The following is a 56,678-nucleotide window of genomic DNA, read 5'->3' as shown; positions in this document are numbered from 1 at the left end:
GGGGGTTCGCCGTGGAATATCAGGTCCATACCATTAGTACGCGCGCTGAATTGTCCGCTTGCCCTGTCTTTCTGATCGACCATTTCCAGTGGACCTGCCAGCGGCGGCCGGCGGCCTGGGGGCGCATGGGCTATCTGCGGGGTACGGGGCTTTGCGTGGAGCTTGTCTGCGAGGAGCGCGATCCGTTGCGCGTTTATCACAACCCGCAGGACCCCGTTTGCCGCGACAGCGCGCTTGAAGCGTTTTTCGCATTTGGGGATCTGCCGGGAGAACCTGTGCGAAACGACGGCTTTTACTGCAATTTTGAACTCAACGCCAACGGCGCGATGTATGCAAAGCTTGGGCGCGGGCGTAAAAACCGCCGCCCGCTTACGCCAAAGGAATACGCGCTCTGCGCGCCGCGCGCGCAGCTTGGCGCGCAAAACTGGTCCGTGGAGCTGACCGTGCCAAAGGCGCTGCTCGCGTCCCAATTGGGACGCGCTCCATTTTCGCCCGGCGGGCAGTTCTTCTGCAATTTTTACAAAATTTCCGAGTCGCCCGAAATCGAGCACTATGCGAGCTTTTCGCCAATCAACAGCGAAACGCCAAACTTTCATCTGCCAGAATGTTTTGCGCGCGCCGTGCTTGTCTGAGGGGCTTTTATTTTGCCGCACGCACTGCTATAATGAAATCAAACCGGTTCTGCTGACAAGACCGCCTTAAAAGGAGGCAGCGTTATATTTGTCAACAGCCCTGAATCCGCGAGAGGTGATCGATATGAGAATTTACCGGGCAAAGGATTATCAAGACATGAGCCGCAAGGCGGCAAATATTATTTCGGCGCAGGTTATCATGAAGCCGAATTGTGTGCTTGGACTGGCTACAGGGTCAAGCCCGATCGGCGCGTATAAGCAGTTGATCGAGTGGTACCATAAAGGGGACATCGATTTTTCTGAGGTGCGCACCGTCAACCTTGACGAATATAAAGGGCTTGACCGTGATAACGATCAAAGCTACTATTATTTCATGCACAAAAATTTCTTTGACGCCGTCAATATCCCGCCGGAAAGCATCAACATCCCCAATGGCATGGAGCCTGACGCCGCTAAGGAATGCGCCCGGTACGACGAGGTGATCCGTTCGCTCGGCGGCATCGATCTCCAGCTGCTTGGCCTGGGCCATAACGGCCACATCGGCTTTAACGAGCCTGGGGAAGCGTTTGAAAAGGAGACGCACTGTGTCGCGCTTACTGAAAGCACCATCGAAGCAAACAAACGCTTTTTTGAGCGCGAGGAGGACGTGCCCCGTTTTGCCTATACCATGGGGATTCGTTCGATCATGCAGGCACACAGCATTCTGCTGGTTGTCAGCGGGCAGGACAAGGCGGAGATCGTCAAAAGGGCCTTTTTCGGGCCGGTCACGCCGCAGGTGCCCGCGTCTGTGCTCCAGCTTCACAATCATGTCACTTTGGTCGGCGACGAGGCGGCCCTCTCGCTGATCTGATTAGGCGCGCGCTTTGCAGCTTTTCCGCCGCACAGGCGAACGCTTTTTGGGAGGTACCGCTATGATTATCAAAAACGCGCGGGTCTTTACTGAGGACGCCGTATTCGTCCAAAAGGACATCCTGATTGAGGATGGCGTCTTTACGGAGCAGGCCGGCGGCCAAACAATCGACGCGGCCGGCTGCTACGCCATCCCCGGCCTGGTCGACGTCCATTTTCATGGATGTGTGGGCCATGATTTCTGCGACGGCACGCATGAAGCCATCACCGCCATCGCACAGTATCAGGCAAAAAACGGCGTCACAGCCATCTGTCCGGCAACCATGACGCTGCCTGAATCCATGCTCGAAACCGTCTGCCGCGCCGCCGCGTCCTGGAAGCCCGGGCCGGACTGCGCAGCGCTCGTCGGCATCAATATGGAAGGTCCGTTCGTCTCGCTTGAAAAGTGCGGCGCACAGAATCCCGCCTATATCCATGCGCCCGACGCGGCCATGTTCCGCCGCCTGCAGCAGGCGTCCGGCGGACTGATCCGCCTGCTGGCCGTCGCGCCCGAAACACAGGGCGCGCTCGATATGATCCGTGCGCTTGACGGCGAGGTGCTCTGCTCCATTGCGCATACCACGGCTGGCTATGACCTGGCCGCCGAGGCTATCGCCGCGGGCGCGCGCCATATCACGCACCTTTATAACGCCATGCCGCCGCTTTCGCACCGCGCGCCCGGCGTCATCGGCGCGGCGTCCGACGCCCAGGACTGCGAGGCCGAGCTGATTGCCGACGGCGTGCATATCCATCCGTCGGCTGTCCGCGCTGCGTTTCGCCTGTTTGGAAACGGCGACCGGATCATCCTGATCAGCGACAGTATGATGGCCACAGGCCTTTCCGACGGTGATTATTCGCTTGGCGGACAGGCTGTCAAGGTCGTCGGTAATCTCGCCACGCTTGAGAGCGGCACGATCGCCGGCTCGGCCACAAACCTCATGGACTGTATGCGCACCGCCGTGCGCGCCATGGGCATCCCGCTGGAGACGGCTGTAAAATGCGCGGCCGTCAATCCGGCGCGCTCAATCGGCGTCTATGACCGTCATGGCAGCATCACGCCAGGTAAGGCCGCGAACGTTGTCCTGCTCGATGAAAAGCTCGAGATCCAATCAGTCATCTTAAACGGCACGGTGCTCTGACCGTCCATAAAACAGCCGCCCCGTTCCGCGTTTTTCACGGAACGGGGCGGCTGTTATTTCCAAACGATTTAGCGGGCGCCGCCCGATTTTGCCATCCGCGCGGCGGCTTGTCCGGCCGCTATGCCCGTATTCCAGGCCCAGTGCAGATTATATCCGCCGCAGTCGCCCGCCGCGTCGAGCAGCTCGCCTGTTAAAAACAAGCCCCTGCGGCGGCGCGACATACAGGTTTCAGGGTCAATTTCCGAAAGCGGCACGCCGCCGCCAGTCGTCTGCGCCTGCTCCCAGGAGAGCGGGCCTGTCACCTCGAACGTCCAGCCCTTGAGCGCGCGGACGAGCGCGGCGATCTGCTCGGCGTCCACTCCGGCAACCGGACGCGACAGCGGCGCAAGGCCAACCGATTTCATAACGGCATAGCCAACCCGCTTCGGGACAGTCCCGAGCAGCCATTCCTCCAGTGTTTCACATGTGCTGCGGCGCGCATCGAGAAACGCCGCCAAACGCTGTGTCTCCCAATCTGGGAAAAGGTCGATTTCAAGCCTATACGGCGCGGCCGGTTTCCACAGCAGGCAGGAGAGCTGCAATGCCGGGATGCCTGAAAGGCCGTAATCTGTGAATAGCCATTCGCCTGTCTGCTCCCCAAGCCGGCGCCCCGCACAAGTCAATATGCCACGCGCACGGACACGGATTCCCTTCAGGCCGCCGGCAAAGGCATTTTTACATTTGAGCGGGACAAGGCATGGATACAGCTGCGTGACCGTATGCCCCAAATCACGGGCGGCCTGATACAGTCCGCCTGTACCGCCCAGCTTCGGCGCGGCCAGACCGCCGCCTGCCAGAATGGCGCATCGCGCGGTCACGCAGCGGCCGTCCGCGGCTGTCACCGCAAAGCCCTGGCCGCGCGGCTCAACGGCCGCGACATCAAATTTCAGCGCGGTGCGGACGCACCGCCGCCGTATGGCGGCAAGCAGGCAATCGAGCGCCATCGACGCCTGAAAGCAATACGGATATATTTTCCCATCCTCCGGTGCGCTGCACAACAGCCCAAGCTCCTCAAAAAACGAGATCGTTTTCTGTGCCGGCATCTGTGCAAGCATCTCTGTCAGCGCAGCCCGATCGCTGGTATGATAATGCCGCGCGCTGATTTCAAGATTCGTCAGATTGCAGCGTCCGTTTCCTGTCGCAAGTATCTTTTTGCCGACGCGATCCATCCGCTCCAGCAAGAGCACGCGCGCGCCCGCAGCGGCGGCTGTGACCGCCGCCGCAAGCCCCGACGCTCCGCCTCCGGCGATCGCCACGTCAAAGCCGGTCGTCTGTTCCTTCAATCAATCCACCGCCTGTCCTAAGACCAGTATACCGCCTTTGAAGCGGCAGCGCAAGTTTTTCCGATTTTCAAACGCCTGAAAATTAGGCCCTAACGCATGGGCTCCTTTATGAAGCGCCGCCGGCAAAAGGCGGGGGCCCCAAAAATAGGCTCCGGCCTTTTGCCGTATCCGCCGCCTTACGGCAAGGCGTACACATATGATTCGGTTGCAATGCGTCCCGCTAACCGCGGCGGCGCAGATGGATCGCAAAGCCGCCGACCTCCTCCTGCAAATAGGCTGCCACGACGCCCGCGCCGTCCACGGCAAGCCCTTCCTCCCGGAATGCGACGCCATGCGCCTGATACCAGGCCATCGCGCGTTCAATATGGTTGACCGCAATCGCCAGATGTCCGTGTGCGCCCAGAAACGGCTTTTTTACCAGCTCGGCGGCCGATCCGGCGAACCAGGCCCCCGGCAGCTCCCTGGGCGCGAAGCCGAACAGGCGGTCCAGCGCCTTTGCGCGCTGTTCAGCTTCCTGCGCGTCGGCACAGTTCATACCCACATGGCATAGCTGAGGGTCGAACATTGTCTGCACCGCCGCGCGGCAAAGCGTTTCAATTTCATCGAAGCGCCCGGCGTCCACCAGATTGGACGGCGCCATAAAGCTTCCGCCGCAGCAGAGTACATTCGGCAAACTGAGGTATGCATTCAGGTTATGCAGGCCGACGCCTCCAGTCGGTATAAACCGGACCTGTTGATACGGACCTCCCAAAGCGCGAAGCGCCTCAACGCCGCCGCTTTGCTCCGCCGGAAAGAACTTCAGATCCGTAAAACCCATTGACAACGCCTGTTCCACCTCGGTCGCCGTGGAAACGCCGGGATAAAGCGGGATTTCATGGTCTTTACACCAGGCGGCAACCGCAGGTGAAAACCCTGGCGTTACAAGAAACCGTGCACCGGCTTTAACCGCCGCCTCGGCCTGATCCACATTCAGGATTGTCCCTGCGCCGAGCAGCATTCCGGGCCGTTCGGATGCGATGTCTGCGACAGCCTGCGCCGCCGCCTCTGTGCGGAAGGTCACTTCAATCACATCAATTCCGGCGGCCAGAAGCGCGTCGCACAGCGGCACGGCATGGCGCGCGTCCCCAATGACGGCAACCGGCAGCATCCCGGCGGCATAGAGCCGTTTTGCGCATTCATGCATTGGCCGGTTCCCCCTTCTCCATAAAGGCGGCAAGCTGCGCGCGCACCGGCAAGCCGTCGTTGTCTCCCACACTCATGACCTGAATTGCTCCAATCGCATTGCCCCGGCGAACGGCTTCGCACAGGGGCAGCCCTTCCAAAAGCCCGCTGAGGACGCCCACCGCAAAGCCGTCGCCGGCGCCGACTGTATCGACCACCTGCCTGACAGGGAACCCTTTCGCCCAAAAAGACTTTTCCGATGTGCAGGCGTAAGCGCCCGCGCTCCCGTTCTTGACTACAACGGTTTTCGTGCCGAGGCCGAGATAAAAGGCGGCGATTTCCTCACAGGTGCGCGCCCCTGTCAGCGTTTGGCCCTCAGCGATCCCAGGCAGGAACAGATCTGCCCGCGCCGCCAGGTCGTTGACAAAGCGCGTCATTGTCTCCCTGTCGGGCCAGAGCTGCGGGCGCAGATTGGGATCAAAGGAGAAAAACATCCCTTCGGCCCGCGCGCGGTCCGCCAGCGCGAGCGTCGCCGCGCGGCAGCCGTCCGACAGGGCGGGCAGTATCCCCGTCATATGCAAAACGCCGTAACAGGAAATATCCAGTTTTTCCACATCAGCCGCGCAGAGCGTCGATGCGGCCGAACCCTTGCGGAAATAAAAGATTTCCGGATCGCCTGCGCGCACCTTCGATTTGAGCATAAATCCCGTGGGACGGCCAGCGCAGAAGCCCGTAAGCTCCGTGCCGATGCCGTTTTCCTGCATACCGCGGACGATACGTCTGCCAAATGGATCGTCCCCCAGCTTCGTCAGATATCCAACCGTATGTTCCAACCGGCGCAGGCCGACCGCCACATTGTATTCAGCGCCGGCAATGGCCGCCGTATAGCCGTCCACACATTCCAAAGGCCCTTCGCTCTGTGCGATGAACAAGGCCATCGGTTCGCCGGCCAGCAAAACGCCTTGCTTCATAATCATTCCCCCATCCGCCGCATTGCGCGGCACAGTCCCAGTACGCGCGATGATTCACATGCAGTCCTCTTTTTATCACGCTTTCCAGGGGATTTTGACGCCCATGTCTTCCGAAAGCGCCTCAATCGAACCCACCACATCGTCCGGCAGTTTCATCCCCTCGCTTACGGCGCGCGCGTAACGCTCCCATTCGATTTCGCCAGGGGTATAGATGCGCGTGGAGCCTTGGGCCTTGGGCGCCTTGCGCAGCGCCGTGGCCATCTGCTCATTCTGCTGCACATACGCCTGCGCGCCGCCGAACATCTCGGGATTGACAACTAAAAACGCGTGGCTCACATTGTTTGGCTTGTCAAGCTCAAAGCACCAGGAGACGATTTTGCCGCTCATACTGGTGGCGGCGTTGGCAAGCGCACCGGTCAAAAGGTCCACCAGAATCGACAGCCCATACCCCTTGTGGGCAGCCATGGGCTGCATAGCGCCCTCCTCCGGATAATGGCTCGGATCGGTGGTGGGCAGGCCGTCTTTGTCGACGATCCAGCCATCCGGAATCTGACGGCCGTCCTTGCGCGCCTGCACCACCTTGAGCGACGCCACATTGCTCATGGCGATATCCAGAAAAATGGAGGGGGTACTCTTTGCCGGAGCGGCATAGGCCAGCGGATTGTTGCCAAGCAGCATCCCTTTTGCGCCGGGCGCGGTCATATTGGGATCCACATTGCTGAAACACAGGCCCAGCATCCCGGCCTTCGCGGCCATGTTGGCGTAAAATCCGGCCGCGCCGAAATGGCTGCTGCGGCAAACAGCCACAAGCGCCACGCCCGATTTGCGCGCCTTTTCAATAGCAAGCTCCATAGCCCTGTAGGAGGCGCATTCACCCATGCCGTTTTGAGCGTCCAAAAGCGCGTAGGCCGGGCCGTCGGTCAGGACCTTGAGGGTCGCGTGGATATCCATCCCGCCCGCGCGGAATTTTTTAATATAGTTATGCAGGTTTTTCGTCCCGTGGGAGTGCGTCCCATACGCGTCCGTCTCGGCGAGCGCCTCGGCGCAGCGGCGCGCGTCGCCGCTTTCCATGCCCTCATGCTCCAGCGCTGCCGTGCAGAACGCCTTTAAGTCCTCCAGCGCGATGATATGTTCCATCGAATCAACCTTTCAAATGCTTATTTTATCGTGAGCATCTCAATATTTTTGTTGGGGCAGCGGTTATAGCACATCCCGCAGGCGACGCACTGTGTCCGGTCGATCGCCAGCTTATCCGGTCCGATCACCAGCGGCGCAAAATCCGTACAGATGGTTTTGCAGAGCCGGCACCCTTCGCCGCAACCACAGTTTAAGCAGCGTCCTGCCTCGGCAGCCGCCTGCTCTTTTGATGCGATCATCGGCTCGTCCGGGCTTTCCCCGATATAACCGGCGCGCTTGAGGACCTGTTCGGCCGCAACAGGCACGGGGCGGGGCGACGGCTTCAGCACAGCCTTTTCCCCCATAACCCATTGATCCAGCTTGACCGCGGCGTTGTATCCGGACGCGGCGGCGGCGATGATGTTCGCGCCGCCGGCCGCGAACACGCCGTCGCCCGCGGCGGGCTGGACCGCCTCGCTTTGCGCCGACCATACGCTGCCGCATGGCAGGCTGACGCGGCTGCCGGCCGGGCCGGACAGAATCAGCGCCCCGTCCTCCAACGCGGCGGGCGCGTATCCGTTCAGGACGGTAATCCCTTCGCCGCGCAGCAGGGCGGCTTTCTTTTCAGGCATCGTCCCGGTTGGTATGACAACAGCGGCCGCCGCTCCCATATGCAGCGCGCAGCGCGCGCCGTCAGCGGCCGCCTGGGGCGGCCCGATCACGGCGGCCGTGCCGCAAAGGCTCTGCTCCCGCGCCATATCAAGAACAGAGCGGACGCCCTCCCCGCCGGGTAGCGCCGCCCAGGGGTTGACGCCGGTGCGGCCCACGGCTGCGCACACGCCCGCAAATCCATCCTTCAGCAGGCGCTGCGGGTCGGCCTGCACGCCGCAGCACAGCTCGATGCCGCTGCCGGCAACCGTTTCAAGGAGCGCCTTCAGGTTCTCCTCTGGGAGCTGTCCCGCCGCGACGGCGTCGTTGAGGCCGCCGCCCAAAGCGGCCGCCTGTTCAAAAATTGTGACAGCATAGCCCGCTTTTCTCAGCTCGTCGGCGCAGGCAAGCCCCGCGGGGCCGGACCCGATGACAGCGGCTCGCCGTCCGTTCTGCACAGCCTGCGCGGCCGCCGGCCGCCACCCCTCGGCCTTGCCCAGCTCCAGCACGAACCGTTTGAGCGCCTTGATGGCGACAGGCCGCCCGGTCCGTCCGCGTACGCAGGCGTCCTCGCACGGATGCGGGCAGATATAGGCGCAGGCGCCCTGTAGGACACCCTTGCCTGTAATCAGCTCGTAAGCGTGGTGAAAGTCGCCGCACGCAATCGACCGGACGTATGCCTGGACGGGAACATGGTGCGGACAGGCCGCCTTGCACGGCCCGGCAAGGTTCGGCTCCCGGATATGGGCATAACCGTCATGGAGCGTCAGCTCCGGCGCCGTCCTGACGGCGGACACCACCTTACCGCAGAAGTCGTCGACGGAGCCGTAGCCGTGCGTATCCATATAGTCCTTGAGCCCGCGGATCATGGGCCGGACAATATCATAGCCGCTGACGAGCGTTTCCGCGCAGACGCCGAGCAGGTTGCCGCCGCACAGGACCATCTCGACGGCGGAGCGCCAATCCGTGATGCCGCCCGCCGCCATCATCTTCGGCTCCATCCCGCAGACCTTGCGGATTTCATAGGCGTCGCGCTGCGCCAGCGGTTTCAGCCATGAGCCGCAGTAACAGCTCATACTGATCTCGTCCTGCAAATGATAAACTGCCCGGCCGGGATCGTCCAGATCGATGGGCGGCAGGCCGAGGCGGTTGCCCGTCGAACCGACCGCGTCGGCTCCCGCCGCATAGAGCGCGGCGGCGACCTGCGCAACCTCGCCACCCTCCGGTGTAAGTTTGATAAACAGCGGGATATGTATCTCCTTCTTGATCGCGCGGACGATCTCAGCCACCACACCAGCCTGGCGGCCGAGGCTGGCCCCCGTCTGCTGGCTGGTGCTGTCCGCGCCGCCCGAGGAGAGCGAAACATTGTACGACATATTCGGACAGCACATATTCAGTTCAATAATATCCGCGCCCACGGCCTCAAATTGTTTGGCCATATTGACCCACCCGGCGGCGCCGCGGTCGCCGGCGTAGGTGATATTGGCCATGAGGATCAAATCGTTTAACACCTTTTTGGCGTCCTCAATCAGTGTTAAGCCCTCCTGAAAGGTCAGGCGCTTTTCAGCGGTAAAGGCCAGGGCGTTTATCTCTTCAAAAAGCCCGTAGCGCGGCTTGCGGTTGATGTAGGGCGCGGGGTCGATAGACAGCTTGATGCTGGCGGCCGCCCATCCCGTTTCCTCGATACGCTGAAGCTGGCGGACGTTCTTTGTGGTCGGTCCGGAGGCCACATAAAAGGGGTTTTTAAATGTGACGCCGCCGACTTCGACAGGGATTCTGATATCCTCCACCATTTACGCCTCCCTTGGATTTTTGATATGCCTCCCCTCGCGGGCCGACTGGTAGATCAGGCTGACAAGCTCCATGGCGGCCAGCCCGTCCTCTCCGCGCAGGCCCGCGCGCGCCGGTTTTCCGGCGGCGATGCAGTCTATGAAATGTTCAATCTCGCTGACATATCCAAGATCGTATTTTTCATCCACAGCGGGGCGGGACCATCCTGTTGTAAGCTCCGCCTTTTCCACGGTGTAATCAAATCCGGGGATGGAAAAGCCGCGGATGGCGCTGGAGAACGTCAGATCCAGGTGCAGACATCCTTTTGTCCCATAAAAGTCGATGTTGTCCTCCATGCCGCCGGTGGTCACATAATTGGCTTCAAGCTCGGCCGTCGTCCCGTCGGCAAAGCGCACGAGCGCGCCGGCCCAGTCCTCGCCCTCCATGGATTTGTGCACAAGGTTTTGCTCCAGTCCGCCGGAGGTCAGGGCGGTCAGCTCGGTCCAGCGCCCTTCCTTCAGGGCCAGAAGCAGGCCCACGGGGTGGATGCCCAGATGAATCATTGCGCCGCCGCCGCAAAACCGCAGGGATTGGGCGAACGGGCTGTGCGACCCGCAGTGGCATTCGCGCGCGCGAATAAATTTCACATCTCCGATCGCGCCGCTTTTGACCAGCTCCAGCGCCTTGACAACAGTGGGGCAGCCGAGCCAGTCCTCGGCGTAATAAATGTTGCGGCCCGCGTCGCTTGCCGCCTTCACCATCTCGCGCGCCTCCTGCGGGGTGACGGCCAGGGGCTTTTCGCTGATAACATGGCGGCCGTGCCGCAGCGCGCACAGCGCGGCGTCCTTATGAAGGAAATTGGGCAGGCAGACGTCGACAACGTCGCAGTCCACGGTTTCGACGGCCGTCTCATAGTCTTCAAAAAATGCGCAGTCCGTAAAGCCATAGCGGGCGGCGAGGTCTTTTGCGCGGGCAATATCCTTATCCACGATCGCGGCGATCTGCGCCTTTTGCCGGACGCGCGCATAGCCGTCGGCGTGCAGATCGGCGGAAAAGGCCGCGCCGATCAGGATCACTCTTACTTTTTGCATCTGTAATCTCCTTAAAAGCTGCTGTATCCAAATGGTTTTTTGACCTGCATATAATCAAACGCCTGGTCCATCTCCCGTACCGCCAGCGCGGTGAACCGCTCAAGGATGCGCTTGCCCTTGTCTGCGGACGCTTTGCTCGGCTCGCCCCACACGCCGCTGGGGGATGCTCGAAAAATGCTGCCGTAGCCGAGATATGGCCGCTGGACGGCGGGTACAAAGTCGACCGCCCGTTCCATGTGGACCAGATTGGGGGCGATGTGCAGCATCAGGGATGTTTCCACTTCTCCCGCGTGCAGCTCCGTATTCGTCTCGGTGATTCCCTCGGCGGCGGCAACGCCGAACAGGCTGCAAATATCGATATTGACCGCCATGAAATCCGGGTTGTTCGTCGCGTTCACCTGGCGGATCACAGCAGGCAATACGAAAATGCCGCCGTGGCATTGAAGCGTGACCACGCGCCGGAAGCCCTGTTCCTTCAGGCTCATCAGCACGCTGTACAGCATGTGGTAAAAAACATCCGGGTCCATCCAGACGGCGCCTTTTTTGCCCATATGCTCCCGGCATGTGCTGACCGGCAGCGGCGGAATGGAAAACCCGCCCGCGGCCGCCGCGACCGCTTCGCCGAAGGCCGCCGCGATGCGGTAATCAGTCGACAGCGGCAGATGGGGCCCGTGCTGCTCAATGGAGCCGATGGGAATGATGGCCAGATCTGTATCCTGCGCGGTAAGCTCGTCGGCGGTCCTGTCAAAAAGCTGCATAGCTCCCCTCCTTACAGCAGGGATGCGCTGTCCGCATCGAGATAAAGCCGCGCGTTCCTATGCCTGCGCAGGGCGCTGGCGGGGCATCGCTCGCAGACAGGCCCGCGCAGCGCGTCCGCGATGGCCCGTGCCTTGCGCGCGGTCGGCACAACGGCGATCGCGTGCGGGATGTCCAGAATCTGGCTCATGGTGAGCGTAAGGGCCTGGCGGGGCACCTCGTCAATCGCGGCGAAGCAGCCGTCGTTCACCTGCTGCATCCGGCACACGTCGTCGAGGGAAACCACCTTGACACGCTTGGGGTCGTTAAAATCTGCCACGGCCGGGTCATTGAAGGCCAGGTGGCCGTTTTCACCCACGCCCAAAAGGATGAGATCGGGGGGATACTGCTCCAGCAGGGCGGCGTATTTTTGGCACATGGCTTCGGCTCCATCCGGCGGGCACGCCATATAAAACAGCTCCCCAAAGGGGACGCGGTCAAAAATCGCTCGGCGCAGGAAATTGCCGAAACCGGCGCTGTGCGCGGGATCCAGCCCGATATACTCGTCCTGGTGGAATCCCCGGACCCGCCGCCAGTCGATATCCTGCCCAAGCAGCGAAGCGATCAGGTCGTCCTGTGAAGGAGCCGCCGCGAACACGACGTTCGCTCCGCCTTTTCTGTCAATCGCTTCGCGGATGAGCCGGGCGGCCTCCCGGGCTGCGGCCGCGCCCATTTCGGCGCGTGTATCAAACACATAGACGGGCAGGCCGTCGATCATTTGCTGTTGCCTTTCCATCGTGAAAAGTCTCCTTTATCGTTGTTATTCTTCGCGCACGCCCAAATAGGCGGCTGCAATATCGGGATCGTCCAACATCTGGCTGCCCGGACCGGATTTGACCATACGGCCGTTTTCCAACACATAGGCATAGTCGCAGATGGACAGCGATTTTTTTGCGTTCTGCTCCACCAGGATGACGGTGATCCCCTCGTCCCGGATACGCCGGATGGTGTCGAACACCTCGCCGACAATGATCGGGGCAAGGCCCAGGGACGGTTCGTCGAGCAAAAGCAGCCGCGGCCTGCCCATCAGCCCCCGGCCAATCGCAAGCATCTGCTGCTCGCCGCCGGAGAGCGTCCCCGCGTCCTGTCCACGCCGCTCCCTCAGGCGCGGGAACAGCTCATACTGGCGCTCGATCAGCTCCCGCACCTGCCGCGCACTTGAATTTAAGTATGCGCCCAGCCGCAGGTTCTCCTCCACAGTCAGGCCCGCGAAGAGGCTGCGCCCCTCGGGCACCTGGATGACGCCCGCTGAAACGACGCGGTGGGAGGCGCCGGGCAGGCTTTTCCCATCGAAACGGATTGCGCCCGTGCGCTTGACCATCCCGGAAATGGCGCCCAGGGTTGTGCTTTTGCCCGCCCCGTTCGAACCAATGATGACAGTGATCTTTCCCTCCTCGGCGTCCATGTCCACACCGTGGATGGCTTCAATCTGTCCGTAGCTGACATGCAGGTCGCGGATTTCCAGCAGCGCCATCAGACTTCCTCCTCCCCCAGATATGCCGCCAAAACGGCGGGATCCTTCTGGATTTTGGCAGGCGGGCCTACAGCGATGGTCCTGCCGAAATCCTGCACATAGATCGTGTCACAAAGCGTCATAATCAGGTCCATACGGTGTTCAATAACCAGGATGGAGAGCCGAAACCGCTCCTTGATCAGACGGATGAAATCGATCAAAGCCAAAACCTCCTCCGGGTTCAGCCCCGCGGCCGGCTCGTCGAGCAGAAGAACGCGGGGGCGGCTGGCGATGGCGCGCGCGATTTCCACGCGCCTCTGGATGCCGTAGGGGAGGTTGGCGGGCCGCGCGCCGCTGTACTGCGAGAGGTTTAAAACCTCCAGACAGCGGGACGCCTCCCCAGCGATGCGCTGTTCCTCGCGCCGGCGGCGCGGCAGAAGGAGCATTGCCTCAAAGATGTTATACCGGCCCGCCTGGTCAAGCCCCACCTTGACGTTGTCGAGCACCGAAAGTCCGGCAAACAGGCGTGTATTCTGGAAGGTGCGCGAAAGCCCCATGCGGGCCACCTGCACCTGATCGCTCTCTGTGATATCGCGCCCCAGAAAGGTGACACGGCCCTCGCTGTAATCGTAGATATGGGAAAGCAGGTTGAAAATCGTGGTCTTTCCGGCGCCGTTGGGCCCGATGATGCCGCCCACTTCCCCCTCGCGCAGCTCCATGTTGAAGTCCTGCACGGCCTTGACGCCCCCAAAGCTTTTGGAAAGATGCTCTGTCTTTAAAAGGATGTCAGCCATCCGAACCGCCCTCCTTTTTGCGCCGCCCGGACAGACGCTCCCTGAGCCGGCTAAAGCTGATTTCGTGTTCGCCCATCAGGCCGGACGGACGGAAATTGATGATTAAAAGGATCAGGATACAGTAAAGAATGGTGCGGTATTCCTGTAAGCTCTGGCCGAACAGCGTGACATTTCGGAAAAACTCAGGCAGGCATTTGAGCAGCGCCGCGGAGATGACCGCACCGGTCAGGCTGTTGGTTCCGCCGAAAAACAAAAATATTTCCTGTTCCGAAGAAGCGGTCCAGCCGAACGATTCCGGCAGGAGCACGCGGTTTTGCAGCCCGTACAGAATCCCCGCAAGCCCCGCGATCACAGAGCCTAAGATATAAACCTTGATTTTCAGCTTGTACACGTCGATACCAAAGCTTTTGGCCGCGAGCTCGTCGTTTTTCAGCGCGATGCTCATGCGCCCATAGCGGGAATATTTCAGGTTGCGCACACAAAAAATGGAGAGCGCCGTCACAAGCAGCGCGAGCGGCAGCAGATGTTTCACCTTTGGGATTTTGGAAAAGCCCTGCGAACCGTTTGTGATATCGGAAAAGGTGATGAGCAGGGCGGTGATCGTCTGCCCCAGCCCCACTGAAATCAGCGAGAAATAATCCTTGCGCAGGCGGACAGTTGGCATGGCGGCCAGCCAGGCCACCAGCATGCAGGCGCCGATACCGCCCAGGCTCGTGATCCAAAAGGAAAGCCCTGTTTTTGCCGCCAGAATAAAGGTGATGTATGCGCCGATCGCCATATAGGCCGCCTGGCCCAGGCTGAACATGCCAGCAAGCCCGGTGAGCGCAAAAATGCCGGTGATGGCGATGATGGAGATGGACGCCTGAATCAGCAGGCCGACATAGTAGGAATTCATAGCATCGCCCCCTATACCTTATCCTGGGCAAATTTGCCCGAAATGCCCTGCGGACGCAGGAACAAAAATACCAGCATGATGCCGAACAGAATGGCCGGGGTCACGCTGGAACCCAGGAAATAGACCGAAACCATTTCGATCACGCCGAGCAGAATCGCCGCGATGATCGCGCCCGAAAGGCTGCCCAGGCCGCCGATGACCGAAGCGATAAAGCCCTTGACCATCATCGAGGATCCGAGAGCGGGGTAGACCGAATACTTGATGCCGAGCAGCGTACCCGACACACCGGCCAAAAAGCCGGCCAGCGCGAATGTAAAAAGCACAATAAAGCCGGAATTAATCCCCATCAGGCGCGAGGCCCTTGGGTTGATCGCGACGGCGCGGATCGCCAGACCAATCCTTGTCCGGTTGATTAACAGCATGAGCACGGCCAGCATGGCGATTGAAACCGCCAGTACGACCAAATCCATCATGGCAAACGACGCGCCCAGCAGGCGCACCGAGGCGACCTCGAACATACCCGGGAAGCCATAGGAGGTCTTGCCGAAAAAGACAGTGAGGATTTGTTCGATCAGAATAGCAAAGGTGATCGAGCCCACAAAGTAGTAGATGTTGGGGCTGTTGTTTTTGCGGATACGGCGGTAACACAGCGTATCGAGCAAAAGCGCCACGCCCAAGCTTACAGCCGCCGTGAAAAGGAGCGTAACCCACAGGGACGGCGGCGTTTCAAAGGATGCGTAAAAGAAATAAGCGATGTATGCAGCAGCGGAGATCATGCCGCCGTGGGCAAAATTTGAAAATTTGAGGATGCTGAACACCAGGGCGAAGCCCACGGCGATCAGCGCGTAAACCGCGCCGAGGGAAATGCCGTTGACAATCAATTGCAGGCTCAAGCAAACACCTCCTGACAGATTCGGGCTTGTTTGAAAACAGCCCCTGAGGGCGCCGGCATAAAGCGGCGGGACAAAACCGCCCGCCGCTTTACGGCCGTTTTTATTTTACTGATCCCACTCCTCGCTCAGGGTATAGGCGTCGATTATTTTCACCGAAAAGTTCTCGTCATACTCAGCGATCAGCATGGGCATACCGAGCGTGCGGTGGGTTTTAGGATTGATGGTGATGGGCCCGGCCGCGCCTGGGGCGTCCTTCACCTCGACAAGCGCGGCGGCGACCGCCGGCCCGTCATACGGATCGTCAACAGCCTTCAGCGCCTCGGCCAGAACCATGGTGGCGTCATAGCCGAAGCAGGCGTTGGCAATTGGGTACTTGACTCCCGTTTCCTCCATGTATTTCTGCACAATGGCATAGGAGGGATCGTCCGGATTCTCCATATCCACATTTTGCAGGAAATAAGTATCGTACACCTTTGTTTTCACCAGTGTGTTAAAAGGCGCCTGAAACGTGTTGTTTCCAAGTACAATCCCCTGGTAGCCCGCCTCGCGCAGATAATCGTAGCACAGGGCGTTGTCGGCCGCATAATTGCAGATGAACACAGCGTCCGGATTGGCCTGCGCCAGCTTGACGGCCTGCGCGCGGTAATCCACATCGCCGGTCTGGAAGGATTCCTCGGCCAAAACCTGACCGCCGTTTTTTGTGATATAGTCGGCAAACGGCTCGGCATGCATCACCGCATAGGAAAGCCCGGCGTTATAAAAGGTGCCGACGGTTTTAATACCCAGCTTTTCCAGGGCGTATGCCGCGATGGAGTACGATTGCTGCGCGCAGCCCGGCTCCGCCAGGAACATGTATGGGTACGGCTCGCCGGTATTTTCATTCGTGGTGCAGCGTTCATCCATAAAGTGCCCTACAATTGGCATTTCGTCCTCTGTGGACAGATCCACCCACGCCAGGGCCGGGTTGGAAAGCGGGGGGCCGACGATTGCAGCGACGTTCTTTTCATCCACCAGCAGGCGGTAGCAGTTGACGCCCTCCTGCACATCGTTTTTGCAGTCCATCGCGATCACCTCGAGCGGACGTCCGTTGACGCCGCCCTGTTCGTTGATGACGCGCACCGCGTATTCAACACCCCAGGCGTTGGCGGTACCGGCCTCGGAAGCGCCGCCGGACAAATCCTGAATCGTACCGATAAGGATTGCGTCTTCATTTCCGGCGGCGGGTTCGCCCCCATTGGATCCGGCTGCGCCGGCGGTTTGCGAGGGGGCGTCGCTCTGGCTGCCGTTACCGGCGGCGGAACATCCGGCCAGCGCGCCAAAGGTGAGGCAGGCCGCCAGGATGCCCGCGAGCGTCTTGTTTTTCATTGCGTGCGTCCTCCTTTAAAAAGTTACTTTTTATTTCTGCATGACCGTCATGCGGAACAAAGCATGCTTGGTAAATGTTTTCTTAATCATCACATTTGCCAAAGCAGCCAAAATCCACCAGTTGAGGTCAATTGCACCAATTTTTTGTTCAATATCCGTGTGTTTCTAGCTTTATTATACGATCATTTTAGAAAATTGCAAGCTAATTTTCAGAAAAAATAAGAAAAATTTTAGAAATCGTTTACTAAAATATTGACTTTTACATACTTTACTCCCTATAATGAAAAGCAGATACACAGAGAATTGATGTGCAACCAGGCTTGTTCGAAAACAGAGAGGTTTCCTGATTTTCACAAGCATCCCCTATCCTTAAATCGTAATTGTCGGGAGGCACGCGCATGGAAATCGGCGTCATCGGCGCGCAGAGCAAGCACACCGAGCTTTTCTGTTCCCTGATCAATACCTCGCCCCTGTTTCCTGGGATGCAGGCCGTTTGCCTCTGGGGCGGCGACTGCCCCGAACGAATCGGCTGGTGTATGTCCCAGGGTGGACTTCAGACGCTCTGCGGCCAGCCCGAGGAGGTCATCGAACGCAGCGACGGCGTGATTATCACGCTGCGCCGTGGCGAAACGCACAAAGCGCTCGCTTTGGCCTGCCTGCGCGCCGGCAAACCGGTTTTCGTTGATAAACCGTTTTGCGACTGTACGCCGGACGCCGCCGAGATGATCAACCTGTCCAAGCAGTGCGGCACGCCGCTGACCGGCGGCTCAACACTCTGCTTTCTTCCGCAGATCGCGGAGCTTCGCGAACGGGCGCGCCACTGCCGCAGCCTGACAATTTCCTACACGGCCGATTGCGATTCACCCTTTGGCGGCTGGAATTTTTACGGCAGCCATCTGGCCGACCTGTGCTCCGCAATCTGTGGCTGCGCAGCCGAAACGGTTTCGGCGCGGCGCGCCGGCAGTCAGATGGACGTGCTCGTACAGTATCCCAACCGGGACGTTCTGCTCCATTCCGATCCCGCGCTCACCGAACCGGCCGTGACCTTCCACAGCTGGGACGAGGAGTACTGCCCGCTGGGCGACTTCGACCGCTGTTATGAATACGGAATGCGCGCATTCCGTGACATGATGGAATCCGGCGTCGGCCAGGGCGCGCAGCGGCTTTTATTTTCCACACGCCTGTTGGAGGCAATCGGCCGCTCCCTGCGGGAGGCGCGGCCTATCCCGCTTATATAAGAACCTGTATTCACAGCCGCAAAACGCCGCCCAGGCGGGCCCTTTGCCCCGCGCCACAGCAAAAAAAAGCAGGGGCGCCGCCCCTGCTTTGTATGTTTCTTATTCTGCCTGCCCACGCAGATCGCGGACACTTTGGCGCTCGATCAGGATCGGTTGCAGGCTCATGTTTAAATTCAAACTCTTGCTGCCGTCGCCCAGCTGATCGATCAGCATCATGGCGGCCAACCGCCCCGTTTCATAGGACGGGCAGCGGATCGTCGTAATTGGAGGCATAAAGCTCTCGGCAAACGGGATATCGTCAAAGCCGACGACCGACAGATCCTCTGGGACGCGCACGCCGCTGCGGCGCAGCTCTGCGATGACGCCAAAGGCCACCATGTCGTTGACACAGAACACTGCGGTCGCATCCGCCTGGCGTTCCAATATCTGCTGTGCAACGCTGCACCCCGCGTCCATCTCATAGCTGCCGCTCTCTACCGCTTCCACCGGCTCGCTGATAAAGACCAGCCCAGCGGCTTCATCCTGAAAACCCTGCTCCGCCATTTCCTCGCGGTAGCCCTTGAGGACCGCCTTACGCGTCCAACGCGTCAACGGCGTAGAGGCGAATGCAATCCGCCTGTGTCCTTTCTCCGCCAGATGCCGCACAGCCATGCGCGCACCCAGCTCGGAATCATAGTTGATGCAGGCGCACTCCTCGCGTTCAAACCGTTGATCCAACTGCACAAACTTCATGCCGCGGGCCAGAAAATCCGCGACAGAGCTGTGCTCCTCGTCCGCCGACGAGAGGATCACGCCCTGCACCTGCCGGGCGTAAAGCTGCTCTAAAAACGCGCGCTCCCGCTCCACGCTGCGGGCGGAGTTGCAGAGGATCATGTGGTAATTGCGATCGTAGCAGACCGCTGAAATCCCCTGGATGGTCTGCATATAAAAAGGGTTTGTAATGTTGGGAACGACCAGGCCAATATCGCGGCTTCCGCCGCCGCGCAGCTTTTGAGCCGCCGCGGAAGGAACATAGGAAAGCGCCTCAGCCGCCGCGAGCACCCGTTTGCGAAGCTGCGCGGTAACGCCATAGCCCGAATCCCCCAGCACACGCGAGACCGTCGCCACACTCGTCTGTGCAAGCTCCGCCACGTCCTTGATGGTTGCCCGGCCCTTCTTCGCGTCCTTCTGCGCCATCCGTCCCACCCCTTGTCCAATGATCCTTTTTATTTTACCCGTTTTTAATCAAACGCGCAATACCAAAGCGTCCAAAAGCGTCATGCGGCGCGCCCGGCGGGCCGCGCCGCAAATCTGAATAAAAGGAGCTTCTCTTATGAATTCTTCACAGGAACTGCTGGAACGCATCACACGCCCTTCGCCCCGCCTGATCGAGGACATCGGCCGGCTGTCAGGCGACATCATGATTGTGGGCGCGGGCGGCAAGGTGGGACCGAGCCTCGCCGTCACAGCCCGGCGCGCCTGCGAGGCCGCGGGGCTTGCCAAGCGCATTCTCGCGGTCTCAAAGCTCGACGATCCCGCTGCCGCGGAAACCATGCGCCAATGGGGCGTGCAGGTCGTGGAAGCCGATCTTTTGGATCCGGCGCAGCTGGACTCCCTGCCGGAAATGGACAACATCCTCTTTCTGGCGGGACGCAAATTCGGCACCTATAAAAACCAGGCGGACACCTGGGCGGCCAACGTGCTGCTTCCCGCCAAAATCTGCGAGCGGTTTCCAAAGGCCGGCATCGTCGCTTTCTCCACCGGCAACGTCTACGGCGACCGCCCCGCCCGCTGCGGCGGCTCCGTGGAAACCGACGCGCCCAATCCGGACGGCGAATACGGCCAGACCTGTCTGGGGCGGGAGCGGGTATTTTCCTATTACGCCAAACGAAACAAAACCCGCAGCCTGATGTTTCGTCTCAATTATGCGGTCGATCTGCGCTATGGTGTTCTGTATGATATCGCCAAAAGCGTCCGGGACGGCGTCCCTATCAAGCTGGGGCGCAGCATCCTCAACTGCATCTGGCAGGGGGATGTCTGCGAATACGCCATCCGCGCGCTGCTCCACGTGGACGTGCCTCCCGCTGTCCTGAACGTGACCGGACCGGAAACATTTTCCACACGCTGGGCGGCCGGACGTTTCGGCGAGCTGTTGGGGCGCGCGCCCCTTTATGAAGGCGAGGAGCAAGACGGCGGTATCTTCAGCAATTCATCGAAGCTGATGGGGCTGATGGGATATCCCTCTGTTTGCCTGGATCAAATGATACGCTGGCAGGCGCAGTGGATTTTGGATGGCGGCGCCTCAATTGCCGCGCCCACACACTTCGATGCGGCCGACGGGATCTATTAGGGCTTGTTTTGATTTTTCAAACAGCCCCTGACCCTTTACGCCGCTTTTCCATTGGTCCGTGACACAGCGGCATTTTCAAGACGCCCCTTGTCAACAAATCTGATATGTATCAAAGAAGGAGGAAGGATTCAAATGGCAGACTTTCACATCAAGGGCAAGACAGCTGTTATCACAGGAGCCAGCGGCGTTTTATGTTCCACACTCGCCCGCGAACTGGCGGCGCATGGAGCCAAAATCGCGCTGCTGGATATTGCGCCCGAGCGCGCCGAACAGCTCGCCGGGCAGATCAATAGCGCCAGCGCAGAGGCGGTCAGCCTTCGCTGCGATGTTTTGAACCGCGAAAGCATTGAGAAAGCAGGACAGGCGGTTATCGACCGCTTTGGCGGCGTTGATATCCTGATCAACGGGGCGGGCGGCAACAAGCCTGCCGCTACGGCAAGCCCTGAACTGAACTTTTTTGATCTTCCGGCCGACGCAATTTCCTGGGTGCTCAACCTGAATCTGATGGGTACAGTTTATCCGACCCAGGTCTTTGGCCAGTTCATGTCCAAGCAGGGCAGCGGTTGTGTCGTCAACATCTCCTCGATGGCGGCGTTCACGCCGCTGACAAACACTGTAGCCTACAGCGCCGCAAAGGCGGCCGTCTCCAATTTTACCCAATGGATGGCCGTCTACTTCAGTCAGAACTGTTCTCCCAAAATCCGTGTGAACGCCATCGCCCCCGGATTTTTGCTCACGCAGCAGAATGATTATCTGTTGAAAAATCCGGACGGAAGTGATACGGAGCGCGGCCGCAAAATCATTGCCGGCACACCTATGGGCCGCTACGGCGCACCTGAAGAACTTGCGGGCGCGGTGATTTTTCTTTGCTCTCCCGCCGCCAGCTTTATCACAGGCGCGGTTTTGCCCATCGACGGCGGATTCAGCGCCTATTGCGGCGTATAAACGATATAGGTACAGCAATAAAGACAGCCCGGCGCCCGGATTGGCAATACAATCCGGGCGCCGGGCTGTTCAATGGGTGCAATGTCTGCTTAATAATTTTCCGCCTTGACCTCAAACCAGCTCTGCGGCTTTTCGCAGACCGGACAGGCCTGGGGCGGCTGCGCGCCTTCATAGACATGGCCGCAGTTGAGGCAGATCCAGGTGACGCTTTCCTGTTTTTTGAAAACAGTCCCATTGTCGACATTGGCTTTCAGCGTTTCATAGCGTTCCATGTGTTCTTTTTCAATCTTGGCGACCAGCTCGAACAGCGCGGCGATCTTTGTAAAGCCCTCCTCGCGCGCCTCTTTGGCGAAAGTCGGATACATTGTCTCGTATTCATACCGTTCGCCGCCGGCGGCCTCCAACAGGTTTTCACCCGTGGCCGGCATCCCATTGTGCAGCAGCTTGAACCAGATTTCAGCATGCTCCTTTTCGTTGTTGGCCGTCTCGAGAAACAGGTTGCCGATCTGTTCAAAACCGTCCGCCTTCGCCTTCGCGCCGTAAAATGTATACTTATTGCGCGCCTGCGATTCGCCCGCGAACGCTGCCATCAGATTTGCTTCCGTCTTTGAACCCTTGAGAATTTTTTGCATGACCATCGTCTCCTTTACAGATTGGATGGCATTATCTTTCCCATTTTCCCCCTTGCTCATTCCCGATTCCCGGCCTTTTTGTAAAAGGGGCTCGACGAAAGACTTCTTACCTTTTTTGAAAAAAAGGTAAGCCAAAAAACTTTAGTCGGCTGTGCCGCAAACAGTGGGGCGGGTTCCAGTATTTTTACAGGCTGTACCGCGAACAGTGGGGCGGGGCCTGCACAAGACAAAACGCATACAAGCGGGCTAAACGAAGAAAAAGGAACGATTGTCCACAGCGCGCATAGTCGCAAGCATCCCATCAAGATGATCGTATTCATGCTGAAGCAGCTCGGCCAAATCGCCTTCAAAATACAGCTTCTGCTCGTTCCATTCGAGATCACGAAAACGGACTGTACAGCGTTTAAACCGCATGACGCGCACCAAAAGCCCCGGAAAGGACATACAATCGTCCAGCACTTCCATCTGTTCGCCGTCAGGAAACGACAGCACCGGATTGATCAGAACAATCGTTCGATCGGTTTGCAGATAAATCATACGTTTCTGCACCCCAATCTGCGGGGCGGCGATTGCGCGGCCCGCCTGATGCCGTTTTCGGTAATCGAGCAGCGTATCGCGAAGGTCAACGGCAACGGCGCGCATCCGTTCCAGCTCATCGTTTGTAACGGGCGCGCTTTTTTCGTAGAGCGCCGGGTTGCCAAGACGCAAAATTTCACGTACCATTCCAAGCTTCTCCTATCCTTGCAAGAATCGTTTTCAGCATATCCTCCTTGGGCGCGCTCGGATCAGCGTCCGAGGGCAGGTTTTGCTTACTCCTTTTCAGCAGCCTTTTTCTGTGCGGCCGCCTCCAAAATATCCTCAAGATTGTCCAAAACAAACTGCTGTGCCGCACGGTTAAAGAGATTCACCAGATAGGTGTCGCCCCGTTCGTTTGTGCGCTCCTCGCGCGAGATACCAAGCTGAACGCCTGCCTGTGTTGGCACACGGGTGCGGCTTGCTTCGGGCTTTTCCAAAAAGCCCATCTCCTCCAGGCCGTCGGCAACCCTGGCGAATGTGAGCTGTGTCTCGCTGGTCAGAACTGTGACATTGTTAATTTGCTTGACAAAGCCAGTCAAGGGAATTGGTTCGTCAAGCACGCGCACGCGCGTTTTTTGCTCGGACGTAATGGTAAACGGCGGCTTTCTTGGCGCTTTGCGCCGGCCGACCGTACCGCCGTTTTCGATGACCTGTTCCAGAACGCCGGATACATAAGCAAAACAGCGCGACAACCGGACATTGCTTAACACGCCGTCAAGCGGAAGCGCCGAACCGCTGATCGGATCGATTCCTCTTGACAGCTTGTCAAGATACATCTTTGCACGTTTCATCGTATCAAGCTCGTTCATACAGCTTCCACCTCTTAAATTCCCCAAAATTGTACTATATTCCTATTTTTGCAGCTTGCTGGAAATCAGTTTCATTATACCATTGCAGCCTGTAAAAGACAATTGCCGCCAATTGCTGCATTGCTCTGATTATTTTTTAACAGCGCCCGAAAAAACAGGCGTGCTATAAAAAAAAAGAACACAGGCAAGCTGTGTTCTTTAGGACAATCTATTGCATCCTGTTTCTCAATACAAAATTAACTGAACTCCACAAAAGAATACTGTACGTAATCAGGCCGGTAATGAGATATCTTATCTTTGCAGGCCTTTTATTCTCACGGTCCCGAAAGAATTCAAAAACTGTGTAGCCAATCATCATCAGCCATCCGCACGTAGTCATAACCAAAGCAGGCGTTCCACAGATCGACGGCCAAAAGTGGGACAGAGCCAACAGCACCGCGGCCGCCTTATAGATATAGGAGAATACTTTTCCTTTCGGCTGCAAGTTCAAAGCTCTATCGATTCACTCCCTTGCAGGCGCATCGGATATGACCCCTCATAATACTCATGGAAGGTGCCTAAATAGGTCGTTTTCCCATTGCTCACGGCATATGCCTTAACCGTATAATGCGATTGGAAATAGGCGAAGGTACCATCTGAATAATGCGCTTCTCTATACTCCTTTTGAACCGTGCCATATGTATAACAGTCCGGCCAGGCAATCGCAATTGCAGATAAAGCGCCGGAAATTTCCCCGCCAATTGATCGCGCGGCACTCGGCGGCAAACAAAAAGATATTGCCCCTGTTATTGTGCTGGTGGCTGAAGCTAGCGATTTTATGTCGGTGCTCCAACTCTCATTCCCATTTCCAAACCAGGGGCCATACGTGATACCGCTTGCCCGTGTATCTGCATCAAATGATTCTGTGGGTTCTCCGGGAGCAGCAGCGAACACACTTCCGGTCATAAAGGTGGTAATCATGACAAGTACAATAAGACTCGAAATAAGCTTTTTCATTTTACCACTCCTTCTTTTCATGTCGGTTGCCTGCTTTGATGTGTCTTTATTATATCCTTTATTTTCCTATTTGTCAATTATTTTGTATAATTTGTTTTAATTGTTAATTACAACAGTTATCTATGCACAAATCAAAATAGAATCATGTGCTGAATTTACTATTCCAAATTCTGGATTGGTATTTTTTGAATCAGCGCGCGCGGGATATTTTTTTCCGGAAAGCGAACACTAACACAGCATATGAATCTTGAAACGAGGGATGAAACCTATGAATATGACACCGGAAGAATACAACGAACTTACAAAACAAAGCTCGCCGCGTTCGCCGTTTATCAAGGATTTTCTTATGGCGTTCGCTATTGGAGGACTGATCTGCGCGCTCGGACAGGCGATTATGATGGCCTACCAGTCGGCCGGTATGACCGAGGAGGTTTCCGGAAGCGTCACCTCTGTAACGCTGGTTTTCCTATCCATTTTATTAACTGGCTTTAATGTATATCCAAAAATCGCCAAATTCGGCGGCGCGGGTACGCTTGTGCCAATCACAGGCTTTGCAAACGCCGTGGCCTCGCCGGCGCTGGAATTCAAAAGCGAGGGCCTGGTGCTCGGCCTGGCGGCAAAAATGTTTGTAATTGCCGGTCCGGTCATCGTCTACGGCACCTGCGCCAGCATTGTTTACGGGCTGATTATTTATCTGTTCGGACTGTATTGAGGAGGGGCATTTATGGCAAAGCGTAAAGGAACCTATACCGTTGTGTTTGATGAACCAATCAGCGTGCGGGCCTCTGCGGCCGTCGGCTCCAAAAAGGAATCGGAGGGACCGATTGGCCACGCATTCGATGTGATCAATGAGGACGACTACTTCGGCGAAAAAACATGGGAAAAAGCCGAAAGCCGTATGCAACAGACTGCGATCCAAACGGCGCTCGACAAAGCAAAGTATCAGCCTTCCGATATCAACTGTGTATTTGCAGGCGATTTGATGAACCAATGCGTCGGCTCAACATATGGCCTGCGCTCCTTCGGCATCCCGTTTGTCGGATTGTTCGGGGCCTGCTCCACTATGGCGGAAAGCCTGATGGCCGCGTCTGTTTTTCTTGACAGCGGCGCAGCGGGCCGGGCGGTCGCATGTACCTCGTCACATTTCTGCACAGCTGAACGGCAGTTCCGCCTACCTCTTGAATATGGCGGCCAACGCACGCCAACCGCGCAGTGGACCGCAACCGCCGCCGGCGCGGCTGTCCTTGAAAAAGGCGATACGCCGCCTTTTATCCACGCGGCGACGATCGGCACCATTGAGGATCTTGGAATCACCGACCCCAACAACATGGGCGCCGCCATGGCGCCGGCTGCAGCCGCAACAATCAAGCGGTTTTTCGATGACACCGGCACAAAACCAAATGATTATGACCTTGTGATCACCGGCGACCTTGGCAAAGTGGGCGGCACCATCCTGCGCGACCTGCTGCGGCGTGACGGCTATGATCTTGAACATTGCCAAACCGACTGCGGGCTGATGCTGTACGACCTTGAAAAACAGGATGTACACGCCGGTGCAAGCGGCTGCGGATGCAGCGCGTCCGTCATGTGCGGGCATATCCTGCCGCTGATGCATGCCGGTCAACTGCATGATATCCTGTTTATCGCAACCGGCGCGCTGATGAATACAACTGTGGTGCAACAGGGCGAGAGCATCGCCTCGATTGCACATCTCGTTTACCTTTCATCCAAAAAGAAAGGAGGGCTTGTTTCATGACGATTTTAATCGCACTGCTCAAAGCGTTTCTTGTCGGCGGGCTGATCTGCGCCATCGGCCAAATCTTCATCGATTATACAAAGCTGACGCCCGCGCGTATCCTGACCGGCTATGTGGTGGCAGGCGTGATTCTCGGCGGCGGCGGCCTTTATCCCAAGATTGTCGAATTTGCGGGCGCGGGCGCGACGGTCCCCCTGCTCGGCTTTGGCAATACGCTCGCCAAAGGCGTGCGCGAGGCCATCCAGGAGGAGGGCCTGCTCGGCGTATTGACCGGAGGGCTTGGCGCGACAGCCGCCGGGATCGCCGCCGCTGTCTTTTTCTCTCTGATCATCGCCCTGATCTTTAAGCCAAAAAGCAAAAGCTGAGGCTAAGGCGCGCGCAATCCGTACACGGATTGCGCGCGCCAGTACGTTTTGGGGTAAACCGTCAAGCCGTGCCCGCCCCAGGATTTGGTTCATAGTGGGGCGGCCCGGCCGCCCCACTCTTTACGGCACAACCGATAGAATTCCGGAAGCCGCCCCACTGTTCGCGGCGCAGCCTATTTCTACGCAGCGCCAAACCCACTATTCGCGGCGCAGCCTGTAAAAATACTGGAACCTGCCCCGCTATTCGCGGCGCAGCCGACTAAAGTTTTTTGCCGAGGCTTTTTTTCAAAAAAGCCGGAAAGTTTTTCGCCGAGGCCTTTTTTCAAAAAGGCCTCAGCTTTTTTCAAAAAAGCGGGAAAGCTGTTCGTAGGCGGGCGCTGGGACGCCAAGATCGCGCGCAATGCGCGCCGGCTCAAAGATGAGGCCGTCAATTTCGCTGTCGCCGCCTTTTTTCAGGTCCTTCTGCATTGACGCGGTCGCGTCAGGGGAAAGCGCGTCAAGACGCCGGAGCGAATTTTCAACCATATCGTCAGGGAAGCTGTATCCGCGCTTATCCGCAATGGCCTGGAGCTCGCGGACAAGTTCAACAAACAGATCCCGTCCTTTTCCCGGCGCGGCCAGCTGGCCGGCCGTCATGTCGTAATAAGCGCCGGCCGCGGCCAGTGGCGATACAAACATAAACTTGCGAAACGCGTCGCGCCGGATATCATCCGATACGACAGCATCGATACTTGCAGCACGCAGCTCGTCGGCGATTTTATCGAGCCGCTCGTCCGGCTCATTTGTGTCGCGCTGTCCATAAATAATACGAAACAGATCGCCGGTCTGTGTGATTTGACCCGGAGCGCTGATGTACGCGCCGATGTAGATACAGCCGTCGAGCACCAGGCGTCCAGGCAGGCGCGGCGCGAGACGCTCGCCCGTGCCGACGATGTTGAGCACCGGTATGACGACGCTGTGTTCGTCCGCAACACGGTTGATCAGCGGCACAACCGCCTCAAGCGAATAGCCCTTCACACAAACAAATACCACGTCCGCGCGGCCGGTAAATTCATCGGCTGTGCACGCCTTGGGATGGACGCACAGCTCGTCGCCGCGGCGCGTTTTATAAAGGCGAAGCCCCCTAAAACGGATTTCTTCCAGATGCTTGCCGCGCGCGATCAGCGTTACGTCAAATCCCGCGTCCGCCAGATAACCGCCGATGCAGCCTCCTACGCCTCCGGCTCCAATCACCAGATATGTCATGCAGATTACCCCTCTCCTGCTTTCAGCGCGCGCAGCCGGCGCATAGCGAGCTGCGCGTCGAGCATACCGGATTTGTACAGGCTTTCAAGACGCCGCAGATCCTTTTCAAACCGGCCGATTTCAACAGGCCGCGAAGGCGCGATGACGAGAGCCGTACCGTCGCGCTCAAGCCTCCGTATAAAATCAAGCGTCTCATTATAAATTTCATGGCGGCGGTCGAGCGCGGCGGCCATCATTGGATGGTCGCGGAACAAACGATGATACAGTGTCCGGAAATGCTCGGGCGCTTTTTGATAGGAACGGTCGCGTGTGAGCACAATGACAAGGCGGCCGCACCCATCGGCAAGCGCGCGGCGAACCGGAATCGGGTCGCTTGTGCCGCCGTCCAGATAGCGTCCGCCGCGAAACGATACAACCGGCGAAAAGCCTGGGATTGACGACGAAGCCCGCCATAGCGTGCTGTCGCCCGGCGAAGCCGCCGATTTGTCAAAGTAAACCGGCATACCTGTTTCAATATCGGTTACACCTGTGACCATTTCAATAGGCGAGGCTAAAAACGCCTCATAGTCGAAGGGGTCAAGGCGGTTTGGTATTTCATCAAAAATAAAATCCATCCCAAACATGGATTTTGTCTTGATAAAGCTGTCCAGCCCAACATACCGTTTGTCGTTTAAATATCCGGTATTGATGCGGTAGCTGCGTCCGCGCTGGCCGGAGATATACGACACAGCGCTGCACGCGCCGGCCGACACACCGATTACATAATCCGGATACCAATCGTTGTCCATCATACAGTCAAGCACACCGTTCGTATACAGGCCGCGCATACCGCCGCCCTCCAGCACCAGACCAATCTTCATACGGGGACCTTCTTTCCTGATTCAAAAACCGTCTGCAAAATCTCAGAGTAAATCAAGCTCCACAGGACAGTGATCGCTGCCCAGCACGTCCGCGCGGATACGGCTGTCATGAACCGCTCCGCGCAGGCGTTCGGAAACGATAAAATAATCGATGCGCCAGCCCGCGTTTGTATCGCGCGCATGGCGCATATAGGACCACCAGGTATATGCGCCTGTCATATCGGGATAAAGCGCCCGGAAGGTATCGACAAAGCCACCCGCAAGCAGCTCTGTCATTTTAGCGCGTTCCTCGTCGGAAAACCCGGCGTTGCGGCGGTTTGTTTTCGGATTTTTCAGGTCGATCTCCTGATGCGCGACATTCAGGTCGCCGCACAGCACAACCGGCTTTTTTGCGTCGAGCGACAAAAGATAAGCATGGAAATCATCCTCCCATTTCATCCGATACTCCAGCCGCGCCAACCCGCGCTGCGCATTGGGCGTATAGCAGTTGACAAGATAAAACGGTTCGAATTCCGCGGTGATCACACGCCCCTCGCGGTCGTGCTCGGCCATACCAATGCCATAAGTTACGTCCAGCGGCGGCACACGCGTAAAAACAGCCGTGCCGGAATACCCCTTTTTTTCTGCGCTGTTCCAGTACTGCTGATAGCCGGGCAGCTCCAGATCGGCCTGTTCCTGCTGCATCTTCGTCTCCTGAAGACAGACGGCATCCGCGTCCGCCGCGCTGAAAAATCCGAGGAATCCCTTCCCCAAACAGGCCCGCAGGCCGTTGACGTTCCATGAAACCAGCTTCATAAGCTCCTCCCGGGACCGGCGTCCCCTATATCTTATTTTGTCCCGCGCCGTTGACGTACAGCCGCATCCGCGCTATGATAAGGCTGCTTACACATAAGCGATCGGGGGATTTTATCATGAAAATCATTGAAGCGCCGGGCGACCGATGGGCATACCGCGACTTACTTCTGCTCGCCGACCCATCCGAAGAAATGATCGGCCGTTATCTGCCGGACGGCTTTCTGTTGGCCGCGTATGAGGGCGGCGCAGCCGTCGGCGTACTGTCCGCCGTGCCCATCGAAAACGGCTGGGAGCTGAAAAACATCGCGGTCGCGCCGGCGTTTCAGCGGCGCGGCGTCGGCCGCGCGCTGATCAACGCGGCGCTCGCGCGCCTGCCCGCCGGCACGCGTGTGCTGGTCGGCACAGGTGAAACGTCCGCATCCTCCGCCTTTTACAGCGCGTGCGGCTTTACGCTATCCCACCGCGTGAAAAACTTCTTTACCGACAACTACCCGCATCCCATCTGGGACGACGGCGTCCTGCTGACCGACATGGTCTATTTTTCCCGGCTTTTTTGAAAAAAAGCCTCGGCAAAAAACTTTCCGGCCTTTTTGAAAAAAGGCCTCAGCGAAAAACTTTCCGGCCTTTTTGAAAAAAGGCCTCGGCGAAAAACTTTCCGGCCTTTTTGAAAAAAGGCCTCGGCGAAAAACTTAGTTCGGCTGCGCCGCGAACAGTGGGGCAGGTTCCAGTATTTTTACAGGCTGCGCCGCGAACAGTGGGGTGGGCGCTGCGCGTATACGGGCTGTGCCTGCCCCGGGGTTGGGTCCATGGGATAGGGGCGGCCCGCCCCTTTCGGACGTACCGGCGTGCGCCCGATACGATCGCGCCAGGCAGAGGTGGGGATAACATAAGGGGAGGGGTCGCTCGACCCTCCCCTTGTGAGGCGCGCTGAGGGGCGCTGCCGCGGCTTGTCCGCGCCCGGCAGGGCGGCAATTGCCGCCCTGCCGGAAAGCCCCGAATAGCCGGCCGGGCAAGCGTAGCGGCCGGCGGTGAGCGACCCGCGCACGGGTCGCGCGCGCCCTCCCGGCGGTGAGCAATCCGCGCACGGATTGCTCACGCCCCAGCGCCTGCTTGATGCCTTTTAAGCGCGTGAGCCTCCTAGAAAAGCCGCAGCAAAAGCATATAAACGGCCGTGGAAACACCGATGGAAAGCAGGTTGCTGCGTTTCCAGACATGGATTGCGACGGTCAGAAGCACGGCGATAATCTCCGGCGCGCCAAAGGGGACGGATGTAAAATCGACGCCGCGCAGGCAGTAGACCATCAGGATTGCGATGATGGCATACGGCAGCACGCGTCCGAGATAAATCACCCCACTGGAAACAGGACGGCCGTCCCTGAACAGCAAAAACGGCAGCGCGCGGCACAGGACGGTAACGCCGGCAACCGTAAAAATCACAGCCAGCGCTTGAAAGGGCGTCAGCGGCATATTGCATCGCCTCCCTCCCGCGAACCATCCAGGCGTTTTTCTAACGGACGGCGGCCGGCCAACAGCACGCCGACGGTCAAAAGCAGCGCCGGTGGCAGAAAACCGTCTGCTCCGAATAAAAGCAGGCAGACCAATGCGCATCCAAGCCCTGTCAGGGCGGGGATGTGCGTTTTTGAGTCAAGCCACTGCTCAACAAAAATGACGATAAACAGAGCGGTCATTGCAAAATCGATGCCTGTGGAATCAAATGGGATCAGCTCGCCGACCGTCGCGCCGATCACGCCTCCGGCGACCCAATAGCACTGGTTGAGCAGGGCGATCATCAGATAAAACCGTCCCCGCGGCGTTGCTTCAGGCGGCTTGATCGAACAAAAAAGGGAATAGGTTTCATCGGTGAGTGCAAAAATCAGATAGAGCTTTCGCACTCCAAGGCCCTTGAACGCTTCGATCAGCGACAGGCCGTAAAAAGCGTGGCGGATTTGAACGGCAATCGTCACGACAATCACATGCAAAAAACCTGGCCAGCCCGCGAGCAGTCCGACCAGGACAAACTGCATCGAACCGGAATAGACAGTCAGGCTTGACAAAAAGGCCCACAACACGCCATAACCTGTCTTTTGCAGCAGCAGGCCGAACGCCATGCCGACAAACACATATCCGAAAAAGATCGGCGCAGTCGCGGCCGCAGCCGCCCGCAGCGCCCTGGTAAAACTATCTGACATCGCCCTGAAAGCGCCCCCCGCCAAGGCCGCGCAGCGGCCCGAAATGATACGCGCACTGTGGAAAACAATGTCATTCTAGCATACGGAGTGAAAAAAAACAACGTATTTCAAAAATTTATTGCTTTAAATCGATTTGCAAAAACGGTTCCGGCATCCTGCAAAACGGCAGGGCCTCATGCGGAGGAAGACGACGCCCCGTCCTCCGCCGCGTCGAGCACCTGTTTGATGATGTTTTCCATCATCTGCTTGGTCATCGCTCCCGGCGCGTAACCAAAGATATTGCCCTGCGCATCGATTAAAAAGGTGGTTGGGAAAGCGCTGATAAAATAATCGGAAAAAACGCTGCCCGTCGTGTCATACGCGCTTGGGAACGTATAGCCGTTATCCGTTAAAAACTGCGCGATCTCCTCGGGCGATCCGTCCTGTCCATATGGATTTTCATCCGTCTTTGGATTTGTCACGCCCAAAAATACAACGTCGCCGGTATTTTGCCCATATTCGTTGTAAAGCTCCTCGATATGCGGCATCTCCTGCCGGCACGGCGGGCACCAGGTCGCCCAGAAGTTGAGGAACACAACCTTGCCCTTGTAATCGGACAGGGTATGCGTGTTTCCATACTGATCGGTCAGCGTAAAATCAAACGCCGGGATGGCAGCGGGCTGTTCCGACGCGGAGGAGGAAGGCGCCTGCGCGCCGGGCTCCTCCGCGGACGGTCCGGACTGCTCCGGCATGGCCTGCGAGGATGCTGCGGAGGCCGCCTCTTCATTTGAAGCAGGCGGCGCGCCGAACGAGCTTAAATAGCCGGTGACGCCGTTCATCCATCCGGTAAACGTCATGACGCCGATTAAAATGAGCAGCACGCCGCCCGCCTTGATGGTATAGCGCATGAGCTTCTTATGGCTGCGCAGGAAATTGAGCGCCTGTGTTGTAAACAGTCCAAGCGCCAGAAACGGCAGGACAAAACCGGCCGCATAGAGCAAAACCAGCAGGTTGCCGGTCGCGGCGCTTTTCGCGCCGGAGGCGAGAATCAGCACAGAGGAAAGCGCCGGGCCGACGCATGGCGTCCAGGCAAAGGAAAATGTAAAGCCCATCACGAACGCCACAGCCGGATTCATCCGCCTACCCGCCATATTCAGATGGAAACGCCGCTCCCGCTGCAAAAACGGCAGCTCGAAAAAGCCGACCTGCACAAGGCCCAGCAAAACGATCACCACGCCGCCGATACGGGCAAACAATGTTTTATGGCCGGAAAAAAATGTCCCGATCGCCGTAAACGAAAGCCCAAGCAAAAAAAACGCGAACGACACGCCGAGGATAAAAAAAACGGTGTGCAGCATCACACGGCCACGGTGATAGACTGGCGCGCCTGTTTCATCGCGATCGGCGCTGCCCGCCAGGTAGCTGACATAAATCGGGATCAGGGGGATGACACACGGCGAGAAAAAGGATAGAAGTCCTTCAATGAATACAAGGGCGAAGCTGATATGCCCGCCTGCCAGTAAGCTCTGCATATGATTCCTCCTGTGGATTGTTAGGGATATTATACAGGAAAGGTGTAGAAAAGGGAAGGGCGATTTTGCATAAATGGAAGATGTATGCTATTATATAAAAAACAGGCGTTGGCTGACGGTGACGCCGGTCACAGAAAGCGGGGAACAGTATGAAAAAGGTTCGCATTACCGTTCTCAGGACAACATTCGACAAGGAGCTCGCGCGCGAATACGGCGCCGAGGGCCTGACCGCCTGTCCAATGCTGCGGGAGGGCCAGATCTTTTTCGCCGACTACGCCAAACCGGACGGCTTCTGTGACGAAGCGTGGAAAGCCATTTATCAGTATGTGTTTGCGCTTGCGCATGGGGCTGGCGACGATGTTTTCTATTACGGCGACTGGATCAGAAAGCCGGGCGTTGCGATCTGTAGCTGCAACGACGGCCTGCGCCCTGTCATTTTTAAGCTGGAATCGACCGGCGAGGTTTCGCAGATCGACTACACGCCGGTGCGGTGAGGAACTGCTGACAAACCAGGCCGCGCCGAAAACGAGAAAAGACAGGATTTTTGATTTCTCAAACAGCCCCAGATATAACAAAAGCAGCGCACACAGACCTGGCGGAAGGAGCGAGGCCGATGGATGACAACGATTTTATGGGCGAGGCGCTCCGGCTTGCCGGGTGCGCGGCCGAGTGCGGCGAGGTGCCGGTCGGGGCGGTCGTCGTGTGCGACGGGCAGATCGTCGGGACAGGCTTTAACCGGCGTGAAACCGGAAAAAACGCGCTCGCGCACGCCGAACTCGAAGCGATCAACGCGGCTTGCCTCCGGCTGGGCGGCTGGCGGCTGCACCGGTGCGATCTCTATGTGACGCTTGAGCCGTGCCCAATGTGCGCCGGCGCGATTATCAACGCGCGTATCCGGCGGCTGGTATTCGGAGCGCGCGACCCCAAAGGCGGCTGCTTCGGCTCAGTGAGCGATTTCAACGCGCTCTCCTTCAACCATAAGCCGGAGGTTGTCTGCGGCGTGCGCGGCGCGGAGTGTGCGCAGATTCTCTCAGCGTTTTTCCAAAGGTTGCGGCGCAGCCGCCAATAGGGCACAAGATGTTGTACCTGTTCACAATTTGTTCACCATTTTCCAATACACATATGGTACAATAAGCGACGGAAACGCAGTGTTTCTAGAGTGAAATCCCCCCTCCTTTATTTTATCTCCGGATCATTTCATTTGCAGCGGGCCGTGTGGCTCGTTTTTTTTTTCGGTTCGCGGTCTGCGCCGCCATTAGGGCTTGTTTGAAAAAAGAGGAATTGCCGGATTGTTCGCAAACAGCCGGAGAATGCAAGGAAAAAACGCAGGAATCCTTTTATTTTACGGTGATAAGGAAGTATTCACAACAACTTATCATTAACGCCGGCAAACAGTGTGCAAAGAATAGACAGGCATTTTCCTTTTTGGAACGTATGTCTGTTTATTTTTTACCTAATTAGTGATAGAATAATAAAAAACAGAAGAAAGGAAATAAGCCCATGAAAAAAATGTCTCTAAAAGACCAACTAATTATTCCTGTATATTTGAATGAAAAAACTGTATTAGATATGTTAGCCATTATTGAGGATGGTTTTTCTATGGTAAGTGAAGTAAGTTCATCTAATCAAAATAGCAGTACAACTGATTTAAAATTAGGTGGTGGGTTATCAACAAAAGCTATTCTTGACAAATTATTAAAAATTCAAATAGATACAAATTTTGAGAAAGAAAAAAGCAATAACACTACCGCTGAGACAAAATCCGAGAAAGTACATACAAATGTTTCTTTACTTTCCAAATTTCGTTCAGAACTTATAAATAACCAATTATTATCTTGCACTGCGGAAAGTGATTTAGATATTTCAAAAATTAAAACCGGTGATTTTATTGAATTAGAGGGAGAACTGCAAAAAAATCCAATGATTGATTTAATGGAAAAATTTATTGATGTATTTCGAATGAGTGATATTTTTGCAGAGAAGCCCACATTAGGCAATAAGAAAGCGACGTCAAATCAGAAGAGTAGTGATAATGCTGTTGTAAAGCAAATGAAATCATTTTTAGATGAATTAACTCATTCGGGGACAGTAGACTTTATTTTAGAAAATCCCAAAGGAACATTGGTTTTATCTACCCAAGAACAATATCTTGCTAATGATAATATTTCTGAAATCATTGGTGGAAGATTTAAAATATTAGGCAAGGTTATAAAAATTTGCAAAACAAGCGAAGAAAGCATAAATTTATTACGAAAGACATCTCTTTATCTATTAGATAAAAAGAGCTTAGATGAGTTCCTACAGTTATTTAATGCAGATGAGTTGAAACAATTTAACTTACCAAATATTAAATTTGAAATTTCGGGTCCCTCCGCTATTGTTATCCCCGTCGCTATTTACGCATAATATAATGACTTTTTGTTACGCAATACAACGCCATTTTTGACAGCAGACATATAAAACCCTTGCTCCGTCATTTCAGCGCCCGCAAAGCCGCATAAATCAAGGACAAAATAACCCCTACTGCGTAACAATCCCCATAATAAATTGAGGGCGAAAGCAGTCTGCTGATTTCGCCCTCTTGACTGCCTAACAGCAAAGACAGGAAAAACTGTCAAGGGCGCGTAGCGCAAAGTTTACCCTTGACAGCTTTTCCTGTCTTTGCTACTTCCTATCGGTCGAAGCGGAATTTCAATATGGCTTCAACCAGTTTTGTTTTTATTCTGTCCTGTGTATCGTCATTGATATACCCCTTATACATAGACAGGTATTTGATGTGTGCGGTGTAGTGCCGCAATACCGCGTCTACCGCTTCCGGTTCTCCGGCTACGGCTCGTTCGATTACCTCAAAAGGTATCAGTTTCTTGTTCCTCATGTTCCAATCTCTCCCATTCTTTCCGTAACTGTTTCAGTGCAACATTTCTCCGACTGTTTATCGTACTTCTGCAACGCCCGTACAATCTGCCGATAGCTTCATCACGATAACCAACAAAGTAATACAATAGCAGGACTTCCTGTCGTAACTGCGGCAATCTCGATAATGCCTTTGCTAACCGTTCATCATCAACGACAACTTCCTTTCCAAACACAAGAAATACAGTCGGCTTATCCTGCTTTTCAAAATAGCTGTCCATAGCAGACGGTTCAAAATATCGTTCTGACATCAGATAGTCAAGGGATATTTCCCGTTCCTCTTTCCGCTTCAAATCCCGCCATGCGTTGATTGCTTCATGGCGCAGGACAATCTTGCAGAACGCATTAAACGCATATTCGATATGTTCCATGAACTGTTCAGAATATCTCATCTTCTCTCACCCCCTTTCTTCCCAGTAGGGGGCTATTACAACAAAAACTCCATGCAGAATATATCCACATTGGTTCTTGGTAATATGAGTTACTAAGACATACTAAATGATATGTGTATTCATATCCATAGACAGAATATCCCTCTTCACAAGACAAGATTTTTTTGATAATTCACCATAACCCAAACTACCCGCGAAATAGAAAACAGACATAGCAGCACCTCCAATACCGCCATATCCATGAAAGCTGTCCTGCTACATAAAAACGGCGGCTTTGATTGTTATTTCAAAACCGCCGTCTGATGTTATTTTCGATAAATGAGCGCAATAAATCTTCTGCCCGAACAGCGGTTTTTTTCTTTTCTGCCGCCGGGCAGATTTTGTTATTTATTCAACAAATGGTGTTATAAGCAATTATTTTTCAAAAAGCATTGCAAGCGTAAATGCCTTATCAGAATACACACTTCCTGCAACATCTGCCCATACTCCACGAAATTTGAATCCAACCTCCTGTGCTTCACTAATCAAAGTTTCTTTTGTAAAGTATGTATTCCAGATATAATACTGGAATACGCCACTGTCTTTAATAATGGAAGCCTGTTCTAAAGTAACATTAGGCGCATACTTATAATTACCATAAAATGCCACATATTTCTCATTGCTCCAAAATCCTCCGTTGTTGCAGACCTCCCATGTCCGCGTTTGTAAAAATGAATTATACTTTTCTGCGGAAAATACATCCAATAAGAATTTTCCGCCGGATTTCAAGTGAGAATAAACATTCTGCATAAGCGTTTTTCGGTCATCTGTTGACAATGCTCCATAATCGCAATATATCATTGTTGCAAAATCAAAAGCCGTATTTAATTCCATGTTCAAATAATTTTGACATAAATATGCAATATCCAATCCCTGTTTTAATGCAGAATTTTTCGCATAGTCTATTGACCTCTTAGAAAAATCAATACCTGTAACATAGTAACCTTGTCTTGCAAATTTCTCTGCATATATTCCCGGACCACATCCAATATCAAAGAGTAACGGATAATCTATTGGTGATACAAGTTCCGTTATCCATGCAACAGATTCTTCAATAAATGTATGTTTCCTGCTTGCTCCGTCAAATTCTGGATTGAGATGAGCCTTTAGCATTTGCATGGAGATATGCTCATCATTCCAAAATTCACCCTCCGTTTTTTTGTAAAGGATTGGTTTTTCTAAAACAGTTTCGATATTCTTTAACATTACTTCTCCTTTCTGTGAGCAAAAGAAAAAGCCGTAGATTTTACTCTACGACTAATCGCTCAAATGACGAAGAATAGTTAAGAGTAAAATAAAATCAAACATTAGGCATAAAAACAAAACTGTAATAACAGTTAGTTTTAAGCTATTGAATTGATTTTATCTACTCTTCTCCAGTCATATCCATGCCACCGATTATGTGACATCTGATACGCCGGACATTCATCACCTTTTCTATTTGTTTTTTATATGTTTATCTTACATGAAAGAGTGCCCTTTGTCAATATTGACAAAGGGCATATTCAAAATAGTTTTTAATGGTTTTTAGTAACAACAGAAGCATTTCTTCTGTATTTCTTTGGCATTTTCTAATTTTCACCGTAGTAGAAAACAAGGAAAACTTTTTGAAGAAATTTTTCAAAACTTCGTCAAAACCGCCTTGTGCGGTGTTGTAGGTAGTGAGAGGACTTTCAAGAGGGTTTGGGATTCTTCCCAACAAGCAAAATCTGTCCGTCAAGCAATAGGCGCGAACGGGCAGATTTACGGAAAAGGGTACCCTTTTCCTATGCTTGCTCCGAAACTTCTCACTTTAACAAATACGGAAAGGAAGGGAAAAAGAATGGATTGGGAACTGGAAATCAAGGACAGCGAATTTGTACCTCAAAAGAGAAAGCCAACAGAAGAAACCGTCTGCCACAAAATCGGCGGCACATACTATGAAGTGTCTACCTCCTGTGGCGGCTCGGAACGGCTCCGAGACAAGATGATACGGCTCATAAAATCGGAAACCGTCAAACCGCCCAATGACAAACAAGGATAAGTGCGCTATAATAGAATTAGCACATACTGTTTGTCGGGCGTTCATTACAGGAGGAATGAACACATGACAGCAAATACATATAAGCCCGGACAGATAACAGCATTATACGCCCGCCTTTCGCAGGAAGATACGTTAGAGGGCGACAGCAACAGCATTGTAAACCAGAAAGTAGTCCTTTCCAAATATGCGGCGGACAACGGCTTTACAAATCCCGTTTTCTTCATTGACGACGGTGTATCGGGTGTGACGTTTGATAGACCAAATTTTAACCGCATGATTGCAGAGATTGAAGCCGGAAACGTGGCGACGGTCATTGTCAAGGATATGTCAAGATTAGGGCGCGATTATCTGAAAGTCGGCTACTATACGGAAATCTTTTTCGTAGAGCGTGATGTGAGATATATCGCAATCAATGACGGAGTAGACAGCGCAAAGGGCGACAACGATTTTACCCCGTTCCGCAATCTGTTTAACGATTTTTATGCCAAAGACACAAGCAAAAAGGTACGGGCAATCAAACGGGCGCAAGGGCAGGCGGGGGAACATCTGACAAAGCCGCCCTACGGCTACATGGTAAGCCCTACCGACAAAAAACAATGGATTGTAGACGATGAAGCCGCCGCTGTGGTGAAACGGATTTTTGATTTATGTATCGGCGGGAAAGGTCCCATGCAGATAGCAAAAATCCTCAAAGAAGATAAGGTGCTGACTGCCAAAGCCCACTACGCAAAGAAAAAGGGGAAACCATTTCCTGAAAATCCCTATGATTGGAGAGATAGTACCATTGTCGGCATTTTAGAGCGTATGGATTACTGCGGACATACGGTGAACTTCAAAAGCTATTCCAAATCCCACAAGCTGAAAAAGCGGATTCCTACCACAAAGGAACAGCAGTCTATCTTCTTCAATACCCATGAAGCGATTGTAGAGGACGCTGTTTTTGAACGGGTGCAGGAACTTAGGGCGAACAAACGCCGCCCCACAAAAGCAGAACGGCAAGCCCTGTTCTCCGGCTTGGTATACTGTGCAGACTGTGGGAGTAAATTACACTTTGTTACCTGTAAGAGTTTTAACGGCTCACAAGACCATTACCGCTGTGCAAAGTACAAGAGCAATATGGGAAGCTGTACGGCTCACTTTATCCGCGAAGAAGTGTTGAAGCAAATCGTATGGAGCAGGATATTTGATGTGACCGCCCTTTTCTTTGATGACATCATGGCTTTCCATGAAATGATGTATCAGCAACGCTCCGCTGAAACGGAAAAGGAAATGAAACGCAGGAAGCGTGAAGTTGAACAGGCGAGGAAGCGGATAGCGGAACTTGACCGTATTTTCAAGCGGATTTATGAGGACGACATAAGCGGCGCAATCAGCCACGACAGATTTTTGAAGCTGTCCGCAGAGTATGAAGCGGAACAGCGGGAACTGGAAGAAAAGGTCAAGGCAGACCAGCAGGAAGTCGATACCTACGAACAGAACAAAAGCGATTTTGACAGCTTCGCCGCGATTATCCGCAAGTATGTGGGGATAAAGGAACTCACCCCTGCAATCGTCAATGAATTTATCAAGAAAATCATAGTCCATGCGCCGGAAAAGGTGAACGGGAAACGGGTACAGAAAGTAGATATTGTTTTCAACTTTGTAGGGGAAATCAATTTCCTTTCTGCTACGCAACCGAAACGGCAAGGCGCATAGACACTCAAAAAGACGGTACAGCCCTTGTAATCGGGGCTATACCGCCTAATCTGAAATTACTTCCCTCTAACCGTAAACATTTCGGATTCCGAGGCTTTTTAACGCAGCATTCGCCGCTGTTTGTAGAAAAAGACGGGAATTTTGCTTTTTCAAACAGCCTCTAGGAGCCGGGGGGTTGCGTCCGCTTACAGCGGGGAGGTCCGCGGATGCGCCGGCCTTTCGCCCTGGCTTCAAAACCGGATGATTTATCATTTCTTTAAAACAAGTCCCTGAACGGCGCCCAAACGATCTATACATCGCCTGTAAAATATGCGATAATAGAAGTTGCAGGCGGCGGAGTCCGCGGCAAAATCACTTGAGCGTTGGCGGAAGCCCCAAAAACGGCGGCTTCGGGAAGGGAACAACATGGACAGCTATTTTGTCGAGATTCAACGGCCGTTTTCGCCGCCCTCGGGCGACGCGCGCCTGGTGCTGATCGCTGATGGCAAGCTGCACCGCGAGCTTGAGGATGTCAAACGGCATCTGTTTTCCTGTGTGAAATACGCCAAAAAGCACGGCGTTTATGTATTGACAGGCTTGTTTGCGCACGAGGGCAATCTCTGCCTGTGCCTGCTCAATCCGGGCGGCGAGGTGGTCTGCCGCCAACCGGCTATCCATCCGGCCATATCGTTTCAGGGGGAGTTCCTGCGCGGCGACCGTATTGAGGTGGCGCACGCGGGCGAGCTTGGAAATGTATGCCTGTGCGTGGACTGCGATATCAACGATCCGCGCGTTTTGCGCGCGGCCGCGCTCAAGGGCGCGGACGTCGCGCTCTCGGTCCAGGCGCTCGACCCGGTGCAGGACGCGGGCGAACGCCTGCTGCGCACGGTATGGAGCGGTGCGCAGGGCAACAACCTGTACGTGGTCAACATCGCGGCGGGCAGCGCCGCGGTTGCATGTCCGGCGGGTGTGACGCGCGCAGGCGACGGGTATCTGATCCGTCAGACATCCTCCTTCCCCGTGCGTTTTGGTCTGAGTATGGCGCGTCTCGATGAGATACGGCGCGATCTGCGTCTTTTGGAGCAGATCAATCCCGCGCTGGTCGCGAACTATGAAGCCGAACTTGGGAGGTAAAAGGCATGTGGGAAGTGCTGCTGCCGCTGATTTCCTTTTGGATGTCGTTTCGGGTGACGCCGAAAAAAATCGACGCGCTGTTTTCAGAAAAAAACGGCGCCGCTCAAAACAACGCGGAATTCGCCGCGCCGGAGGCGGTGCGCGCCGCGTCTGTCCAATTGACGGCGCGCATATATAAGGATCTGCGCGACTATACGGACGAGCTGTATCTGCTCGCCAAAAATGCGGTTGACGCCGGCGCGCAGGTGGTCGTGTATCCGGAATATGCCGGCGTGCTCGCTCTAACCATGCTGCCGTTCAGCAAACAGATTCTCAATTGGGTGCTGCGCGGCAGGCGTTTCACCGGCCTGGACGGCGCAGCGCCTGATCCGGTGCGCATGGAAACCATGTTGGAAACCTTTGGCGGCTTTCTAAACGAGCTGTATCAGACCGTCTTCAGCGGGATCGCCCGCACGCTTCGCGTCTATGTGGTCGCCGGCACGACGCTGGTCCGTGAGGAGGACGGCCGCCTCGTCAACCGGTGCGTCGTGTTTGGTCCGGACGGCAAACAGGCAGGCGTCCAGGATAAGACGAGCGTGCTTAGGTTCGACAGCGACGCCGGCGTTTCGCCCTCCGACATCCTGGAACCGATCGATACGCCGCTCGGTCCGCTCGGCGTTGTCATCGGGTCGGACGCCTATTATTTTGAACGTTTCAAAATCCTTGCGGAGAAGGGCGCGCGCCTGATCGCCGTACCCGACGCGCGCGGCGGAATCATGCCCGATCTGCTGCGCTGCCGCGCGAATGAATCAGGCGTTTATGTGCTGTACGCCTGTTACGCCGCCGGGCCCGACGAGGGCCCGAATGTGCGCGCCGCAATCTATGCGCCGTTCGGCGCGACGCCCACGCTCAACGGCGTCGTCGCCTATGCGTCAAACGCGCACGCCTGCGCTGTAACGGCGCGCACCAATCTGCAAAAGCTGACCGGCGACCTCACCGATCCATCTCTGACAAGCCGAAATGAGGCGTTCATCAAAGGCGATTATCTGCACAGCTACCGCTATTGCGGAAATCTTCCCTACGACCTTGTTTAAACACGCATCCGGGGCGCCGGGTTTGCAGGCCCGACGGGGAATTTTCCATACGTGTCCCACCGGTCCGATGTGCGAAAAATGACATGTTAAATATTCACAAAAAAGCGGCGGCTTTTTCGGCGGAACACACCGCCGAAAGGGCCGTATGTCATTGTATCCGCCTGTTTTTTGTGTTAGAATGAAGCTGTATCGTTCTAGAATCAGGAAAATGCTTGTGGAATTTTCCAATATGCCGCCGCCCTTTTAAAACGCGATCCTTTGGCGGACAAGTCGTTTTCCATTGACAATATCTGATAGAAAGGCGTGATCAATCAGCATGGCAAAACGGGTTTTTTTAATCGTTCTTGACAGCGTGGGCATCGGCGAGGAGCCGGACGCCGCTGATTACGGCGACGTTGGCAGCAATACGCTGCGCACCTGCTGGCGCTCGGGAAAGCTGCATGTCCCCAATCTGCAAAAGCTGGGGCTTTTTAACATTGAAGGCGTCGGCTGCGGCGAGGCGGCCGGCGCGCCCATCGGTTCATTCGCGCGTATGCAGGAATCGTCGGCCGGCAAGGATACGACCATCGGCCACTGGGAGATCGCGGGGCTGATCTCAAAAAAGCCGATGCCCACCTATCCCGACGGTTTCCCGCCGGAGATTATCTCGGAGTTTGAGCGCCGCACGGGACGCCGTGCGCTCTGCAACAAGCCGTACTCCGGCACCGACGTTATCCGCGACTTTGGCCGCGAGCATGTCGAAACAGGCGCTCTGATTGTCTATACAAGCGCCGACAGCGTGTTCCAGGTGGCGGCGCATGAGAGCGTCGTCCCGATCGAGGAGCTTTATAAGGACTGTGAAATCGCCCGTGAAATCCTGCACGGAGAACACGGCGTCGGCCGTGTCATCGCGCGTCCGTTCGAAGGGGAATACCCTTACAAACGCACCTCGAACCGCCATGATTTTTCGCTCCAGCCTCCGCGCGACACGGTTGTCGATAAGCTTTTGCAGGCCGGTCTGGACACCATCGGCGTCGGCAAAATTTATGATATTTTCGCCGGCCGCGGCATCTCTAAAACAAGCCGCACCGTCAACAATGACGACGGGATGGATAGGACAATCGCACATGCGCGTTCCGATTTTCATGGGCTTTGCTTTGTCAACCTCGTCGATTTCGACATGGTATACGGCCATCGCAACGACATCCCGGGCTATACGGCCGCGCTCAACCGCTTTGACGAGCGTCTCGGCGAATTGATGCCTCTGCTCGGTCCGGACGATGTGCTGATGATCACAGCCGACCACGGCTGCGATCCGGGTACGGCGTCGACCGACCATTCGCGCGAATATGTGCCGCTTCTTATTTACGGCGCGTCCATCCGCGCGGGCGTCGACCTGGGCACGCGGCCGACCTTTGCCGATACGGGCGAAACGGCCGCCGCGCTGCTCGGCGTCAAGGCCGGCTGCGACGGTGTGTCGCTTTGCGACCGGATCCTGCGGTAACAACGCTTAAAACTGAGAGGGGTATTCATTATGCGCATGTATGATATCATTATGAACAAACGAAACGGCGGCGTGCTGTCCGATGAGGAGATCGCCTTTTTCATCGACGGTTATACCAACGGCCACATCCCGGATTATCAGGCGTCGGCGCTTTTGATGGCGATTTGGTTCAACGGCATGAACGAGCACGAAACCGCGGTTTTGACAGACTGCATGGCGCGCTCCGGCGACATGGTCGACCTGTCGGCCATCCCCGGAATCAAGGTGGATAAGCACAGCACCGGCGGCGTCGGTGACAAGACGACGCTCGTCATCGCGCCGATTGTCGCGGCGTGCGGCGTGCCGGTCGCAAAGATGAGCGGCCGCGGGCTTGGCCACACGGGCGGCACCATTGATAAGCTTGAGTCGATCCCTGGTTTTCGCGTATCCGTCGAACGCGAACAGTTTTTCCAGATTGTACGTGACGCGGGACTGTCCGTCATCGGGCAGACAGGCAACATCGCCCCCGCCGATAAAAAGCTGTACGCGCTGCGCGATGTGACCGCCACCGTCGACAGCCTGCCGCTGATCGCCTCGTCGATCATGAGCAAAAAGCTTGCTGCCGGCTCGAACGCGATTGTGCTTGATGTCAAGACGGGCAGCGGCGCGTTTATGAAAACGCTCGACGATTCGATTGGGCTGGCGCAGGCGATGGTTTCCATCGGCGAGCGCAACGGCCGGAGAACCATCGCGCTGATCACCGATATGGATCTGCCGCTCGGCCATGCGATCGGCAACTCCCTGGAGGTGGCCGAATCGGTCGCAACGCTGAAGGGGCAGGGTCCAGCCGATCTGACCGAGGTCTGCCTGCAGCTCGCAACGAACATGCTTTATCTTGCGGATAAGGGCACGCTCGACGAATGCCGCAAGCTCGCCGAGGACGCGCTCTCAAGCGGCGCGGCCCTTGAAAAGCTGCGCGCGATGGTCATTGCGCAGGGTGGCGACGTTTCCGTGATCGACGATACCTCCAGGTTCCCGCAGGCCCCGGTCACATATGAGGTCAAGTCGCCCTCCGACGGCTATATCACGCACATGGAGACGGAAAAGTGCGGCATCGCGTCCGTTGCGCTCGGCGCGGGCCGCGAGAGCAAGGAGGACGATATCGATATGAGCGCGGGCGTTGTGCTTGTGAAGAAAACGGGCGACAAGGTGATGCGCGGCGAGACGATCGCGCGCCTTTACACGGCAAAGCAATCCGCAATTCCGGAGGCCGAACGCCTCCTGCTCGACGCGATTACCTTCTCCAATGAGCAGCCCGCCCCGGAAAAGCTCATCCTCGCGCGCGTCTCCAAGGACCGTGTCGAACGCTTCTGATTTCCCCCGCTTTTTTGAAAAAAAGCTTGGCAAAAAACTTTAGTCGGCTGTGCCCCCCGCTTTTTTGAAAAAAAGCTCGGCAAAAAACTTTAGTCGGCTGTGCCCCCCGCTTTTTTGAAAAAAAGCTCGGCAAAAAACTTTAGTCGGCTGCGCCGCGAATAGTGGGTTTGCTACTGCGTTTATACAGGCTGCGCCGCAAACAGTGGGGCAGGTTCCGTGAAACGATCCCCCTCCGGACGTACTGGCGTGCGCCCGATACGATCGCGCCAGGCAGAGGTGGGGATAACATAAGGGGAGGCGTCGCTCGACCCTCCCCTTGTGAGGCGCGCTGAGGGGCGCTGCCGCGGCTTGTCCGCGCCCGGCGGCTATAGCCGCCGGAGAGCCCCGAATAGCCGGCCGGGCAAGCGCAGCGCCCGGCGGTGAGCAATCCGCGCACGGATTGCGCGCGCCCCCCGGCGGTGAGCAATCCGCGCACGGATTGCGCGCGCCCCCCGGCGGTGAGCGACCCGCGCACGGGTCGCGCGCGCCAGCGTGGCCCGCAGGTCGCAAGACACTCATTCAGGCGCAGACTTTTTCGCCAGCAAAATCCATGACAGACGTCGCGCGGCTGGCGCGCATCCTGCAAGATCCAACTGTTTAGAAAGCCCCAGTAAAAAACCTTCCGCCTTTTCTTTAAAAAGGCGGAAGGTTTTTCGATGCATTTATTTCCCAAAAAGGCGAAGGGTCAGGCACGCTCCAAATTCTGTTCGCGGGACGGGCCGACGCCGACCATCGTAATCGGACATTCGCACAGACGCTCCAACTCGGCGATATACTTCTTGCAGGACTCGGGCAGCTCATCGAAGCTGCGGCAGCCGGACAGGTCGCCGTCGAACCCTTCCAGTTCTTCGTAGACAGGGGCGCACTCTGCAAGTTCTTCGATGGTGGCGGGAAAATCGCGCAGGATCGTCCCGTCCGACTTGCGGTAAGCCGTGCACACCTTGAGCGGCCCCATGCCGGAGAGCGTATCGATCTTGTTGATCGCCAGCGCGGTCAGGCCGTTGATGCGCACGGAATGGCGCATGATTACCGCGTCGAACCATCCGCAGCGGCGCGGACGGCCTGTGACTGTGCCAAACTCATGCCCACGGTTGCGGATTTCATCCCCGGTTTCGTCGAGCAGCTCCGTTGGGAAAGGACCGGCGCCGACGCGCGTCGTATACGCCTTGGCCGCGCCGACAACCTCGTCGATCAGCGTGGGACCGACGCCGCTGCCAACGCATACGCCGCCCGAAACAGGGTGTGAGCTTGTAACAAACGGATAGGTCCCGTAATCGATATCAAGCAGCGTGCCCTGCGCGCCTTCGAACAGAACCTCCTTGTTCTCATGGATGGCGCGGTATGCAAGCACGGAAACATCTGCAGCATACTGCGCCAGACGCTTTCCATAGGCTGTATATTCCGCAATGACCGCATCAAGATCAAGCGGCTGGCCGCCATAGTAGCCGGTAATCAAGCGGTTTTTCAATTCGCCGGCAGCCCGCGCCTTTTGCGCGAACAGCTCCGGATGGATCAGGTCATAAATGCGCAGGCCGGAGCGTTCGGCCTTATCCATATAACAGGGGCCAATGCCTTTTTTCGTCGTGCCGATTTCCCCTTTGCCGCGCATCTTCTCACTCAGGCCGTCGATCTCCAGATGCCACGGCATGATGACGTGTGCGCGCGGATCGATGCGCAGGTTTTTGCAGGAAACCCCCCGCGCTTCGAGGCCGTCGATTTCGCCCAGGATTCCCTTGGGGTTGATGACAACGCCGCTGCCAAGCAGACAAAGCGTGTCCGGATAGAGGATGCCGGACGGGATCAGCTGGAGCTTGTAGACCTCGCCCCCGTTTTCGACCGTATGGCCGGCATTGTTGCCGCCCTGCGACCGCACGACCACGTCTGCGCGCGACGCAAGAATGTCGATGATTTTGCCTTTGCCCTCGTCGCCCCACTGGACGCCGACAACCACTCTAGCTGGCATATATAACCCCCCAATGAATTTTACAAAAAAATCCAGTCCCTTTGAACCGTTGTTAAGTATAGCAAATTTGCAGGCAAAATGCAATGTTGATTTTTGTAATTTACTTTTATCCAACAGTCAAGCGTCTGCACGAGCAAAGAAATCCTCACGCTTTATCCGCCGTGATCCTCCTTGATCTCACCCGTTTTATAGGCCAGAAGCAGCCATTTCAGATCCTCGATATTGCGGCTGAGCTGCGCGCCGATATCTGTCTCGCCGATTTTGATGCGCGACTGCATCCGTTCAAACACGACCGATGTGGACACAATGTCCCGGTTATTGCGGATCGCATCAAGCCGGCCGTCAAATGGCTCATGCGACGCCAGCCGGATGCCCCAGGAATTATAAATCAATGTATAGCCGGCGATGCCTGTTGTCGGCTGGTAAGCCCGGCAGAAACCGCCGTCAATCACAATGAGCCGGCCGCCGGCCTTAACCGGATTTTCGCCCTCCTTCGTCTTGACGGGCACATGGCCGTTGATAATGTGGCAGTGCTGACCTTCCAGACCGAATTCACGCAGAATGCGCACACAAACATCGGCGTCATTATAATAGGCATAATAAGCATTTTTCGGCTCGGCCCATGCGGCATGATCGGCGATCAGGCAGCGTTCAAAGGTAGCAATGTGGTCGCGCCCAAACAGCGGGGAGTTGCGCCCACACCAGAGAAACCACAAAAAGTCCTTTCCAAATTGTTTTTCCGGCGTGCCTTCCCGCGCATAGTATCCCTGACGGGCCAGCAAATCGGCGCGGTCAAGAAATGCCCGGCCACTGACAGGCGGTCCGCCAACGGAAAACGACATGAACGATCCGTCCGCTTCCATTGGTATGCATCCATGGAACAGCAGGTTTCCATTGTAGCACTTATACAGCCCACCCTTGGAATAAAGAAAGCGCGCGTGCTTTTGCAGCTTTTCACTGTGTAAAAACGCGTCGCGAAGCTGCTCCATCAAACGCTCCTCCTCCTCGGACAGCGCATATGGGCAGGCCGGGTCAATCGTGGGGAAATCTGTGTGCACAAGCTGATATTCTTTCCCATCGATTTCAATGGTCCCGCGCTTATAATCGATCCGGTTGAGCAATAGGCGGTCATCCATCCCGAACTCCGGATTGCGCCTGATAATCTGTCCTTCGAGTTTAAAAAGGATGATGGCAATCGCTTTGTGCATCCGCGCGCCAAGCTCGATATCTTTGGCATTGTAGGCGATGGCGTCGCCCAATGTTTTTGTCTGAAAGCACGAGGTGTCGGAATCGCGATAAATCTCATTGGCAAACAGCGCAAGCGGCCGCAGGCTGATGCCATAGCCTATTTCGATGACCTCAAGGTTATTATAGGTGATCGAATTGTTCAGCACAGCCGCGATACAGGTACGGCTGCCTGTCGCAGCGCCCATCCACAGCACGTCATGGTTTCCCCACTGGATATCGACGGAATGATGCTCCATCAGTGAATCAAGGATGATATCTGCACGCGGCCCACGGTCAAAAATATCGCCGACAATGTGCAGATGGTCGACAACAAGCGTTTTGATCACATCGCAGACAGCTTCAATAAAATCCTCGGCGCGGTCGATGTGAATAATTGTGGAGATGATGTTCTCATAGTAATCCTTCTTATTATGGACCTCGTAATTGGTATTAAGCAGCTCGTCAATGATGTATGCATACTCGGGCGGAAGCGCTTTGCGCACTTTGGAACGCGTATATTTCGATGTGACAAGCCGGCAGATCTCAATCAGGCGGTGCAGCGTCAGTTTGTACCATTCGTTGAGGTCATCAACGCTCTCGCGCATTTCGTCGAGCTTCTCCCTGGGATAGTAGATCAGGGTCGCCAGCCGCGCACGGTCGTCGCGCGACATCACGTTTTCAAACAATGCGTCCACCTTTTCGCGCACCACCCCGGAAGCACTGTTGAGGATATGTAAAAACGCCTCGTATTCGCCGTGCAAATCCGACATGAAATGCTCTGTGCCCTTTGGTAAATTTAAAATCGCCTGGAGATTGATGATCTCGCTGCTTGCCGCCTGCACGGTAGGATATTGCCTGGCCAGCAGGCGCAGATAACGCAAATCCGCCTCACGGTTTGTTGTGACCTGTGTTTGCATCACGTTCCCTCCATTGTTTTGATACGGATGACGGCGCGCCTCATCCGTCTGTAATGCGTCGCCACCCCGGCCATAAGCGGGATCATAACCGCATAGCGGTTATGATCCCAGAAGATATGCGCGTTTGCAATGTGCGAACCGCACAAAGACGCCCGGCCGCGCAAAAACGCATGTCGGACGCCCCCGCCGGAGTGCTACGATTTTTCCGGCAAACCGATTTTTACAAGGCAACCCTTCACAGCGCCGGAGGCGTCTGTATATTCCATAGCGCACACCATTGTGTCAGGGTTATAGCCGATCAGATCGCTGAACACTGTTCGCAATACCATGTTCCCCTTGCGGTCAATCATACAGATTTTTCCGTCCTTCTGGACAAACGCAACGTTCTTACCCTTGATAAAGGCGTCGGCATTGTCGTACTGCGCGTCAATCATCAGGCGGCCGCGGTCGTCCGCATACCCCCACTTGCCCGACGGCGTGAGTACAAGGTTATATTTTTCACCATCCTGCCCCGGCACAATAAAATGGTCGGATGGGATAATAACGCGCCCGTCGCCCTCCACAATCGAATTGGAATATGGGCCGTTGCCCCCATTGATCAGGAAATACCCCTTGTCCAGATTTGCGCCGTCAATCAAAACCTCGCCGTCGTAACGGGCCGGCACAATCTCATTACCGTTGCGGTCGATGACGCCGTAGCGTCCGCTTTTTTCAAAACAGGCGTATCCGTAGTCGCCAAACCCCGCAATATAGTCGTATACCGGATCGATCGCCAGTCTGCCGCTGTCGATATCCGTGATCGCGCCCCAGCGGCCGTTCTTGCAGACGCTTACACTGCCGTCATAAAGATACAGCTCCTCCCACTCGGGCTTAATGACCTCCACGCCTTTGTAATTGACGACGCCGTATTTCCCGTTTTTTACAACAGGAGCGTAATCTCCAAAGAAGAACCCGATGCTTTCATAAACGGGATTGGTCAGCATTTTGCCGTCTGTATCGCACAAGGCCCATGCGCCGCTCATCTGTACCGCAAGCAGATCGCGCCCGGACTGTCGCGGCGAACTGCTCCGTGAGACGACCTGCATATCATCAACCGCAAAATTCTGTACCGGCTGATACTCCTTTGAATAAATACGCAGCATCCCATCTTTTAACAGGATATGGCGTTTGCCAAGCACATAGAAGCTGTCGCCGCGCTCAAGTGAATAATGTGAATTGCCCTCACGGTCGAGGATTTCATACTGATCACCCTTCTGAACCTCGAGCAGGCCGCCTCCGTCGCCGCCCGCCGCCCGGACGTCGTCATATTCAAAGGGTGCAAGCTGCGTGCCGTCCGACATGTCGATCGCTCCGGTTTTGCCGTCGAGCGTCAGCGGAATCACACCGTGAAAGGTAAACCACCCCTCCAGTGTAGAGGTATAAAGCGGCTCTGTCAGCAGCTTTCCATTTGCGTTGGCTACAGCGATCTTTCCATCCTGTTCAAGGAAAAAGAACTCGCACGTTTGAAATCCCCGGAATCCGCCGCGGTTGAGCGGGAAATTCAGATCATACTGCGCGGGCGTCAGCACCTCGGCCGTGTAGCCGTCCGCGGCTGTTTCTGCGATCGATTCAGGCAGTGTGATTGCTCCTGCCGTCGTCTGCGGCGGCGCATCCGGCTGCGGCACGCTGACAGGCAGCCGCGGGGACTGGGACGTGTTGTCAGACGGCGTTTCCTGCGGAGCCTGCTCCGGTATGCTGGATGTTTGCGCGTCCGACGCGCCCTCCACAGAGGACAAAGCGCCCGGAGCCACTGGCGCGCTCACCGGCGCAGCCGGCTGGCAGCCTGCCAGCAGCAGGGCGGCGGCGATCAAAGCAGCTGCTTGTTTTTTCATGGTTAAGCTTCCCTTCCGGGGGCAAACCGCCCCCCTGTATATACAGTGCCCCTTTTCATCCAATTTCTTCCCGGCTTTTTTGAGAAAAGCTCGGCAAAAAACTTTCCGGCTTTTTTGAAAAAAAGCCTTGGCAAAAAACTTTAGTCGGCTGCGCCGCGAATAGTGGGGCAGGTTCCGGTATTTTTACAGGCTGCGCCCCGAACAGCGGGGCAGGCCCTGCGTAATTAGTTTTACGCCGCGTCGATCAAAAGTTTTCGCCCGCCTTTTTTAAAAGGCGGCGGGTGAAGGGGAATGACAAGGCCCCCTGCGGGCCTTGTCATTCCCCGAGGGCAGCGCCCTTTTCCCCGGGCCGCAGCCCTCATAAAAGCGCGGCCCGCAGGCCGCAAGACACCTCTGTTCAAGCGCAGGGCCTTGCGTCAGCAGGAAACGTGACAGACGCCGTGCGGCTGGCGCGCTTCCTGCAAGCCTCCCGCCTTCCGGCTTTTTTGAAAAAAAGCCTCGGCAAAAAACTTTAGTCGGCTGCGCCGCGAATAGTGGGGCAGGTTCCAGTATTTTTACAGGCTGCGCCCCGAACAGCGGATTTGGCGCCGCGCGGTTGTCAGAATTCCTTGAGCGTTTCGCCGATGGGCGCCTGGATCAGCAGATCTGCGCCGGCATCGAGCGGCGTGGGCGACATATTGATTACGGCAAGGCGTCCCTTGCAGTAGCGCACAAGCCCCGCGGCCGGATAAACGGCCAGAGAGGTACCCCCAACGATCAGAAGATCAGCTTCGGAGAGCGCCTCGACCGCGCGCATAAGCACTGTCTCATCGAGCTGCTCCTCATAGAGCACAACGTCGGGCTTAATCGCGCCGCCGCAGGAGCAGACCGGCACGCCCGGCGCGTCCAGGATCGCGCGCAAATCATAAAATTTCCCACAGCGCATACAGTGATTGCGGTGAACCGACCCATGCAGCTCCAGCACATTTTTGCTGCCGGCCGCTTGATGCAGGCCATCGATGTTCTGTGTGACGACAGCCGTCAGCTTTCCTTCCGCCTCCAGATGCGCCAAAGCTTTGTGCGCCGCATTTGGGCGCGCATCTGGCGCGAGCATTTTTTCACGGTAAAATGCAAAAAACTCCTCCGGATGCTCCATGAAAAAAGTATGGCTGACGATCGTCTCCGGAGGATAACGCCATTTTTGTTTGTAAAGCCCATCCGCGCTGCGAAAGTCTGGAATGCCGCTTTCTGTTGACACGCCCGCCCCTCCAAAGAAAACAATCTGGCGGCTTTCGCCAATCATGCGCTTGAGGGTTTCGTTTTGCTCCATATTGACAACTCCTTTCGCTATGCATCAATTCTACCAGCTTTTTGGGGTATTTATCCACATAAAATTGGTTCATTTTCACATATAGGGCTTGCATTTTTGGAAAATTATGCTATACTTATCATAGAATCAGACAAGTAACAATTGCGCTTACTTCTCTCTTCCACACTCTTATATAGTGAAACAAGCGGGCTGCGTCGCAACGGCCCGCTTGTTTCCGTTTTATTGATTTTTTTTCCGATCGGCGCGCCGCACGCGAATTTCCGCCTTTACATCCGCGCCGACCCGTTTTGAATCAAGCAGCTTTTGCGCGGCCATGCGCAGCGTCTGTTCATCCAGCCGCCCGCTTTCCAGCAGGACGGCCGTCCGCCGCGGAAATTTGATAAAGCAGACCGACAACGCCCAGGCCACGCCCATTTTAACATAATAGCCTTGATGGCGTACCCCGGCCAGCCATTCCAGAACGCGGTCGATATACGCTTCGTCGATAAAATGGTCCATCAGCATCACAACGCCGAAGCGCACGTCGAATTCACGCGGCGCAGACAGATACGGCGTCAAAAACCTGACAGCCTGTTCCCCGCACTTGCCCACGGCGCGCAGGCTGCCGCATGTGACGTCGCAGACCGCCCAGTTGTCGATATGCGGCACGAACACCGCCAGACGTGCAAACAGCTCGTCCGGCTCCATCCTTGCATAGCCGAGTACAAGCCCCTGGAGCATCGTCTCCTCATATGTATCGTAGCGCGCCGCCTCAAGGTAGCCGCGCCAGTCGCCGCGGACCAATTCGCGCGCGAGTCGGCGCAGCGCCGGCACACGCACGCCGAGCAGGTTTGTCACATCGGGCACCAGCTTCTGTTGAAACGCCTGATAGGCCGGGTCTGCCAACGACCGGATGCGCGCCCGCAGAGCCTCGTAGTCCTGTGGAGTCATCGTCTTTCTCTCTCCCTTGGGGCTGTCAGATCATAGCTGTGGGCGATCATACCGTTGAGCGCGTCGTCGTCCAATCCCGCGTTCAGCGTCACCGTGTTCCAATGCGTCTTGTTCATATGGTAGCCGGGCGCCACCTGGGGATAGACCTGCCGCCAGAACTGGGCCTGCATCGGCTCGCATTTGAGATTCAGACACAATTTCCCATCGCGTTCAAAGACAAACGCATAACAGCGCCGGTTTGCGCGGCGGCGCGCCGCCGTCCAGTTTGGATCTTCAAACGGCTGATCCTCATAAGCATCCGGAAAGCACAGGCAGCGATCCAACAGCTCCCGCCGTGTCACAGCTTACGCCTCGTATTCCATTTTTTCCGGCGTCCAATCTGCGAGGACCGCCTGCATTTCCTCCGCGGCTTTGCGCGCGCCCGCAAGGTCGTGCTCGCGGTAATTGCCGCACTCCGCCTCGGCCGCGCCGGGGATCTCGCCCTCATACGACGCGATAAAGGCGAAGGTCTGCTTGAGCAGATCGATCACCTCCTGCTTGGAGATGCTGTCGCGCGTCAGAAAATAAAAGCCTGTGCGGCAGCCCATCGGCCCAACATAGATAATGCGGTCCCCATAGGACGTGTTGCGCACATACGTCGCGAACAAATGCTCATATGTATGCAGCACGCCGTTGGAAAGATAACTTCCCGCATTGGGCCTGCGCATACGGATGTCGTATGTAACAACATCGCCATCGACGCGCGAGACATAAAGCCCGGGTTTCAGTTTTGTGTGGTCGACAGAAAAGCTTGCGATTCGTTCCATTGATAATCAGTCCTCCAGATACGGCAGGATCACGCGGTACGCCGCGCACAGCCGGTCGAACGAGCAGGCGCAGTTGGCCGGGCTTGTCGACGGCAGGGCGGCGGCCGGGGTGCCTGTCGTTGATTTTATATACTTTTGATATAAATCAAAAGCCTTTTTTCCTGTTGTAAAAATCGCACGGATATCGCTAGCGCGCAGAATCGGGGAAAGGTCGTTCGGCTTCGGGTCTTTGATCGAAGCGTCGCTTGCGCCGGTAATCCCACACGATTGCAGCACGTCCCACAGCGCAATGCGCCGGCTTAACATCAGGGCGGCTTTTTCCTCGTTCGAACACGGCGCCGGCACGTCCAAGATAGCCGCCATCACGCGCCAGAAACGATTTTGCGGATGGCCGTAAAAGAAGCCGGACGCGCGTGACCTGGGCGAAGGAAATGTACCAAGCAGCAGCACGCGCGAACGCGCGTCATAGACCGGCGCGATCGTGTGGACGAGACGCGCTGCGTGCGCGCTGGGCGGCACGGCGGCGCTCATGGTTTTTTCGCAGTGGCCTCCAGCAGCATGGAGAGCGCGTGCGACGCGGCAATATAGCGGATATAATCGCGCTCGCCCGTCTCAATCCCGCGTCCGAGACGCAGCTCCTTCACGTCGCTGTACCACTCGCTGCTGACTGCAATGTACACCAGCCCCACCGGCTTTTCCCCGGTGCCGCCGCCTGGTCCGGCGACGCCGGTTGTCGAAACGCCGATATCAGCTCCTGCCAGCTGCCGGACGCCATCGGCCATTTCACGCGCCGTCTGTTCCGAGACGGCGCCATACCGCGCAAGCGTCTCATGCGCGACGCCGAGCACCCGCTCCTTGATTTCGTTGGCATAGCTTGTGACGCCGCAGTCGAAAACGGCTGAGCAGCCGGGCACATCGGTCAGCCGCTTGGATACATAGCCGCCCGTACAGCTTTCAGCGCAGGCGGCTTTTAACCCCTTTTCCGTAAGCGCGCGCACAACGGCCGTCTGCAAATCGCCCACGTCTACGCCATAGATATACTGCGAAAAGCGTTCGCACAGCGACCGCACAACCGGCGCAGTCATCTCCTCGGCCTCCTGCTTTGTATGCGCACGAGCTGTGACGCGCAGCATCACCTCGCCGTCCTTGGCATACGGCGCGAGCGTTGGGTTCTCCATCCGCTCCATCTCATCGCGAAGCTGCGCTTCAAGCGCGCTTTCGCCGATGCCGAAAAAGTGAATGCTGTGCGAGACAAGCACATGATCGGAACAGCGCGCCAGATAGGGCATGACCTGCTCGCGGAACATCGGCAGCATCTCGCGCGGCGGCCCCGGCAGCATGATCGCGGTTTTCCCGCCGCCCTCCACAATCGCGCCCGGAGCGGTTCCGTTGTGGTTTTCCAGCACGATACAACCGCGCGGCATCATGGCCTGCTTGAGATTGTTTTCCGTCATCTGACGGCCCACCTTATGAAAATAACAGTGCAGATGTCTGGTGGACGGCTCGTGCATCTCCAGAGGCACGCCGAAATAATCGGCGATCGTCTCCTTGCTTAAATCGTCATAGGTCGGTCCAAGACCGCCTGTTGTAATCACAATGGAGCTGCGTTCAAACGCTGCGGCAAGCGCCTCGCGCAAACGCTCGGGATTGTCCCCGACGGCCGTATGCCGGTAGACGCTGACGCCAAGCTCCGCAAGCCCGCAGGAAATCTCCCGCGAATTGGTGTTGACAATGTTTCCCAGCAGAATCTCTGTGCCGATGCACAAAATTTCAGCAGAGGCGTTCATTGGAATCAGCCCTTTCAATTGATAAGCATCGTATGCGCGAACGGGCCGCAGGCTACGCCCCGTCCACGAAAGCGGCATGGTATAATTGGCCATTGGGGCGGCAGCGGGCCGCGCCCGCGTATCGCCCTGGCCATAACCCGGTATAATAACCGCTTTGCGGTTATTATACCATGTCCGCGAAGCGGCATGGTATAATTGGCCATCGGGGCGGCAACGGGCCGCGCCCGCGTATCGCCCTGGCCATAACCCGGTATAATAACCGCTTTGCGGTTATTATACCATGTCCGCGAAGCGGCATGGTATAATTGGCCATCGGGGCGGCAGCGGGCCGCGCCCGCGTATCGCCCTGGCCATAACCCGGTATAATAACCGCTTTGCGGTTATTATACCATGTCCGCGAAGCGGCATGGTATAATTGGCCATCGGGGCGGCAGCGGGCCGCGCCCGCGTATCGCCCTGGCCATAACCCGGTATAATAACCGCTTTGCGGTTATTATACCATGTCCGCGAAGCGGCATGGTATAATTGGCCATCGGGGCGGCAGCGGGCCGCGCCCGCGTATCGCC

The 56,678-nt window shown here is 56.1% G+C and carries 55 protein-coding genes; 19 read left to right on the top strand and 36 right to left on the bottom strand.

Going from position 1 to position 56,678, the window contains the following annotated elements; genetic code table 11:
- Nucleotides 1–11 precede the first annotated feature (11 nt).
- From FMM72_RS03760 to nagA, 3 genes are all read left to right on the top strand, one after another.
- Entirely contained in the window at nt 12–632 is a 621-nt protein-coding gene (locus tag FMM72_RS03760) for a carbohydrate-binding family 9-like protein (protein WP_162220642.1), read from the top strand.
- Nucleotides 633–756: 124 nt separating this feature from the next.
- Nucleotides 757–1,482: a glucosamine-6-phosphate deaminase gene (gene nagB / locus FMM72_RS03755; RefSeq protein WP_160209529.1), complete on the top strand. Its 726-nt coding sequence runs from the start codon at nt 757–759 to the stop codon at nt 1,480–1,482.
- Between the two features lie 61 nt (nt 1,483–1,543).
- Nucleotides 1,544–2,659: an N-acetylglucosamine-6-phosphate deacetylase gene (gene nagA, locus FMM72_RS03750; protein ID WP_162220641.1), complete on the top strand. Its 1,116-nt coding sequence runs from the start codon at nt 1,544–1,546 to the stop codon at nt 2,657–2,659.
- A 68-nt stretch (nt 2,660–2,727) separates the two neighbouring features.
- Here nagA and FMM72_RS03745 read toward each other — a convergent pair whose 3' ends face one another.
- From FMM72_RS03745 to FMM72_RS03685, 13 genes are all read right to left on the bottom strand, one after another.
- Nucleotides 2,728–3,981 (bottom strand): NAD(P)/FAD-dependent oxidoreductase, encoded by a 1,254-nt coding sequence (locus FMM72_RS03745; protein WP_162220640.1) that lies wholly within the window; start codon nt 3,979–3,981, stop codon nt 2,728–2,730.
- A 220-nt stretch (nt 3,982–4,201) separates the two neighbouring features.
- A complete protein-coding gene (gene eda / locus FMM72_RS03740; protein ID WP_162220639.1) occupies nt 4,202–5,164 on the bottom strand; it encodes a bifunctional 4-hydroxy-2-oxoglutarate aldolase/2-dehydro-3-deoxy-phosphogluconate aldolase in 963 nt (320 codons plus the stop codon).
- Nucleotides 5,157–6,119 carry a sugar kinase gene (locus FMM72_RS03735; RefSeq protein ID WP_306815414.1) on the bottom strand — a complete coding sequence of 321 codons (963 nt, stop codon included), beginning with the start codon at nt 6,117–6,119 and terminating at the stop codon, nt 5,157–5,159. Before FMM72_RS03735 ends, eda begins: the two co-directional genes overlap by 8 nt.
- A 69-nt stretch (nt 6,120–6,188) precedes the next feature.
- Nucleotides 6,189–7,250, bottom strand: a complete 1,062-nt coding sequence (locus tag FMM72_RS03730; protein WP_162220638.1) for an Ldh family oxidoreductase — start codon at nt 7,248–7,250, stop codon at nt 6,189–6,191.
- Between the two features lie 20 nt (nt 7,251–7,270).
- The gene (locus tag FMM72_RS03725) at nt 7,271–9,670 is read right to left on the bottom strand and encodes an NAD(P)-binding protein (RefSeq protein WP_162220637.1); all 2,400 of its coding nucleotides are present in this window, start codon (nt 9,668–9,670) and stop codon (nt 7,271–7,273) included.
- A complete protein-coding gene (locus FMM72_RS03720) occupies nt 9,671–10,738 on the bottom strand; it encodes a Gfo/Idh/MocA family protein (protein ID WP_162220636.1) in 1,068 nt (355 codons plus the stop codon).
- 11 nt (nt 10,739–10,749) lie between these two features.
- Nucleotides 10,750–11,496, bottom strand: a complete 747-nt coding sequence (locus FMM72_RS03715) for a creatininase family protein (RefSeq protein WP_162220635.1) — start codon at nt 11,494–11,496, stop codon at nt 10,750–10,752.
- An 11-nt stretch (nt 11,497–11,507) separates the two neighbouring features.
- Nucleotides 11,508–12,269 (bottom strand): 6-phosphogluconolactonase, encoded by a 762-nt coding sequence (locus tag FMM72_RS03710; RefSeq protein WP_160209487.1) that lies wholly within the window; start codon nt 12,267–12,269, stop codon nt 11,508–11,510.
- Between the two features lie 24 nt (nt 12,270–12,293).
- A complete protein-coding gene (locus FMM72_RS03705; protein WP_162220634.1) occupies nt 12,294–13,007 on the bottom strand; it encodes an ABC transporter ATP-binding protein in 714 nt (237 codons plus the stop codon).
- A complete protein-coding gene (locus FMM72_RS03700) occupies nt 13,007–13,780 on the bottom strand; it encodes an ABC transporter ATP-binding protein (RefSeq protein WP_160209489.1) in 774 nt (257 codons plus the stop codon). Before FMM72_RS03700 ends, FMM72_RS03705 begins: the two co-directional genes overlap by 1 nt.
- On the bottom strand, nt 13,773–14,675 hold the full coding sequence (locus FMM72_RS03695) for a branched-chain amino acid ABC transporter permease (protein ID WP_160209490.1): 903 nt from the start codon (nt 14,673–14,675) through the stop codon (nt 13,773–13,775). The genes FMM72_RS03700 and FMM72_RS03695 overlap by 8 nt, the downstream gene beginning before the upstream one ends.
- An 11-nt stretch (nt 14,676–14,686) precedes the next feature.
- Nucleotides 14,687–15,568, bottom strand: a complete 882-nt coding sequence (locus FMM72_RS03690; protein ID WP_160209491.1) for a branched-chain amino acid ABC transporter permease — start codon at nt 15,566–15,568, stop codon at nt 14,687–14,689.
- A gap of 105 nt (nt 15,569–15,673) precedes the next feature.
- A complete protein-coding gene (locus FMM72_RS03685; RefSeq protein WP_160209492.1) occupies nt 15,674–16,933 on the bottom strand; it encodes an ABC transporter substrate-binding protein in 1,260 nt (419 codons plus the stop codon).
- A 398-nt stretch (nt 16,934–17,331) separates the two neighbouring features.
- Between FMM72_RS03685 and FMM72_RS03680 the strand changes: the two genes are divergently transcribed.
- Nucleotides 17,332–18,171 carry a Gfo/Idh/MocA family oxidoreductase gene (locus FMM72_RS03680; protein WP_160209493.1) on the top strand — a complete coding sequence of 280 codons (840 nt, stop codon included), beginning with the start codon at nt 17,332–17,334 and terminating at the stop codon, nt 18,169–18,171.
- 99 nt (nt 18,172–18,270) lie between these two features.
- Here the strand turns inward: FMM72_RS03680 and FMM72_RS03675 are convergent, their stop codons facing one another.
- Nucleotides 18,271–19,347 (bottom strand): LacI family DNA-binding transcriptional regulator, encoded by a 1,077-nt coding sequence (locus tag FMM72_RS03675; RefSeq protein ID WP_160209494.1) that lies wholly within the window; start codon nt 19,345–19,347, stop codon nt 18,271–18,273.
- 136 nt (nt 19,348–19,483) lie between these two features.
- On the opposite strand from FMM72_RS03675, the gene FMM72_RS03670 reads away from it, so the two are divergent.
- Both FMM72_RS03670 and FMM72_RS03665 read left to right on the top strand, forming a co-directional pair.
- On the top strand, nt 19,484–20,500 hold the full coding sequence (locus tag FMM72_RS03670; protein WP_160209495.1) for an NAD-dependent epimerase/dehydratase family protein: 1,017 nt from the start codon (nt 19,484–19,486) through the stop codon (nt 20,498–20,500).
- Between the two features lie 132 nt (nt 20,501–20,632).
- Entirely contained in the window at nt 20,633–21,445 is an 813-nt protein-coding gene (locus FMM72_RS03665; protein ID WP_162220633.1) for an SDR family oxidoreductase, read from the top strand.
- Nucleotides 21,446–21,534: 89 nt separating this feature from the next.
- Here the strand turns inward: FMM72_RS03665 and rbr are convergent, their stop codons facing one another.
- The 4 genes from rbr to FMM72_RS03645 all read right to left on the bottom strand — a co-directional run bounded on the left by rbr (nt 21,535) and on the right by FMM72_RS03645 (nt 24,458).
- Nucleotides 21,535–22,083, bottom strand: coding sequence for a rubrerythrin (gene rbr, locus FMM72_RS03660; RefSeq protein ID WP_162220684.1), 549 nt, complete (start codon nt 22,081–22,083; stop codon nt 21,535–21,537).
- A gap of 240 nt (nt 22,084–22,323) precedes the next feature.
- A complete protein-coding gene (locus FMM72_RS03655) occupies nt 22,324–22,800 on the bottom strand; it encodes a peptide deformylase (RefSeq protein WP_162220632.1) in 477 nt (158 codons plus the stop codon).
- Nucleotides 22,801–22,886: 86 nt separating this feature from the next.
- Nucleotides 22,887–23,462 (bottom strand): hypothetical protein, encoded by a 576-nt coding sequence (locus FMM72_RS03650; protein ID WP_160209497.1) that lies wholly within the window; start codon nt 23,460–23,462, stop codon nt 22,887–22,889.
- A 486-nt stretch (nt 23,463–23,948) separates the two neighbouring features.
- Entirely contained in the window at nt 23,949–24,458 is a 510-nt protein-coding gene (locus tag FMM72_RS03645; RefSeq protein WP_162220631.1) for a hypothetical protein, read from the bottom strand.
- A 268-nt stretch (nt 24,459–24,726) separates the two neighbouring features.
- Between FMM72_RS03645 and spoVAC the strand changes: the two genes are divergently transcribed.
- The 3 genes from spoVAC to spoVAE are packed head-to-tail and all read left to right on the top strand — an operon-like array spanning nt 24,727 to nt 26,579.
- The gene (spoVAC, locus tag FMM72_RS03640; RefSeq protein WP_369883066.1) at nt 24,727–25,170 is read left to right on the top strand and encodes a stage V sporulation protein AC; all 444 of its coding nucleotides are present in this window, start codon (nt 24,727–24,729) and stop codon (nt 25,168–25,170) included.
- A 12-nt stretch (nt 25,171–25,182) separates the two neighbouring features.
- A complete protein-coding gene (gene spoVAD, locus FMM72_RS03635; RefSeq protein WP_162220630.1) occupies nt 25,183–26,214 on the top strand; it encodes a stage V sporulation protein AD in 1,032 nt (343 codons plus the stop codon).
- Nucleotides 26,211–26,579: a stage V sporulation protein AE gene (spoVAE, locus tag FMM72_RS03630; RefSeq protein ID WP_207710304.1), complete on the top strand. Its 369-nt coding sequence runs from the start codon at nt 26,211–26,213 to the stop codon at nt 26,577–26,579. Before spoVAD ends, spoVAE begins: the two co-directional genes overlap by 4 nt.
- 333 nt (nt 26,580–26,912) lie before the next feature.
- Here spoVAE and FMM72_RS03625 read toward each other — a convergent pair whose 3' ends face one another.
- The 3 genes from FMM72_RS03625 to FMM72_RS03615 are packed head-to-tail and all read right to left on the bottom strand — an operon-like array spanning nt 26,913 to nt 29,479.
- Entirely contained in the window at nt 26,913–27,824 is a 912-nt protein-coding gene (locus tag FMM72_RS03625; RefSeq protein ID WP_162220629.1) for a ketopantoate reductase family protein, read from the bottom strand.
- Between the two features lie 5 nt (nt 27,825–27,829).
- Nucleotides 27,830–28,684, bottom strand: a complete 855-nt coding sequence (locus FMM72_RS03620; protein WP_160209502.1) for a patatin-like phospholipase family protein — start codon at nt 28,682–28,684, stop codon at nt 27,830–27,832.
- A 42-nt stretch (nt 28,685–28,726) separates the two neighbouring features.
- Nucleotides 28,727–29,479 (bottom strand): exodeoxyribonuclease III, encoded by a 753-nt coding sequence (locus tag FMM72_RS03615; protein ID WP_162220628.1) that lies wholly within the window; start codon nt 29,477–29,479, stop codon nt 28,727–28,729.
- Nucleotides 29,480–29,595: 116 nt separating this feature from the next.
- Between FMM72_RS03615 and FMM72_RS03610 the strand changes: the two genes are divergently transcribed.
- On the top strand, nt 29,596–30,036 hold the full coding sequence (locus FMM72_RS03610) for a GNAT family N-acetyltransferase (RefSeq protein WP_162220627.1): 441 nt from the start codon (nt 29,596–29,598) through the stop codon (nt 30,034–30,036).
- 580 nt (nt 30,037–30,616) lie between these two features.
- Here FMM72_RS03610 and FMM72_RS03605 read toward each other — a convergent pair.
- From FMM72_RS03605 to FMM72_RS03595, 3 genes are all read right to left on the bottom strand, one after another.
- Nucleotides 30,617–30,946 carry a branched-chain amino acid transporter permease gene (locus tag FMM72_RS03605; protein WP_162220626.1) on the bottom strand — a complete coding sequence of 110 codons (330 nt, stop codon included), beginning with the start codon at nt 30,944–30,946 and terminating at the stop codon, nt 30,617–30,619.
- Entirely contained in the window at nt 30,937–31,668 is a 732-nt protein-coding gene (locus tag FMM72_RS03600) for an AzlC family ABC transporter permease (RefSeq protein WP_162220625.1), read from the bottom strand. Before FMM72_RS03600 ends, FMM72_RS03605 begins: the two co-directional genes overlap by 10 nt.
- Nucleotides 31,669–31,841: 173 nt before the next feature.
- Entirely contained in the window at nt 31,842–33,179 is a 1,338-nt protein-coding gene (locus FMM72_RS03595; protein ID WP_162220624.1) for a cytochrome c biogenesis protein CcdA, read from the bottom strand.
- Between the two features lie 149 nt (nt 33,180–33,328).
- On the opposite strand from FMM72_RS03595, the gene FMM72_RS03590 reads away from it, so the two are divergent.
- From FMM72_RS03590 to FMM72_RS03580, 3 genes are all read left to right on the top strand, one after another.
- A complete protein-coding gene (locus tag FMM72_RS03590; RefSeq protein ID WP_160209508.1) occupies nt 33,329–33,673 on the top strand; it encodes a TIGR04076 family protein in 345 nt (114 codons plus the stop codon).
- 119 nt (nt 33,674–33,792) lie between these two features.
- On the top strand, nt 33,793–34,248 hold the full coding sequence (locus tag FMM72_RS03585) for a nucleoside deaminase (protein WP_160209509.1): 456 nt from the start codon (nt 33,793–33,795) through the stop codon (nt 34,246–34,248).
- A 431-nt stretch (nt 34,249–34,679) separates the two neighbouring features.
- Nucleotides 34,680–35,585, top strand: a complete 906-nt coding sequence (locus FMM72_RS03580) for a DUF6414 family protein (protein ID WP_162220623.1) — start codon at nt 34,680–34,682, stop codon at nt 35,583–35,585.
- 265 nt (nt 35,586–35,850) lie between these two features.
- Here FMM72_RS03580 and FMM72_RS03575 read toward each other — a convergent pair whose 3' ends face one another.
- The 3 genes from FMM72_RS03575 to FMM72_RS03565 all read right to left on the bottom strand — a co-directional run bounded on the left by FMM72_RS03575 (nt 35,851) and on the right by FMM72_RS03565 (nt 37,729).
- Entirely contained in the window at nt 35,851–36,054 is a 204-nt protein-coding gene (locus tag FMM72_RS03575) for a helix-turn-helix domain-containing protein (protein WP_160220018.1), read from the bottom strand.
- Entirely contained in the window at nt 36,026–36,484 is a 459-nt protein-coding gene (locus FMM72_RS03570) for an RNA polymerase sigma factor (RefSeq protein WP_160220017.1), read from the bottom strand. Before FMM72_RS03570 ends, FMM72_RS03575 begins: the two co-directional genes overlap by 29 nt.
- Nucleotides 36,485–36,898: 414 nt before the next feature.
- On the bottom strand, nt 36,899–37,729 hold the full coding sequence (locus FMM72_RS03565) for a class I SAM-dependent methyltransferase (protein WP_160220016.1): 831 nt from the start codon (nt 37,727–37,729) through the stop codon (nt 36,899–36,901).
- A 616-nt stretch (nt 37,730–38,345) separates the two neighbouring features.
- Here FMM72_RS03565 and FMM72_RS03560 point away from each other — a divergent pair.
- From FMM72_RS03560 to FMM72_RS03535, 6 genes are all read left to right on the top strand, one after another.
- Nucleotides 38,346–38,546, top strand: a complete 201-nt coding sequence (locus tag FMM72_RS03560) for a hypothetical protein (RefSeq protein WP_162220622.1) — start codon at nt 38,346–38,348, stop codon at nt 38,544–38,546.
- A 63-nt stretch (nt 38,547–38,609) separates the two neighbouring features.
- Nucleotides 38,610–40,241 carry a recombinase family protein gene (locus FMM72_RS03555; RefSeq protein WP_180322870.1) on the top strand — a complete coding sequence of 544 codons (1,632 nt, stop codon included), beginning with the start codon at nt 38,610–38,612 and terminating at the stop codon, nt 40,239–40,241.
- 405 nt (nt 40,242–40,646) lie between these two features.
- A complete protein-coding gene (locus FMM72_RS03550; protein WP_160209510.1) occupies nt 40,647–41,354 on the top strand; it encodes a hypothetical protein in 708 nt (235 codons plus the stop codon).
- A 5-nt stretch (nt 41,355–41,359) separates the two neighbouring features.
- Nucleotides 41,360–42,427: a nitrilase-related carbon-nitrogen hydrolase gene (locus FMM72_RS03545; RefSeq protein WP_162220621.1), complete on the top strand. Its 1,068-nt coding sequence runs from the start codon at nt 41,360–41,362 to the stop codon at nt 42,425–42,427.
- A gap of 316 nt (nt 42,428–42,743) precedes the next feature.
- A complete protein-coding gene (locus FMM72_RS03540; RefSeq protein WP_160209512.1) occupies nt 42,744–43,910 on the top strand; it encodes a phosphopentomutase in 1,167 nt (388 codons plus the stop codon).
- 30 nt (nt 43,911–43,940) lie between these two features.
- Nucleotides 43,941–45,263 (top strand): pyrimidine-nucleoside phosphorylase, encoded by a 1,323-nt coding sequence (locus tag FMM72_RS03535; RefSeq protein WP_160209513.1) that lies wholly within the window; start codon nt 43,941–43,943, stop codon nt 45,261–45,263.
- A 724-nt stretch (nt 45,264–45,987) separates the two neighbouring features.
- Here the strand turns inward: FMM72_RS03535 and FMM72_RS03530 are convergent.
- The 9 genes from FMM72_RS03530 to FMM72_RS03490 all read right to left on the bottom strand — a co-directional run bounded on the left by FMM72_RS03530 (nt 45,988) and on the right by FMM72_RS03490 (nt 56,130).
- Complete coding sequence (locus FMM72_RS03530; protein ID WP_162220620.1) at nt 45,988–47,265, bottom strand: adenylosuccinate synthase; 1,278 nt, start codon at nt 47,263–47,265, stop codon at nt 45,988–45,990.
- Nucleotides 47,266–47,417: 152 nt separating this feature from the next.
- The gene (locus FMM72_RS03525) at nt 47,418–49,409 is read right to left on the bottom strand and encodes a fructose-1,6-bisphosphatase (protein ID WP_160209515.1); all 1,992 of its coding nucleotides are present in this window, start codon (nt 49,407–49,409) and stop codon (nt 47,418–47,420) included.
- Between the two features lie 194 nt (nt 49,410–49,603).
- Nucleotides 49,604–51,280 (bottom strand): WG repeat-containing protein, encoded by a 1,677-nt coding sequence (locus FMM72_RS03520; protein ID WP_162220619.1) that lies wholly within the window; start codon nt 51,278–51,280, stop codon nt 49,604–49,606.
- 598 nt (nt 51,281–51,878) lie between these two features.
- Nucleotides 51,879–52,589, bottom strand: coding sequence for an NAD-dependent protein deacylase (locus FMM72_RS03515; RefSeq protein WP_160209517.1), 711 nt, complete (start codon nt 52,587–52,589; stop codon nt 51,879–51,881).
- 219 nt (nt 52,590–52,808) lie between these two features.
- Nucleotides 52,809–53,519 carry a DNA alkylation repair protein gene (locus tag FMM72_RS03510; protein ID WP_162220618.1) on the bottom strand — a complete coding sequence of 237 codons (711 nt, stop codon included), beginning with the start codon at nt 53,517–53,519 and terminating at the stop codon, nt 52,809–52,811.
- The gene (locus tag FMM72_RS03505) at nt 53,516–53,860 is read right to left on the bottom strand and encodes an MmcQ/YjbR family DNA-binding protein (RefSeq protein WP_162220617.1); all 345 of its coding nucleotides are present in this window, start codon (nt 53,858–53,860) and stop codon (nt 53,516–53,518) included. The genes FMM72_RS03510 and FMM72_RS03505 overlap by 4 nt, the downstream gene beginning before the upstream one ends.
- Before the next feature lie 3 nt (nt 53,861–53,863).
- Entirely contained in the window at nt 53,864–54,325 is a 462-nt protein-coding gene (locus FMM72_RS03500) for an S-ribosylhomocysteine lyase (RefSeq protein WP_160209520.1), read from the bottom strand.
- Nucleotides 54,326–54,331: 6 nt separating this feature from the next.
- Entirely contained in the window at nt 54,332–54,844 is a 513-nt protein-coding gene (locus FMM72_RS03495) for a DNA-deoxyinosine glycosylase (RefSeq protein ID WP_257432015.1), read from the bottom strand.
- Nucleotides 54,845–54,852: 8 nt separating this feature from the next.
- Nucleotides 54,853–56,130, bottom strand: a complete 1,278-nt coding sequence (locus tag FMM72_RS03490) for a competence/damage-inducible protein A (protein ID WP_243157716.1) — start codon at nt 56,128–56,130, stop codon at nt 54,853–54,855.
- Nucleotides 56,131–56,678 lie beyond the last annotated feature (548 nt).

This window comes from Anaerotruncus colihominis (assembly GCF_010206195.1).
Classification (GTDB): Bacteria; Bacillota; Clostridia; order Oscillospirales; family Ruminococcaceae; genus Anaerotruncus; species Anaerotruncus colihominis_A.
This window is presented reverse-complemented; position numbering and strand designations above follow the sequence as displayed.

Bases quoted from the DNA above. Each gene is read 5' to 3' on its own strand.
- nagB (WP_160209529.1), top strand. From the start codon at position 757: ATGAGAATTTACCGGGCAAAGGATTATCAAGACATGAGCCGCAAGGCG.
- nagA (WP_162220641.1), top strand. From the start codon at position 1,544: ATGATTATCAAAAACGCGCGGGTCTTTACTGAGGACGCCGTATTCGTC.
- eda (WP_162220639.1), bottom strand. From the start codon at position 5,164: ATGCATGAATGCGCAAAACGGCTCTATGCCGCCGGGATGCTGCCGGTT.
- FMM72_RS03735 (WP_306815414.1), bottom strand. From the start codon at position 6,119: ATGATTATGAAGCAAGGCGTTTTGCTGGCCGGCGAACCGATGGCCTTG.
- FMM72_RS03730 (WP_162220638.1), bottom strand. From the start codon at position 7,250: ATGGAACATATCATCGCGCTGGAGGACTTAAAGGCGTTCTGCACGGCA.
- FMM72_RS03725 (WP_162220637.1), bottom strand. From the start codon at position 9,670: ATGGTGGAGGATATCAGAATCCCTGTCGAAGTCGGCGGCGTCACATTT.
- FMM72_RS03720 (WP_162220636.1), bottom strand. From the start codon at position 10,738: ATGCAAAAAGTAAGAGTGATCCTGATCGGCGCGGCCTTTTCCGCCGAT.
- FMM72_RS03715 (WP_162220635.1), bottom strand. From the start codon at position 11,496: ATGCAGCTTTTTGACAGGACCGCCGACGAGCTTACCGCGCAGGATACA.
- FMM72_RS03710 (WP_160209487.1), bottom strand. From the start codon at position 12,269: ATGGAAAGGCAACAGCAAATGATCGACGGCCTGCCCGTCTATGTGTTT.
- FMM72_RS03705 (WP_162220634.1), bottom strand. From the start codon at position 13,007: ATGGCGCTGCTGGAAATCCGCGACCTGCATGTCAGCTACGGACAGATT.
- FMM72_RS03700 (WP_160209489.1), bottom strand. From the start codon at position 13,780: ATGGCTGACATCCTTTTAAAGACAGAGCATCTTTCCAAAAGCTTTGGG.
- FMM72_RS03695 (WP_160209490.1), bottom strand. From the start codon at position 14,675: ATGAATTCCTACTATGTCGGCCTGCTGATTCAGGCGTCCATCTCCATC.
- FMM72_RS03685 (WP_160209492.1), bottom strand. From the start codon at position 16,933: ATGAAAAACAAGACGCTCGCGGGCATCCTGGCGGCCTGCCTCACCTTT.
- FMM72_RS03680 (WP_160209493.1), top strand. From the start codon at position 17,332: ATGGAAATCGGCGTCATCGGCGCGCAGAGCAAGCACACCGAGCTTTTC.
- FMM72_RS03675 (WP_160209494.1), bottom strand. From the start codon at position 19,347: ATGGCGCAGAAGGACGCGAAGAAGGGCCGGGCAACCATCAAGGACGTG.
- FMM72_RS03670 (WP_160209495.1), top strand. From the start codon at position 19,484: ATGAATTCTTCACAGGAACTGCTGGAACGCATCACACGCCCTTCGCCC.
- FMM72_RS03665 (WP_162220633.1), top strand. From the start codon at position 20,633: ATGGCAGACTTTCACATCAAGGGCAAGACAGCTGTTATCACAGGAGCC.
- rbr (WP_162220684.1), bottom strand. From the start codon at position 22,083: ATGGTCATGCAAAAAATTCTCAAGGGTTCAAAGACGGAAGCAAATCTG.
- FMM72_RS03655 (WP_162220632.1), bottom strand. From the start codon at position 22,800: ATGGTACGTGAAATTTTGCGTCTTGGCAACCCGGCGCTCTACGAAAAA.
- FMM72_RS03650 (WP_160209497.1), bottom strand. From the start codon at position 23,462: ATGAACGAGCTTGATACGATGAAACGTGCAAAGATGTATCTTGACAAG.
- FMM72_RS03645 (WP_162220631.1), bottom strand. From the start codon at position 24,458: ATGAAAAAGCTTATTTCGAGTCTTATTGTACTTGTCATGATTACCACC.
- spoVAC (WP_369883066.1), top strand. From the start codon at position 24,727: ATGAATATGACACCGGAAGAATACAACGAACTTACAAAACAAAGCTCG.
- spoVAD (WP_162220630.1), top strand. From the start codon at position 25,183: ATGGCAAAGCGTAAAGGAACCTATACCGTTGTGTTTGATGAACCAATC.
- spoVAE (WP_207710304.1), top strand. From the start codon at position 26,211: ATGACGATTTTAATCGCACTGCTCAAAGCGTTTCTTGTCGGCGGGCTG.
- FMM72_RS03625 (WP_162220629.1), bottom strand. From the start codon at position 27,824: ATGACATATCTGGTGATTGGAGCCGGAGGCGTAGGAGGCTGCATCGGC.
- FMM72_RS03620 (WP_160209502.1), bottom strand. From the start codon at position 28,684: ATGAAGATTGGTCTGGTGCTGGAGGGCGGCGGTATGCGCGGCCTGTAT.
- FMM72_RS03615 (WP_162220628.1), bottom strand. From the start codon at position 29,479: ATGAAGCTGGTTTCATGGAACGTCAACGGCCTGCGGGCCTGTTTGGGG.
- FMM72_RS03610 (WP_162220627.1), top strand. From the start codon at position 29,596: ATGAAAATCATTGAAGCGCCGGGCGACCGATGGGCATACCGCGACTTA.
- FMM72_RS03605 (WP_162220626.1), bottom strand. From the start codon at position 30,946: ATGCCGCTGACGCCCTTTCAAGCGCTGGCTGTGATTTTTACGGTTGCC.
- FMM72_RS03600 (WP_162220625.1), bottom strand. From the start codon at position 31,668: ATGTCAGATAGTTTTACCAGGGCGCTGCGGGCGGCTGCGGCCGCGACT.
- FMM72_RS03595 (WP_162220624.1), bottom strand. From the start codon at position 33,179: ATGCAGAGCTTACTGGCAGGCGGGCATATCAGCTTCGCCCTTGTATTC.
- FMM72_RS03590 (WP_160209508.1), top strand. From the start codon at position 33,329: ATGAAAAAGGTTCGCATTACCGTTCTCAGGACAACATTCGACAAGGAG.
- FMM72_RS03585 (WP_160209509.1), top strand. From the start codon at position 33,793: ATGGATGACAACGATTTTATGGGCGAGGCGCTCCGGCTTGCCGGGTGC.
- FMM72_RS03580 (WP_162220623.1), top strand. From the start codon at position 34,680: ATGAAAAAAATGTCTCTAAAAGACCAACTAATTATTCCTGTATATTTG.
- FMM72_RS03575 (WP_160220018.1), bottom strand. From the start codon at position 36,054: ATGAGGAACAAGAAACTGATACCTTTTGAGGTAATCGAACGAGCCGTA.
- FMM72_RS03570 (WP_160220017.1), bottom strand. From the start codon at position 36,484: ATGAGATATTCTGAACAGTTCATGGAACATATCGAATATGCGTTTAAT.
- FMM72_RS03565 (WP_160220016.1), bottom strand. From the start codon at position 37,729: ATGTTAAAGAATATCGAAACTGTTTTAGAAAAACCAATCCTTTACAAA.
- FMM72_RS03560 (WP_162220622.1), top strand. From the start codon at position 38,346: ATGGATTGGGAACTGGAAATCAAGGACAGCGAATTTGTACCTCAAAAG.
- FMM72_RS03555 (WP_180322870.1), top strand. From the start codon at position 38,610: ATGACAGCAAATACATATAAGCCCGGACAGATAACAGCATTATACGCC.
- FMM72_RS03550 (WP_160209510.1), top strand. From the start codon at position 40,647: ATGGACAGCTATTTTGTCGAGATTCAACGGCCGTTTTCGCCGCCCTCG.
- FMM72_RS03545 (WP_162220621.1), top strand. From the start codon at position 41,360: ATGTGGGAAGTGCTGCTGCCGCTGATTTCCTTTTGGATGTCGTTTCGG.
- FMM72_RS03540 (WP_160209512.1), top strand. From the start codon at position 42,744: ATGGCAAAACGGGTTTTTTTAATCGTTCTTGACAGCGTGGGCATCGGC.
- FMM72_RS03535 (WP_160209513.1), top strand. From the start codon at position 43,941: ATGCGCATGTATGATATCATTATGAACAAACGAAACGGCGGCGTGCTG.
- FMM72_RS03530 (WP_162220620.1), bottom strand. From the start codon at position 47,265: ATGCCAGCTAGAGTGGTTGTCGGCGTCCAGTGGGGCGACGAGGGCAAA.
- FMM72_RS03525 (WP_160209515.1), bottom strand. From the start codon at position 49,409: ATGCAAACACAGGTCACAACAAACCGTGAGGCGGATTTGCGTTATCTG.
- FMM72_RS03520 (WP_162220619.1), bottom strand. From the start codon at position 51,280: ATGAAAAAACAAGCAGCTGCTTTGATCGCCGCCGCCCTGCTGCTGGCA.
- FMM72_RS03515 (WP_160209517.1), bottom strand. From the start codon at position 52,589: ATGGAGCAAAACGAAACCCTCAAGCGCATGATTGGCGAAAGCCGCCAG.
- FMM72_RS03510 (WP_162220618.1), bottom strand. From the start codon at position 53,519: ATGACTCCACAGGACTACGAGGCTCTGCGGGCGCGCATCCGGTCGTTG.
- FMM72_RS03500 (WP_160209520.1), bottom strand. From the start codon at position 54,325: ATGGAACGAATCGCAAGCTTTTCTGTCGACCACACAAAACTGAAACCC.